Genomic DNA, 49291 nt, shown 5'->3' on the forward strand with positions numbered 1-49291 from the left:
GTCTTGCCGTGTGCGCAGGACAGCGCACAGGAGCAAGCGGCGACCAAGCCTACATGGACGTATTTACGGCGTCCCCGCAAACCCACAGTGCCCCGCCATTCCGCGGAATGCCGCTCTTGCTCTTGAGGTTGCCGGCCAGCGGCCGGCACTACCGTCAGGTGCAGGGCTGCAAGCCCTGCCGATACCCTTACACTCACTACCGCCTTCCAACTAGCCACCTGCATGAACCTTCCGCTGCACTTCGGCCTGCTCGGCTCCCTCGAAGCCGGTGCCATCGCCCTGCTGGTCGGGCTGCTGGTGTACTTCCTCTGGCACCACCTGTGCCGCGCACTGCGCTGGTCCATGGGCCATGCCATCGGCTGGGCCTGCGTGTTCTCCGTCGCCATCTCCGCCGGCATCGACATGTGGAAGCTGTTCTACATGGGCATCGTGCGGCTGGAGTCGCCGCTGTATGCGCGCATCTTCCTCTCCACCATCCACGACCCCAACGAACTGGGCAGCCGCGTGGTGCTGGAAATCGCCGGCGCGCTCTCCGGTGTCGCGCTGGGATGGGTCTTGTTCAGTTCGCGGTCATCCGCGCAGAACGTCGATTGACGCAGGTTTTTCGTTGCGTGCCGGTTAAATCCGGCCGCGCTGAATGTGCGTCTTATGGGCCGCTCACTTTGCCCTAACCACCGCGCTAAACCATGCGTCGGGGCGAGTGGTTAATAGGGTGTATGCACCCCGGTCGCGGCCCAAAATCGATTCAGAAACACGGTGGCAGGGTAGGTGCCGTGCGGAGACAACACGCCGCGCTCCACCACCCAAAGGAGATCCACCTGATGACTATTCGTAACCGCAAGCCCCTGCTCGCCCTGATCGTTGCCGCCGGTAGTGTGCTGGCCGTTCCGGCCATGGCGCAGAGCGCCCAGCAGCAGGCAGCCCAGGCACAGAATCAGGCGGCGCAGGCCCAGCAGTCAGCAGCCCAGGCGGGCCAGGCCGCTGACCAGGCCTCCAGTGCGGCTGCATCGGCGCAGGCACAGGCCAGTGGCGGCGGCCAGACCTGGGCCAGCATCGATACCGATGGCAACGGCACCATCAGCAAGTCCGAGGCACAGGTGAACGCGGGCCTGGCCCAGGTGTTCGACCAGGCCGATACCAACAAGGACGGCGAGCTCAGCGCCGATGAGTACAAGGCCTTCGTGGCCGCCCAGCAGGCCGGGGCGGGCGCAGGTGCTGGCGGCGGCAACTGATCGCCGCTTGTTTGAATGAAACCGGTTGAATGAATCCGGTTGTGTTCGGGGCAACCGGTGCATGGGGCCCGGGCGGCGAAGGCCGCCCGGGTTTTTGTTGCCCTCGCCACCCCTGTATCCTTGTCGGATGAACGCCTCCATGCCTGCGCGCTCGCGCGCCATCGGCCTGGTCGGTTTTGACGGTGACGACACGCTGTGGAAGAGCGAGGACTATTACCGCAAGGCCGAGCAGGAATACCTGGACCTGCTGTCGCGCTACGTCGACGTGCACGACACCCAGACCGCCCGCCACCTGCTGGAGGTGCAGCAGCGCAACCTGGCCGTGTTCGGTTATGGGGTGAAGGGCATGGTCCTGTCGATGATCGAAGCGGCCATCGACATCACCGGCCAGCGCATCGACGCCAAGGACATCCAGCGCATGCTGGATATCGGCCATGAAACCCTGCGCCACCCGGTCGACCTGATCGACGGCGTGCGCGAATCGGTGGCAGCCATCGCCGAGCAGTACCCAGTGGTGCTGATCACCAAGGGCGACCTGTTCCACCAGGAAGCCAAGATCAAGGTGGCCAAGCTGCACGAGCTGTTCCCGCGCATCGAGATCGTCTCCGAGAAGGATCCGGAAACCTACGCGCGCGTGCTGTCCGAATTCGATCTGCCGATGCAGCAGTTCGTGATGGTCGGCAACTCGCTGCGCTCGGATATCGAGCCGGTGGTCACCTTGGGCGGCTGGGGCATCCACACCCCGTACGCGGTCACCTGGGCCCACGAAACCCAGCATGGCGTGGCCGACGACGAGCCGCGCATGGTCACTGCCGATACCGCCTGGGATTGGCCGGCCGCGCTGGCCGCGATCGAGGCCAAGGCCGCTGCAGCGGCCTGACATGACCCGGCGGCTGCGGCAGAATCAGGGCATGAATCGTTCCTCGCTCCTGCTGCTGTCGCTCCTGCTGCTGGCGCCGGCCACCGTGCTGGCCCAGCAGACGGCCGAACGTTCGGCGGCCTACACGGTGGAAACCGGTGACGGTTGGCTGGATGCCCAGCTGCAGGACATCAACCACTACGCCGAGCGCTACCCCGATGCGTTCCTCGACGAGGTATCGCGCTATGCCAACGTGCCGCGCGGCTATGTCAGCGCACTGTTCACCACCCATGGCTGGCAGGCCGGCGATATCTACTTTGCCTGCTTCTGGGCCAAGGCCAGCGGCCAGACCTGCCGCGACAGCGTGCGCGCCTTCAGCCAGAACCCGGAAGGGGGCTGGGAAGCGGTGGTCACGCGCATGCCGGTGAAGCCGGACAACCTGCATGTCCGCGCCGTGCGCCACGCTGTCGTGGCCAGCTACGAGCACTGGGACCGGCCGATCACCCTCGACGCCACCCTGAAGCGCCAGCTCAAGCGGTAGTGCCGGGCCATGCCCGGCGAGCGCGACGCGCGGCCAGGGAGCCCGCCGGGCATGGCCCGGCGCTACCGGGGTTTCCGGCGAACGGCGGCCGTCATGTTGCTCTGCATATCGCCCCCATCGCGCACACCGGCGACAATACGGCTCTCGCCGTTCCCGTTCCCGCATTCGAGTGACTGATGAGCGCCTCTTTCGTTTCGCCTGATGTGATCCGCCGCCTGTTCGCCCAGGCCATGTCCCGCATGTACCGCACCGAAGTGCCGCTGTACGGCACGCTGGTGGAACTGGTGGAGCGGATCAACGCGGAGGTGCTTGCGCACGACCCGGCGCTGGCCGCGCAGCTGCACCGCAACGACGAACGCGCACGCCTGGACGAAGAGCGCCACGGCGCGATCCGCGTCGGCACCCCGCAGGAACTGGCCACGCTGCGCCGCCTGTTCGCGGTGATGGGCATGTTCCCGGTGGCCTACTACGATCTGTCGGTGGCCGGCGTGCCGGTGCATTCCACCGCGTTCCGCCCGCTCACCGGCGCGGCCCTGGCGCAGAACCCGTTCCGCGTGTTCACCTCGCTGCTGCGCCTGGAGCTGATCGAAGACGAGGCGCTGCGCGTGGAGTCCGCACGCATCCTCGAGCGCCGCCGTATCTTTACCGAGGGCGCGCTGGCGCTGATCGACCAGGCCGAGCGTGACGGTGGCCTGTCGCAGGCCGATGCCGAGCGCTTCGTTGCCGAGGCGCTGGAAACCTTCCGCTGGCACGGCGATGCCACCGTCGACCTGCCCACCTACCACGCGCTGCACGATGCGCACCGGCTGGTGGCCGACGTGGTCAGCTTCCGCGGCCCGCACATCAACCACCTCACCCCGCGCACGCTGGATATCGATGCCGCGCAGGCCGCGATGATCGAGCACGGCATGGCCGCCAAGGCGGTGATCGAAGGTCCGCCTCGCCGGGCCTGCCCGATCCTGCTGCGGCAGACGAGCTTCAAGGCGCTGGAAGAGGCCGTGCATTTCCCCGGTGGTGAGGGCGGTGCGGCCGGCACGCATACCGCGCGCTTCGGCGAGATCGAGCAGCGTGGCCTGGCCCTGACCCCGAAGGGGCGTGCGCTGTACGACCAGCTGCTGGCACAGGCGCGTGATGCCGGTGGCGCCGGCAGCACCGGCGGCGATTACGGCCAGCGCCTGCAGAGCGTGTTCGCCAGTTTCCCCGATGACCACGACACCCTGCGCCAGGAAGGGCTGGGGTATTACCGATACCAGCTGACCGACGCCGGCCGCGCCGCGCCGGAGCGTGTGGCTGACCTGCCGGCCGAAGTGCTGGTAGCCACCGGCCTGGCCACGGCCGACCCGATCGTCTACGAGGATTTCCTGCCGGTCAGCGCCGCGGGCATCTTCCAGTCCAACCTGGGCGGCGAAGAGCAGCGGGCGTATGCCGCGCATGCCAACCGCGAAGCGTTCGAGCAGGCGATGGGCGTGGCGGTAAACGATGAGTTCGAAATCTACGAGCGCATCCAGGCCGAATCGCTGTCGGCGCTGCGCGGATAAGCCGCATGCCGCGGAGCCGAGCATGGGCTCGGCTCTACAGGGATGTTGCGGTGCTGCCATTTGTAGAGCCGAGCCATGCTCGGCTCCACAGTAGCGGGCGTCAGCCCTTCATCGTGCCCGTATCCAGCCATCGCTGGTGCCACGACAGCGCTTCGGGCAGCAGGTGCGGGGTGTGCTTGCCGTAGCTTTCGCGGCTGGCACGGTCGAAGTAATCCTGCAGCTGCGGGCGGAAATCCGGGTGTGCGCAGTTGTCGATCAGCACCTGCGCGCGCTTGCGCGGGGTCAGGCCACGCAGATCGGCCAGGCCCTGCTCGGTCACGATCACCGACACGTCGTGCTCGGTGTGGTCGACATGGCTCACCATCGGGGTGATCGCCGAGATCGTGCCGTTCTTCGCCGTGGACGGGCTCAGGAACGCCGACAGGAAACCGTTGCGCGCGAAGTCACCCGAACCGCCGATGCCGTTCATGATGCGCGTGCCCATCACGTGCGTCGAATTGACGTTGCCGTAGATGTCCACTTCGATCATGCCGTTCATGCCGATGCAGCCCAGGCGGCGCACCAGTTCCGGATGGTTGGAGATTTCCTGCGTGCGCATGATGATGCGCTCGCGGTAGAAATCGATGTGTTCCTTGAACGTCTCGTTGGCCTGCGGGCTCAGCGCGAAGCCGGTGCACGAGGCATAGCTCAGCACGCCGTCGCGCAGCAGGTCGAGCATGCCGTCCTGGATCACCTCGGTGAACGCGGCCAGATCGCGGAAACCACTCTTGGCCAGGCCGGCCAGCACCGCGTTGGGGATGTTACCCACGCCCGACTGCAGCGGCAGCAGGTTCGGCGGCAGGCGGCCCTTCTTCACTTCGTGCTGCAGGAACTCGATCAGGTGCGAAGCGATCTGCTCGCTGGTCGCATCGATCGGGCTGAACGGGCTGTTGCGGTCCGGGCCGTTGGTGCGCACCACGGCCACGATCTTGTCCGGGTCGCAGCGCAGCGCGGTATCGCCGATGCGGTCGTTGGCGTTCACCAGTGGAATCGGCTTGCGGTGCGGCGGCAGCGCGGTGCCGTAGTAGATGTCATGCATGCCGTCCACGCCGGCCGGCTGCCACTCGTTGACCTCGACGATGACCTTCCTGGCCAGGTCCAGCCAGGTCTTGTTGTTGCCCACCGAGGTGGAGGGCACCAGCGAGCCGTCCTCGCGGATGGCCGACACTTCGATCACCGCGGTGTCGATCTCGCCGTAGAAGCCGAACCAGACGTGCTGGGCGACGTGGCTGAGGTGGATGTCGATGTAATCCAGCTTGCCCTCGTTGATGCGGTTGCGCGCATCCGGGTCGCTCTGGAAGGGCATGCGCATGGCGATGCCATCGGCCTTGGCCAGCGCGCCGTCCAGTTCCGGTGCGGTCGAGGCGCCGGTCATCAGCTTGATCTGGAAGGGCAGGCCCTGGGCGTGCACCGTCTCGATGCGGCGGGCAAGTTCGACGGGGACGGCCTTGGGGTAACCGGAGCCGGTGAAGCCGCTCATGGCGACGGTTTCACCGGGCTGGATCAGCGCGGCTGCGGCCTCGGCGGAGACCACGCGGTCACGGAGACGCGCGTTGGCGATGCGATCAACAGACATGACGACACGTGTTTCAGGGGGAAAGCCCGATTATCGGCCATCCCCCGCCGTACGGGGGCTGCGACCTTCGTGGAATGGCTTTTCCGGACGGCGGGCTACCATACCCACCAGTTCTGTTTTGCAGTGCAGCGTGCAATGTCCTTCCGCATTCCGCAGGATGGCCCTGCATCCCGACGTGGGGGAGGGAGCAGAGCCCGCTGGCAGTTCGCTGCAAGCGGGCTTTTTTATTGCCTGATGCCAAAGCTGAATAGGCAGGGTGCATTGCCGGTAGAGTCGAGCTTGCTCGACTGCTCTGGAAAGGCCAGTCGAGCAAGCTCGACTCTACGCGTACCCCTGCCGGCCAGCGGCCGGCACTACCGGGTCGCGCCCCAGCCGGGTCGATACAATCACGCCATGACCCTCGCCCCCGCCGCACTGCCCGCCACCCTGCAGCCCCTGGTCGACCGCGCGCTGGCGCGTCTGGCCCATGTCCTGCCCGAGCCCATCCCCGCCGCGCTGCAGGCGCCGCTGGCGCACCTGGCGGTGGCCAGCGATTTCGCCCTGGATACCCTCGTGCGCCAGCCGGCGCTGCTGGCCCACCTGGCCCAGCCTGGCTGCCCGCCGCTGCCGCCCCCCGTGCTCGACCCGCAGCAGCCCAGCGACTGGCAGGCGCAGCTGCGGCGCTGGCGTGCAGCGATGTCCACCCGCCTGGTCTGGCGCGATCTGGCCGGCCTGGACGACGTGCCGCAGACCCTGGCCGGCGCCACCACCCTCGCCGAGGACTGCCTGCGCCTGGCGCTGGACGCCCTGCAGCAGGAATTCGCCCAGCGCCACGGCGTCATCCGCGATGACGATGGCCAGCCGATGCAGCTGGTGGTGTTCGGCCTGGGCAAACTGGGCGGTGGCGAGCTCAACTTCAGTTCCGATATCGACCTGGTCTACGCCTACGCGCAGGGCGGCGAATCCGATGGCCCGCGCCCGCTGGCCGCCGAGGAGTACTTCGCCCGCCTCGGCCAGCGCCTGGCCAAGCTGCTGGACGACACCACCGTCGATGGCTTCAGCCACCGCGTCGACCTGCGCCTGCGCCCGTTCGGCAGCGCCGGCCGTGTGGCGCTGTCGTTCGCAGCGATGGACCAGTACTTCCAGCGCGAGGGCCGCGATTGGGAACGCTATGCCTGGCTGAAGGCGCGCGCGGTGGCTGGCGACATCGCCGCCGGTGAAGCATGGCTGCAGACCCTGCGCCCGTTCGTCTACCGCCGCTACCTGGATTTCACCGCGCTGGATGGCCTGCGCGAGATGAAGGCGGCGATCACCGCCGAAGTCGCGCGCCGCGAGCTGCACGAAGACATCAAGCGCGGTGCCGGTGGCATCCGCGAAATTGAATTCCTGTGCCAGGCGCTGCAGCTGATCCGCGCCGGGCGTGAGCCGGTGCTGCGCGAGCGGCGCCTGCTGGTCGCCCTGCAGGCGCTGGTCAACGCCGGCCAGATCGCGCCGGACGATGGTGCCGCGCTGCGCGAGGCCTATCTGTTCCTGCGCCGCCTGGAAAACCGCCTGCAGATGCTGCGCGATGCACAGACCCACGTGCTGCCCAGCGACCCGCTGGATCGCCAGCGCATCGCCCTCGGCCTGGGCTACACCGACTGGGATGCGCTGCGCGCGGCACTGGCCGTGCAGCAGCAGCGTGTCAGCACCGAATTCGCCGCGCTGCTGGCCCCGCGCAAGGGCCAGGCCGCACCCGATGCGCTGGCCAGTTACTGGCGCAGCCTGCCCGAAGGCAGCAATGCCGAACTGCTGGCTGAAGCCGGTTTCCTCGATGCCAACGGCGCCGACCAGTCGCTGCGTGATTTCGCCCAGAGCACCGGCGTGAAGTCGCTGTCCGATGCCGCGCGCGCGCGCCTGGATCGCGTGCTGCCAGCGCTGCTGCACGCCGCCACGCGTTCGCCGCAGCCCGATGCCGCGCTCAAGCGGGTGCTTGGCCTGCTGCAGGCGGTGCTGCGTCGAACGAGTTACCTGGCGCTGCTGGACGAACAACCCAGCGCCCTGGCGCGGCTGGTGGACGTGCTCGCACGCAGCGCGCTGCTGGCCGAGCGCCTGGCCGCGTACCCGCTGCTGCTGGACGAACTGCTGGACGTGCGCGTGTCCGGGCCGATGCCCGAATTCGACGGAATGCTGGCCGAATGCCAGCAGGTGCTGCCGGTGGAGGATCCCGAATCGCAGCTGCGCTGGCTCAATGAAACGCGGCTTGCCCTGAGTTTCCGCATGGCGATGGCCACGCTGGATGGCCGCCAGGGCGCGGTGGACAGTACCCGCCAGCTGGCCGAGCTGGCACAGGCGGTGGTCATCACCGTGCTGAAACTGGCCGAGGCAGACATGCACGCCGCGCACGGCGTCGTGCCCGGCGGGCGCTTCGCGATCATCGGTTACGGCAGTCTGGGCGGGCTGGAGCTGGGCTTCGGTTCCGATCTGGATCTGGTGTTCCTGCACGACCATCCCGCCGGCGTGGAAACCAGCGATGGCGCCCGCCCGCTGGAACCGGGCCGCTGGTACGCGCGCCTGGCGCAGAAGGTGATGGCCCTGCTGGGCGCGGTCACCGCTGCCGGCCGCCTGTACGACATCGACGTGCGCCTGCGCCCGGATGGCGGCAAGGGCACGCTGGTGTCCTCGCTGGCCAGCTACACCGAGTACCAGCGCGAACGTGCCTGGACCTGGGAACACCAGGCCCTGGTGCGCGCGCGCGGCGTAGCCGGCGACGCCAGCCTGTTGGCCGATTTCGAACAGGTGCGCGCGCAGACCCTGGGCCGCGAACGCGACCACGGCACGCTGTATGCCGACGTGCTGAAGATGCGTGGGCGCATGCGCACCGAACTGGACCGCAGCGATGCCGCGCGGCTGGACCTGAAGCAGGGCGCCGGTGGCGTGGTCGATCTGGAGTTCCTGCTGCAGACCGGCGTGCTGGCACGCAGCGCGCAGGTACCGGCGCTGCTGGAACCGCGCGACACGCCGTCGTTGATCGACGCGCTGGCGGTTGCGGGGTTCCTGCCGGAGGCTACTGCGCGCGCGTTGCATGGTGCACACGCCACGCTGCTGGATGTGGGCCTGGCCTGCACGCTGGACCGCCGCCCGCGGTTGGCACCGACGACCCCGGCGATTGAAGAAGCGTGTGCGGTGATCAGTGCGGCGTGTGTGGCGGCTGAGCTGCCGTTTGCCTGACCCGCTTAAAGCGTGTCAACCAAGGTTGACACCTACCAGGGCAATGGCCGGGCGGTGATCCGCTTTGGTAGATGCCAACCTTGGTTGGCAGAGCACCTACCGGGCCAGCGGCGCCATCTTCCACAACAACGCGCGGAACGGGGCCAGCAGGCACACGCCGATGGCGAGCTTCACCGCCAGATCGCCCGCGGCCCAGCTCACCCACGGCAGCGCCGAACCGGCAAACGCGATCGACCAGAAGAGGGTCGTATCCACCGTCGCACTGCAGGTGGTGGCCACCATCGGTGCGCGCCACCAGCTGCCACGGCGCAGGCGATCGAACACGGTGATGTCCAGCAGTTGAGCCACGATGAAGGCCGAGCACGAGGCGATCGCGATGCGCGGCGTCGCCACCCACACCGACAGCAGCACCGCCAGCAGGAAACCGATCCACGCCACGCGGCGGGCCGGGCCCGGGCCGAAGCGGCGGTTGATCAGGTTGCTCACCAGGAACGCCACCGGGTAGCTGAAGGCGCCCCAGGTCAGCCAGTCGTTGATCGGGTACTGCACCAGCACGTTGGACAGCAGCACCACCGCGCCCATGGCCAGCACTGCCAGCACGAGGGCGCGCGGGGTCAGCGGGGCAAACACGGGGTCAGGACGCACGGACATGGCGAGCCAGGGCAAACGAGGGGGATCGCCCATTATCCGCCGGGCCCGCAGCAAAGCCAAAACCCGCCGTTCAGCTGGCCCGGCTCAGTAACCGCCCTGTGCCGGCGGGTTGGGGGCGGGAATGTGGGTCAGCGGCCTGCCCTGCGGATCGCGGGCCATCAGGCCGTTGTGGCCTTCCGACGGGGTCGGGTCGAACTGCACAGTCTGGCCGACATGGAACAGCACCGAAGGATCGCCCGCCTGGTTCGGCCAGCGGATGGCGGCGGTATTGCCCGGTCGTCCCGCCTGCTCCAGCAACACTTCGCGCTCGCCATCCACGTTGGTGCCGATCGAGCGCACCTGCATCGGCGGCGGCACGCCATTGGACGCCGCCACCGGCGGCTGGCCGGGCTGCGGGTTGGCGGCGGCCGCATCGGCCTGCGCCATGGTCTGGGCCAGACCCGGCGAAATATCCAGCGACACCGGAGGCTGCTGCGTGTCCACGAAGCGGTAGACGCGCCGCGCATCGGCAGGGCTGGCAGCCAGCAGGCCGACGGCCAGGGCCAGGGCAATCGCAGTGCAGGGCAGGGTACGCATCGTCAATTCCTCCATGGAGCGACTGGGCCCTGGGCGGGCCCGCGTGCCGATCATAGCGTCCGCGGCGTAAAGCGTTGGTAGGCGCGCGTGTGGTTGCCGGCCAGCGGCCGGCATTATCCGAGGCTCAGGCGCGCGCTGACTTCGGCCGCTACCCGCGCGGTTTCGCGCAGCGGCTCGATGTGGTCGTGCTGCCAGTCCAGCCAGTGTGTCTGCAGGCGGCCGCGTTCGTGCAGCTGGCGCTGGAAGCGGGCCAGCCGCCCCTGCGCGGCGTCGGCCAGGGCCACCATCACCGGCAGCCGCGTGGCGCTCGCTTCAGAGAGCAGGTTCACCGAATCGGGCGATACCACCACCCGGTTGGCCCAGCCCAGCAGGCCCGCATAGGGGTTCACGCCGTCGCCGCCATCGCCCCAGATCACATGCGGCAGGTGCGCGAACGTGGCGCGCAGGATCTCGGCCAGTGCCGGCGGCGTGCGTCGCGAGGTGGTGGCCAGCAGGCTGCCGCCTTCGCTGCGGATCTGCTCGGCCAGTGCCGTGAACACCGCCACCATCGACGCCTCGTCCCACGGTGCCAGCGGCGTCGGTCCGCCCACCAGCAGCGCGGTGCGCGGGCCGGGCAGGGCACCGAAGTCGGCGAATGCGGCACGGCCCAGCGCCAGCCAGTCATCGTCCACCGGGTTCAGGCTGCCGATCAGCGTGAGTACGTTGCTGCCACGCAGGGCATCGTGCTCGGGCACCACCACCAGGTCCCAATGGCGGGAGGGCAGGCGCGGGTCGAGGATCTGCACCGTGCGGGTGTCCCGTGCACGCAGCACGCGCAGCGCACCGGCGGCCTGGCGGCCACAGCCGATCGCCAGCGCAGGGGCCTGCGCGGCCAGTTCGGCGAAGTCGGGGCCGTAGCCGTTCACATCACCGGGCAGGCGCCGCGGCGACAGCCAGCGCCAAGGCGCACGGGGCTGCAGGACCAGCGGGCGATGGGTGCCCTGGCGCAGCGCCGAGGCCAGCGCGACCGCCTGGCGGACATTGCCGGCACGGCCGTCAGTGACCGTCCACGGCGCGCTCGATCGTTTCACCATTGGCATTAATTCGTTTCAGCCCTGCTGGGTGTTGCAACAGTCGCGACACTCTACACTCCTGATCGTCTTTTCGCCCCGCGTCGCCCGCGGGCACTGACTCCCTTTTGCTGCCCTGGAGATCCACCGATGTCCCACGCGCTCGACGCTGCTGCACTGGACCAGTTGTTCCGCACTGCCCGTACCCAGAACGCCTTCCTCGACACGCCGGTGGAAGACGCCCAGCTGCACGCCCTGTACGAGCTGGTGAAGTGGGGCCCGACCGCCGCCAACGGCAGCCCGGCGCGCTTCGTGTTCGTGAAGTCGGCGGAGGCCAAGGCCAAGCTGGCCCCGGCACTGTCCGAAGGCAACCACGACAAGACCCTGGCCGCACCGGTCACCGTCATTGTCGGCTTCGACGAGGATTTCCACGAGAAGCTGCCGTACCTGTTCCCGCACACCGATGCCAAGGCCTGGTTCGACGGCCCGCGTGAAGGCCGCCACGAAGGCGCGTTCCGCAATGGCAGCCTGCAGGGCGCCTACCTGATCCTGGCCGCGCGCGCGCTGGGCCTGGATGCCGGCCCCATGTCCGGCTTCGACAATGCCAAGGTCGACGAAGCCTTCTTCGCCGGCACCCACATCAAGTCGAACTTCCTGGTCAACCTGGGTTACGGTGACCCCTCGGGCCTGTTCCCCCGTCTGCCGCGCCTGTCGTTCGACGAAGCGGCGCGCATCGCGTAAGTCGCTGTATCGGTTTCGGGCCGTCACCTTGGCGGCCTCTGTTGCACCTTGTACCCACCCTACGATTCCGGAGAGTTCCTGAGATGAGCGCCACCCGTAAACTGCTGCTGCCGCTGGCCCTGACCCTGGCCATTGCCGCCTGCTCCAAGCCGGCCGACACCGCTGCCCCGGCGGCCGATGCCGCCGCGCCGGCCACCACCGAGCAGGCTGCCACCCCGGCCGCTGACGCCGCTGCGGCTGCCCCGGCCGCCGAAGCGATCCAGATCGCCTCGGGCACCTACAAGCTCGACCCGAGCCACACCGACGTGCTGGCCCAGTGGAGCCACTTCGGCTTCTCGCACCCGAGCGCGCACTTCGGCAACGCCGAAGGCACCCTGGTGTATGACGCTGCCGACGTGACCAAGTCCACCGTGGAAGTGAAGCTGCCGCTGAGCGGCCTGAACAGCTTCACCGCCAAGTTCGACGAACACCTGAAGAGCGCCGATTTCTTCGACGCCGCCAAGTTCGCCGATGCCACCTTCAAGAGCACCAAGGTTGAAGCGGCCGGCACCAACAAGCTGACCGTCACTGGCGACCTGACCATCAAGGGCATCACCAAGCCGGTCACCCTGGACGTCACCGTCAACGGCGGTGGCGAGCACCCGATGGCCAAGGTTCCGGCCGCTGGCTTCGATGCGACCACCACCCTGAAGCGCAGCGATTTCGGCGTCGGCGCCTACGCCCCGAACGTCAGCGATGAAGTGAACATCCGCATCACCACCGAAGCCACCGGCGAAAAGCCGGCGGCTTGATGCAACCCGCTCACTCGTCGTGAGAAGGCAGAAGGCCCGCTGAAAAGCGGGCCTTCTTTTTGGGGCGGGGGTGGTGCTCTGGTAGATGCCAACCTTGGTTGGCGCACTACCCACCCGCAGGCCAACCAAGGCTGGCCACTACCGGGTATGTGTGCTCAGCGCTGCGCGATCAACCACGCGGCGCACGCTTCGCTCGGGCTCTGCTTGGCTTTCACGGTCATGCCGCTCACGCGCACAAATGTCTGCGCGGCCTGTGCCACCACGTTGCGGGCGATGAGGGCGGCCTGCTTGGTGGCGGCCTGCTGCTTGCGCAGCTGCACGATATGCACCGACGGGCGGCCCACCGGGGCGTACTTCTGGTCGCGGCGCAGGATGTCGGCCACCTGGGCGACTTCGAATTCGGCCTGCAGATAACGGTGCTCGGCCTCCAGCAGCTCGCGCAGCGGTGCGCGTGCGGCGGCGGGGTCGGCGAAGGCGGCCAGGGCGGTGTCGCAGGCCGCGTCATCGGCGAAACGGGTGCGCAGCTTGTCGATGCCGGCCAGGGTCAGTTTGCCCATGGAGGGCCTCACAGGTGCGGGAAAGGAGCGCGATTGTGGCAGAGAACGTTGCCGCGCGTTCCTGTAGAGCCGAGCCTGTGCTCGGCTTGCGTCGTCCAAAGCAGCCGAGCATGGGCTCGGCTCTACAGGGCACGGCACCCACCCCACGCGGTTTCAATCGCCGTCGGCTTCGTCCGGGTGCGCCTTCCAGTAACCGGTCGAGCGGATCCAGTCGCGCGGCACGCCCAGATGGCCTTCGATGAACTTGCGCATCATCCGGGCGCGGCGCGATTCGGTGGCGATCCAGTAGAAGGTGTCGCCGTCCGGGGCCTCGAAGTCGGTCAGCATGTCTTCCAGCAGCGTGCTGCTGGCCGCCGGGAAGCCGTTGCGCTCCAGCCAGTGGATGCGCACGTTCTCGTACTGCGGCAGGTCCTGGCGCTCGTCCTCGTCGCTCACTTCGATATACGCCTGCACCTGCGCGCCATCGGGCAGCACGTCCAGCCAGCGGGCGATGGCCGGCAGCGCGGTTTCATCGCCCATCAGCACGTAGGCGTCGTAGTCGTCGGCCACCACGAACGAGCCGCGCGGGCCGCCGATGGACAGGGTGTCGCCCGGCTGCGCACGCTCGGCCCACGGCCCGGCAATGCCCTGGTCGTGCAGCACGAAGTCGATGGCCAGCTCGCCGGCCTCGTGGTCCCACCAGCGCGGGGTGTAGTCGCGCGCCACCGAGTGCTCCTTGCCCTCGGGGTAGCGCGGGCCTTCGGCGGTCATCACCGGCAGCACCATCTCGCCGCTGCTGTTGGGGAAGAACAGCTTGATGTGGTCGTCCGGGCCGGGCGAATCGAAGCCGGCCAGGTCGGCGCCGCCCAGCACCACGCGGCGCATGTGCGGGGTCACGGTCTCGGTGCGCAGCACGGTCAGGTGGCGGAAGCGCACATCCAGGCGCAGGCGCGAATTTTCATGTTGGGTCATTGCAGTACCTGTGCAGGTAAGCGCGCGGCATCGCGCGCGGGTCGGGGGGGGAACGACCTGGCGGGCTTCAGTCTGGCTCGGTCGGGGTTACAGGGGTGGGGCCATCGCCCAGCGCACCGTTCAGCAGCGCCGAGGCGCGCGACAGCTGTTCGGCCACTGCTTCGGCCTCGCCCTCGCTCCAGCGGCCGTGGTGGCGCACCAGCGCCTGCTTGAACTCGCGCAGGGCGGTGGCCAGCGGCGGCGGCAGCGAGGCCTTGGTGATCTCGCGGGCGCGGTCGAAGGCGCGGCGCTGGGCCAGCCGCACCTGGGTGCGTTGCACCTTCAGCTCGAACTCGCCGGCCGCAGTGATGCGGAACACCCGGCGGCCGTCCTCTTCTTCCGATTCCACCCAGCCGGCCTGCTCGAAGCTGGCCAGCAGCGGGTACATCGTGCCGGCGCTGGGCGTGTAGGCCTGCATGAACACGCCGCTGATGTGCTGGATCAGCTCGTAGCCGTGGCGCGGCTGTTCGCCGATCAGCGCCAGCACCAGCAGGCGCAGGTCGCCCCGGCTCAGCACACGCGGCTGGCCGTTGCGGCGGGGAACGGCGGGCGCATCGTCTTCCTTGCGCGCCTTGGCAGTAGAGGTCCGGGCCATTTCGATATATCGATAGCGAGTGTGCAAACGATATATCGATAAGCCGCACCATACAAGTACGGTTTCGGCCACACCGATGTGCGGATCGGGCCACGGGGCCAGGCAGCGCAAGGGGTTGGGGCAGGGCGTGCGCGCGCTGCAGGCCACCATTGCGTGGCCCGGCATCCGTGCCAGGCCACGCAACAGCAACCGCAGGGGTGCCCCGTCGGACGGGGCGGGCAGACAGCGCGCCAGTGCGCGGGAAGGGGCCTGCTCGCGGCCACGGTGCGTGGCAGGCGCGGCAGCGTCCAGAGCCATTCGCGACGGGTTGTCAGGAGTTCAGCCAGGCACCGTCAGACAAGGCCTACGCGCGTTCGGGCTGCCGCACGGCGGTCATGCGCGGTGGTAACACTGCGTCCTGCATGTGGACGCAGCAGCCCGTAAACGACAGCCGGCGCAGGTCGATACGGCGGAAAAAACAGAGGGTTAAGCCCACTTGTCCCACCCGGCGCTGGCCCGGGACAGCCTGTGCGGACATGGGCCGCCTGCCTCCATACGGCAGCGTAGCCAAACGACGCAAGCCCTTGGTGCGCTACACTTTGCGGTCTAGATATCTATACAACAGTCGCGCGCGTGCGTGCGGTAATGGGAGCGCTAATGAACTGGTTGAACGAAGTGCTGAACAACGACACCAATCCTGTGGAAACCCAGGAGTGGATCGAGTCGTTGAAGGCCGTCATTGATGTCGAGGGCCCCGAGCGCGCGCATCAGCTGCTGGAAGGCATGGTGGAACTGACCCGTCGTTCGGGTGCGTACCTGCCGTTCTCGCCCACTACCGAATACGTCAACACCATCGATCCGCAGCTGGAGGCCAAGAGCCCGGGCAACGCGGAACTGGAATGGCGCATCCGTTCGATCATCCGCTGGAACGCGATGGCCACCGTCGTGCGTGCCAACCGCAAGCCGGGCGACCTGGGCGGCCACATCGCCTCCTTCGCCTCCGGTGCCACCCTGTACGACGTGGGTTTCAACCACTTCTGGCGCGCCCCGAGCGACAGCCATCCGGGCGACCTGCTGTTCATCCAGGGCCACAGCGCCCCGGGCATCTACGCGCGCGCCTTCCTGGAAGGCCGCATCAATGAAGAACAGCTCGACAAGTTCCGCATGGAAGTCGACGGCGGTGGCCTGTCGTCCTACCCGCACCCGTGGCTGATGCCGGACTTCTGGCAGACCCCCACCGTGTCGATGGGCCTGGGCCCGCTGGCCGCCATCTACCAGGCGCAGTTCATGCGCTACCTGGAAAACCGTGGCCTGATCGAGAAGAGCGACCGCAAGGTGTGGTGCTTCATCGGCGACGGCGAGAGCGACGAGCCGGAAACCCTCGGTGCCATCGCGCTGGCCGGCCGTGAAGGCCTGGACAACCTGATCTTCGTGGTGAACTGCAACCTGCAGCGCCTCGATGGCCCGGTGCGCGGCAACGGCAAGATCATCCAGGAACTGGAAGGCGTGTTCCGTGGCGGCGGCTGGAATGTCATCAAGCTGCTGTGGGGCGGTTACTGGGATGCCCTGCTGGCCAAGGACACCCATGGCGTCCTGAAGAAGCTGATGATGGAAACCGTCGACGGCGAATACCAGAACTGCAAGGCCTTCGGCGGCGCGTATACCCGCGAGCATTTCTTCGGCAAGTACCCGGAAACCGCTGCGATGGTCGCCGGCATGAGCGACGACGACATCTGGCGCCTGAACCGTGGTGGCCACGACCCGCACAAGGTGTACGCCGCCTACCACCAGGCCGTGAACACCAAGGGCATGCCGACCGTCATCCTGGCCAAGACCGTGAAGGGTTACGGCATGGGCAGCGCCGGTGAGGCACTGAACCCGACCCACCAGACCAAGAAGCTGGACGACGACGCGGTGCGCCACTTCCGCGACCGCTTCAACATTCCGGTGACCGACGCGCAGCTGGCCGATGGCCAGGTGCCGTTCTACCACCCGGGCCCGGATTCGCCGGAAGTGCAGTACCTGCAGGAGCGCCGCAGCGCCCTGGGCGGTTACCTGCCGCAGCGCCGCCGCAAGGCCGACAAGAGCTTCAACGCACCGAAGCTGGAAACCTACGAGCGCCTGCTGAAGAGCAGCGGCGAGCGCAGCTATTCCACCACCATGGCCTTCGTGCAGAGCCTGAACATCACCCTGCGCGACAAGGAACTGGGCCCGCACATCGTGCCGATCGTGGCTGACGAAGCCCGTACCTTCGGCATGGAAGGCCTGTTCCGCCAGATCGGCATCTACGCGCCGTTCGGCCAGAAGTACAAGCCGGTCGACGCCGACCAGCTGATGTTCTACCGCGAAGACCAGAGCGGCCAGGTGCTGCAGCAGGGCATCAGCGAGCCGGGCGCCATCAGCTCGTGGATGGCGGCCGGTACCAGCTACTCGGTCAGTAACGTGCCGATGCTGCCGTTCTACATCTACTACTCGATGTTCGGCTTCCAGCGCGTGGGCGACATTGCCTGGCAGGCCGCGGACATGCGTACCCGCGGCTTCCTGCTGGGTGGCACCGCCGGCCGCACCACGCTGAACGGTGAAGGCCTGCAGCATGAAGATGGCTTCAGCCACCTGGTGGCTGGCGGCATCCCGAACGTGCGCAGCTACGACCCGACCTTCGGCTTCGAAGTGACGGTGATCCTGCAGCACGGCACCAAGGCCATGATGGAAGACCAGGTAGACGAGTACTACTACCTGACCCTGATGAACGAAAACTACACCCACCCGGAAATGCCGGAAGGTGCAGCCGAAGGCATCGTGAAGGGTATGTACCTGCTGACCGACGCCGGCAAGCCGAAGAAGGGCGAGCTGCGCGTGCAGCTGCTGGGTTCGGGCACCATCCTGCGTGAAGTGATTGCCGCCGCCGAGCTGCTGGACAAGGACTTCGGCGTGACCGCCGACATCTGGTCCTGCCCGAGCTTCAACGAGCTGCGCCGCGATGGCTTTGACGCCGAGCGTGCCAACCGCTTCCACCCGGAAGGCGAACAGCGCAAGGCCTACGTGACCGAGCTGCTGGAAGGCCGCCAGGGCCCGGCGATTGCCGCCACCGACTACGTGCGTGCGTATGCGGACCAGATCCGTGCGTTCGTGCCGATGTCTTACACGGTGCTGGGTACGGATGGTTTTGGCCGTTCGGATACCCGTGCGAACCTGCGTCGCTTCTTCGAAGTTGACCGGTACTACATCGCGCACGCCGCGATTGCGGCGCTGGCGAAGGACGGGAAGATGACCGGGAAGGACGTGGCCCGGGCGATCAAGCAGTACAAGATTGATCCGGAGAAGGCTAACCCTGTTGGGGTTTGATCTATTTTGTAATGTAGACTGAACGGGTGGCCATTGGCCGCCCGTTTTTTTAAGGGGAGCAAAGCATGGCAGCTAGGTTGGTTGTAAGGGATTTCCTTAGCATTACAAGCGCAGACATTGAGCTCTCGACTTTAACTGTGGTCATCGGACCGTCCGCGAGCGGAAAGAGTGTTCTTTCCAAGCTCGCATTCTTCTTTAACGAACTCTTCAATGAGCAGTGGCAGGTTCTGGAAGAATCCAAGGGACTGGATCACTTCAAGACTCATGTAAAAGAAAAATTCAAAGAATGGTTCCCGGTCCAGGCGTGGGGGCAAGGAAAGTTCCAGCTCGAATTCTATGCGGGCGATTTTCAGGTAAGAATCAGTCGAATCGAGTATAGAAAGAAACTCGGCGAGAATATGAGGGTTTGGTTCTCTCCGTACTTTGAAGAGCAATACAACGCAGCATTGGCTATGGCAAAGCAGGCATCCAGGCTGTCTGACGATGCGGTGGAATCTCATCGTGCCATGGCAGTTTCTTATGAGCTTAGAGAGAATGTAAGGAAGCTAAATCGCCGGCGTTTGGGTGAAAATTTCAGTGAAAGTCAGGTGTTTATCCCTGCTGGTCGATCCTTCTTCACTAGTATTGGGAAGAGCATCGTAGCTTTCGAGCACGGTCGTATCCTTGATCCTCTCATTCTAAGGTTTGGTAGGTTCTATTCTAGCCTTAGAGAGAGGAGGTTTATGCCGCCTCTTTCTCGTGCAGCCTCTCATCTTGCATCAAAATTGGATGCGATTATGAGTGGAACGCTGGTATTTGAAAGGAATAAGGAATATCTAAAGACAGCTGACGGACGGCGAGTTCCTCTATCAGCGATGTCGTCCGGTCAGCAAGAGTTGATGCCCCTGATGGTCGCACTCAAGAGTAGGATTGGCTACGCTGAGAGGTTTGGGTTGCGCCAGCAGATCTTTATAGAGGAGCCGGAGGCACATTTGTTTCCATCGGCGCAGAGTACCCTTGTGGAAGTGTTATCCCACTTTATCGCCTTGTCAAAAGGACGGTCAAAGTTGATGGTGACGACGCACAGCCCTTATGTTCTGGCAAAAATAAATAATCTAATAAAGGCTAGGGGTGTCGCTGGGCGCAAGGGATCTCGCAGGTATTCGGAGATTCAGGAGATAGTCAAGGAAGAGTACTGGCTTGATGGTGGCAAAGTTAACGCGTACGCGATCCAGGCGGGCGTTGTAACGAGAATTCAGGACGAAGATGACGGAATGATTGAGGCTGATTATCTTGATGAAGTGTCCGGTCAGATCGCTTTGGAGTTTTCAAGGATCCTTGGTGTGGAGTATTCTCGATGACTTGCGCTGAATCTCGAGAACTATCGACGGACTCACGGGTTAAGGTTGAAGAAAATGGAAGGGTGGCGGTATTCATCAATGAAGACCGGGCGCGATTCCATAAGGTTAAGCTCGATGATGGTGTTGTTAAGGGAGAACTTTGCGCTGACTTTGCAGTACTAAGGGAGTCGGTTGGAGTGGTAATAGTGGAGCTCAAGGGAACGGATATCGAACATGCCGTTGACCAGGTTGAGGCTGCGATAGAATTAATGAAGAAATGTGGTCGTCCTTTGGAGAAAAAGGGGAGAGCATCTGCAATTCCATTCGCAGGGTTGATAGTGTGTTCTAGGTATCCAAAATCAGACACCTCTTTCCAGAAGAAGCAAAAGAAATTTGTCGCAAAGCACAAGGCTCCTTTGCATTGTGTCTCTGGGAGAGGAGAGTTCAAGTTGGAGAAAGTTCTGAGGTTTGACGGACCTCGCTGAGAAGACGCCTGTTAACCATTAAAGGTGGAGGTGTGCATTGGCTATGTTCCAATGCACACTGTTATCCTTTATTTTGGTAGATACGACTTTCGTTTTCGAAGTTTCACGGCTCGTTCAGAGCTTTTTTACTAAGCGGTCACCTGCAGCCGCTCAGTAATCGGTGCATGTCACGGTAATTGCCGCCTGTTTCATGCGGCTATTTGAGTATTGGTCGCGGCCGTGACGAGGTCGTACCGCCCCTGGCCAGTGGTCGCCGACCACCAGGCCACAGGCGCCTTCCAGCGCTGAAAGCTTCGCCCATCGATCGCTGCCGTGACACAGGCATGTTGCAGCCATGCACCCGGGCGCCGGGCTTGCTCGAAGTACGCCACCAGGGCTCGACGATCTTCCAGGAGAATCATGCGTCCTCGATCTTGCTGAAGATCGCCTCGAGCTTTTCTGACAGTACTAGCAACGCCGCCGTCTCGGCCAGCGCCTTCTCCTTGCGTCGCAGTTCGCGCTCAAGCTTGCGAATCCGCCGACGATCCTGCTTGTCCTGGCGACCACCGCCACCAAGCTCGCTGGGCTAGGCCAGGCTCTGCTGGGCCGAGGCACGCCATTGCGCCAGCGCCTGCGGATACACCCCGTTGCTGCGGCACCAGGCGCTGCGCGTTGCCTCGTCCATGCTCGCCGTGGTCAGCGCCGCACCGAATCGCGTGGCTGCCGTCCACACCCGCTCACGCTACGGCTCGGCTAAATCCTGGCTCAGCCAGCGCTCCAGCGTAGCCTCTCACACCTCCATCTCCAGCGACAGCGCGATGGCCGGCGCACTTTTCGGTGGCAACAACCGCGCCACCGCCTTGTCCTTGAACTGTTGTCCGTATCGTGCCATTTCAACCTCCCGTTACCGCCCCACTGCAGGATCTTATCCGGGCGACAGCTAATCTGACCTTGGGGGCACTTCGAAGGCGGAAAACATGGCAATCCGCCGCACTTGATCGCGACGGATGACTGCGGTGCTGAAAATGTAAGGATCAAGGAGGGTTGATCAGGCCATCCCTAGGGCAACAAGTGCTCGATGGCCTGTATGCGTCGCTAACTGACGCCATTGGCATTGCTGCATTACCATGTGAGAAGAACATTCAGAGCAAGAATTCAGCATGGGACGCATCAGCTTAGACGTGGATCTACGACCGTTCCGCATCGGGTCCGAGTACTCACGGCAGGATGTCGCGCTAATCGGTGGGCTGCCCGTGCCGGGGGAGATCTACGGCAGGCCCTGGGCTGACGGCATCTTAGAGCTCGAGAACGCCGTGCTGCTGTTCGTCACCCTCGAGAAAGAGGGAGAAGCCAGCTACCTGGACGTCTTCGACGGCACTGATTTCTACTGGGAAAGTCAGAATAGGAACAGCCAGAGCTCCCCGATCATTCGCAGGATCTCAGGCGGCTCGCCAACCTATCTATTCGCTCGGCTGAGAGCCAAGATCCGCGGCACATCGAACGCTGCCCCCTTCGTCTACTGCGGGAAGCTCGACTTCGTGGCCATGGATGGCGAACATCCTGTTACGTGCCTGTTCGATGCGGTCGACATTGAGAGTGGCCGCGGCGAGAGTCTGGCTGATCTCCTGCAGTGGCGGCCAAGCGTCTCCTCCGATGACTTCTCCGCACGCCAAGTGCGGCTTAAGGGAGACGCCAAGAAGAGTCTGCCACCGGCGATCGCTCAATCAGTTCATGGCTATACCCCAGCCGTAGTGACTAGCCAGCCGACATACGAAGTTGTGCTCACAGACGGCGCCATACGCAACGGCTACATATCGGTGGACCCCAGCTGGTCAGGCTTCGATGCAGCCATGCTGGGCGGCCCGGATGCAGCTTCCGGTCGAGAGGCGACTTTCACGTTCCCCGATGGCTATCAGATCACCTCCGATCTGCGTGCCAGCGGGCCGGGCTCGGCTCGAATCCGTGCAAGGGTTGCGCCTGCCTTTCGGCGCCTTGGCGTGGTGGCCGGCGACTCGCTGCTCATTGTTCAAGAGAAAAGTGGGCAGTACCGAATTGAGGCGCGAAAGGGCGGCAGAGACACGTTTGAGCTCGGCTACGCACGCCTGCGTGAGCGCTTCCTCGCGCGGCTCCCTGGGTTCAGCGGCTTCTCCGAGGACCAGCGCCTGCTGCGGGAAACCAACTACAAGCGGCAGTTGGTAGAGCATTACCACGCGATCATGCTCCCAGCGCTCGGCAGCGGGCAGCCAGAAGAAGTCTGGTCTGCATTGATCAAACTGCTGAAAGTCCGTGTTGGCGCTGAGAATCCGCAACCTCAGAACGTCGTCGGCTGGCGAATCGTTGCGCAGCTGGCCGACTTGCCGGAGCGCGATCGCGCGGCGCTGGGTAGCGCTGTCCTTTCACTGCTTTCAGGGCAAGGCGGCGATGCGGCGCTGGATGGCTTCAATGAGTCTTCATCCAAGCTAAGCTCACCGCTGCAGCCTGCTGGCCAGCGCTCGCTCTCTAGCCTGTTGCTCACTCTCAAAGACCCGACGCGCCACTTCTTCATCAAGACTGGCCAGATGCGCAGTGCACTGGGCCTGCTCGATCCGACCTTCGATTTCCGCAAAGGCGGCATGACCGGTGAGGAGTGGGAGCGCATCCGTGCGCTATCCACTCGACTGGCAGCCCGTCTATCGGAAGACGGCTGGCCGCCCGCAGACATGATCGATGTTCAGTCCTTCCTCTGGGTGGCCATCGCCTATGAGCAAGGCGATGGTGCCGAGGCTGAGGAACAAGAAGATGAAGCTGTGGAACAGGACGACGACATGCCCGTGATTCACGCTCCCTCCAATACTATCCTCTTCGGCCCGCCTGGTACCGGCAAGACCTACGGTGTGGTGGACAAGGCGCTAGAGATCCTTGATCCGGAACTGCTGGCCGCCACAAAGGGCGAGGGTGCCGCCGCGCGTGCCACACTGAAGCAGCGCTTCGACACGATGCACGATGAAGGTCGCATCCGCTTTGTCACCTTCCATCAGAGCTTCGCTTATGAAGACTTCGTGGAAGGCCTTAAGGCTCGCGCCGGCGAAAGTGGTGCGCTTGAGTATGGCGTCGAGAACGGTGTCTTCCTCGAGCTTTGCATCGATGCCCAGCACAGCGACCTGCCGTACGTCCTCATCATCGACGAGATCAACCGCGGGAACATTGCCCGCATCTTCGGTGAACTCATTACCCTCATCGAGCCAAGCAAGCGCCAAGGTATGGACGAGGCGCTGTCGGTTTGCTTGCCGTACTCCAAGCAGAAGTTTGCTGTGCCTGCCAACTTGCACCTCATTGGCACGATGAACACCGCGGACCGCTCGCTTGCTGCCATGGATGTGGCGCTGCGTCGACGCTTCCGCTTCATTGAGATGCCGCCCCAGCCGGAGCTGCTCGATTGGAGTGTCGAGGGTGTTCCTGTGGGCGAATTGTTAAGCACCCTAAACAATCGCATCGAGGTTTTGCTGGGCCGGGATCATCTGATCGGTCATGCCTACTTGATGGGCGCCAAGGACCTACCCGCGCTTGCCGATGCGTTCCGCCTCCGTATCCTGCCTCTGCTGCAGGAGTACTTCTTCGAAGACTGGCGCCGCATTGCTTGGGTCCTGAACGACGACGCTAAGCCTCACGCTGAGCGTTTTCTGCGCCAGCGCGAGCTGCAGTTGAACCGTCTGTTCGCGCCCGACGTCCAGCTCGCCCCGGACACGGCCAATTGGTACATCCATGAGGCGGCATTCGAACAGGCGGCCAGCTACAAGGGAATCCTCGTCGGTCAGGCAGATTGATCGATGGCCGTGCTGACTGTTCGCGAGTACGCGCGCATTGGCGTCTCGGAAAGTGGCGCGCGGCAGGAGGGGCTGGATGCCGCCTTCCTGCCGCAGGCGTCCTTTGACTGGCTGTGCAGCGAGTTCGAGCGCTTACGCGCAGGTGGAGCGGCGCTCATGCAGCGCGACGGCGCACGCTGGCTTCGTCTGGATCAACACGTAGGCGTAATGGAGTGTCCCGACGGCACCACGCTTGAGGTGCTCCCGAAGCACGTGGCACATGCGGATGATGCGCTGGGCGCCCGACGGCTGCTGCGGCGCATGCTGTGCACTGTCCTGGATATCCCGCCGAGGGAAGGCAGTCCGGCCGATGTGACCCTGTTCGACACGCCGTTGAATGAATGGGTCATGGGGCGGTTCATCTCTGCGCTGGATGATCTGCTGAAGCGAGGACTTCGCTTCGACTACACCCGTGTTCGAGAGGAGCAGCTATTCTTGCGCGGCCGATTGGATATGTCGCGCCAGCTTCGTCAGTCGCCCACCCGTGCCCACGTGTTCAACATCGAGCACGATGTGTTTAGCGAGGATCGTCCAGAGAACCGACTTCTGCGTGTGGCCTTGGATCGCGTGTGTGCGCGTACGCGCAATGCTGGGACGTGGCGATTGGCGCAGGAACTGTCCACGCGTATGGCCAGCGTTCCACGAAGCACTCAGATAGCCAGTGACCTACGCGCCTGGGGCAGCGATCGGCTGATGGCCCACTATCGCGAAGTTCGCCCGCTGTGTGAGCTGGTTCTGTCAGGGCAAAGCCCGCTGGCGCTGGCAGGCGATTGGCGCAGCCCCAGCATGATGTTCCCCATGGAGCGGCTGTTTGAGCGCTACGTGGGTGTTTGCCTCGCTCGCCAGTTCGCACCGGAGTGGCGGATTGGCGGTGCGGCATCGGAGTACCTGTGCCGCCATGGCGAAGCGAGCTGGTTCAATCTGATCCCGGACTTCTTGCTACGCCGCGACGATGAACTGCGTGTCCTGGACACGAAGTGGAAAGTCCTCGACGCGACGGCTGGCGACGCGCGGGAGAAGTACGGGCTCAAGCAATCCGACTTCTACCAGATGTTCGCCTACGGGCAACGCTACCTGGGTGGAGTGGGGCAAATGGCACTGGTCTATCCGCAGCACGCTGGCTTTGCGCAGCCGTTGCCGGCTTTCGACTTCAGCCCTGATCTGCAGCTTTGGGTTCTGCCATTCGATCTGGAACGCGGTCTGCTGGTGATGCCTGGATCGTGGCAGGCCCACGAAGAGCATGAGCCGCCCGATCAGTCATTGGGTGAAACAAGGATGCCCGTCGCTATCTAGCTCTGACGTTCCAGCCCAAGTCGGGGCCACAAAGCATCATCCCGGTCTAGGTCGTAATCATCGCCAAATGCTAGCGCTGCCTCTCGCGGCGGCAAGTCCGCATAGCAGCCCAGCAGGAACTCATCCATGCCGGCATCGCTATGGTCGATGGCAAATAGGCCGAGCATCGCCTCGTCAAAGGCTTTCAGCCACTCCGCGTCGATCTTGGTCATGTCATCCTCCTGGATAGGGCAGGATGGCCTGGGCGAGTCTCATGGAGTAGGACGGCAGGTGAGATGCAATCCGAGCGCGCTGTCGATTGCAGACCCACCCGGGATCGTAGATGCTCGCCTAAGCTAATTAGGGGCAGGGGCAACATGGAAGGCATCGTTAATCGGTTGATGGAGCTTCAGGGCGGCCAGCTGCTAACTCCGCTGGCTATGTTTGCGGTACTCGTCCTGATCTTCAAGGCATTGTCGGGTCTCCAGCAGACCCGCGGGTCTGCCCGGAGGGAGTTCCTTGAGCTCTTTCAGGACGTCGAAAAGAAAGATGACCTCTGGTTGTCGGTCGCCGTAAGGCATCACTTCGGCGTATATCTGCCTGTATCCATCATCCGGCGTCTCTGCAAACTCGACCAGCCTGCGCGCGCGATCATGGAAGTAGCTGACGCGTGGCCGCTTGTCGATACTGACGATTTAACCGGCGAAATTCGGTGGCGTAGCAAGCGACACGCTAACCCGGCGACGCGCCGCCGATTCGCATTCGCCTTTCTTGTGGGCTACTTCGCTTCCGCTCTGTGCGCCAGCTTGCTCGCGTACATTCTGGTTGTTGGACAGATGTCCGCCCGAGCGTCATTTTTCTACTGGATATGGGTTGTACTCGGTGGCGTGGCAGCGCTCTATTGTGTTCATCGATCAGACCTCCTCCGAACCGGAGGGCCATCGCTCGAGCGCTGGCTTGGAGTGAAGTAGCTAAGCCATTCGTATCGAAGCCAATGAAGACTGGCGCTGCTTCTCTCGCGATGTTGGATGTCCGCGGGCTTTTTCCTGCCTGACGTTGTCCAACATCCTCACCGTCGCGCTTCGTACCGCCGCATCAGTTCGCGAGTGGTCGCCTCCACTCGCTTCCAGTCGACCAAAAGCACCCGCGCGTAGCTCATCTCCATCGCCACGCCACCCTCCACATCCACCATCGAATGCCGGCACATCGCCACCCGATCCCCACTGGACCTTACAAGCTTCCCACCCTCCATCAGCACCCCATCCGGCACGTACTCCCAAGGGTCGCAGCTGATGAACGTCCTCACCCGTCCCTCCCCATCCCGCACCACATACCAGTCCGGCGCCACCTCCCACGTGTCCCGCGACAACCACGACCGATTCACCGCATAAGGCGTCAGCCCCCAGCGCGGCGGCAGCGCCACCCGCTCGCTCAGATCCCGCGCCAGGTAGTCCGCCGCCCCCGCGCTGCCCACATACCGCAGCTCAATCGAGACCTGCCGGTACCCATCCTCCACCGACCGCACCGGATGATCCCCCGGCGGCGCGGCACCGAAGTCCGGCCAGAACACCGCCAGCATTACGCCGCCACCGGCAAACGGGCCGATCTGGTTGTAGTAGAGATTGGCCGGGAACATGAAACGGTGCGGGCCCAGGTTGGCCTCCACCGGCTGCGCCGTGTAGGTGCGGCCGCCCACGGTGCGGGGGCCGTAGGTACCGTTGAGCAGGGCGAGGATCTCGTCATCCATCTCTGTGGAGGGCGGGCGGGCGCAGCCGCTGGCAGCCAGTACGGCCACCATCGCGGCGCAGGCCAGCCGGCGTGCCGGTGTGCGGGTCATGGTGAAACTCCTTGCGTATGATCGAGCGGGTACCAAAGCAGGGGCTTACCGCTGCCCATGCACCCGCTCGCTGGCCAGCGTCGTCAACGCCACCACGGCCATCAGTAGCCCTTCCATGTGCCGATCGCCAATGCACTGCTCGGGCGCGGCGTTCTGCCGGGTGCGCTCGTTGGCCAGGGCCATCTCGCCCACGGCGCGCAGGGCGGCCAGGGTGCAATCGGCGTCGGCCAACTGCAGGCAGCGGCCGATGCTCAGGTTGCGTTCGTGCCACGGCTGGCCGTCTGCGGCAGCGCCCGCGCCAATGCGGCGCAGGGTGGCGACAAACCCGTTGGGATCGGTCGTGAGGTCATCCTCGTGATCGGTGTTGGCCGGATCGCGCTGGGTGTGCAGATCAGGGAGTTTCGTTGCGCTCATGGCAGTGCTCCGTGCAGGAAGACAGCAGCCACCGATGAAGGTGGCGGACGATGCGTGGCTCGAAAACCGATATGTGCCAAACCGGCGGGTCCGAAGACCCCCACGCACCGCCCGCCATGGAACGCGAACGGATTGCCAGCCGGCGCCACACGAAGGTGACGCCGGCTGACAAGCGTAAACAACTGGCACATACACGGGTTTTCGACGCCCGCGCCACCCGTGTCAGGTGGCAATGCCAAGGTGTACTCGCACGGTTGCGAGATGCCAAGAAACCGCAGCGCTGGGAGGCCGCAGGTGTTGACGCTTACGGCATTGTTGCATGCGAGACACAGCGCGAATGCTTTGCGGTGCAATGGTTTCGGGCGGTGTTAAGTAACCGCCCGAACACGCCTGGAAATGCACGGTTTGCAGCAGCGCGTCGTTCCAATTGCGACAGCCGATTCTCGCTGCCTTCGCAGAAAGCGGGGCGATTGCGTCACTGCTTAACTGTGCAGCACCAATCCCGGCACCGGCCACAGCAACGGCGTGCGGGCCAGGTCGTAGTCGTTGCCGTAGGCCATGACTGCCTCGCGCGGTTCCAGATCGGCATAGCAGCCCAGCAGGTAGGCATTTATGCCGGCTTCGCGGCGGGTGGTGGCAAACAGGCTCAGCAGGGCGTGGTCAAAGTCTTCCAGCCACTCGGCGTCGATCGGGGTCATGGTCATCCTCCTGGGGGGAGGGGAGGATGACGTGCGGGTGTCTCATGGGCTGGGACGGAACTCCAAACCTGTGAGGCAATTCACAGGGTTCTGATTGCCCGTAGGCGCTGACCGGCGTAGAACTTACCGCAACGGACGCATCACCCCCACAGCGAGGGAACGCAATGGCTGCCAATGAAGACAATGACGGGCTGTTTGACCTGCAACTGATCATTGATCCCACGATTTTTTCGCAGAGTGGCCTGCTGCAGCAGCTCAACGCGGTGGGCGAATTCGAGATCAACGCTCCCGAGAACAGGCTCTATCTTCCGGTCGATAGGGAGCTGGCGGCCAAGCTGGGCTGTTCGCAGTACGCTGCCAAGCCGCTTGAGTCCTACACGATGGGGATGGTGGAGCAGCTTTCCATGATCGAGCTGTCGCCCGACGGGCAGGGCGCGATGCGGGGTGATCCTGCTGCAACGGCCCGTGCGCTGGAAGCGGTGCTCAGGCTGCGGGACACCGTGAAGGTTGCACTGATCAATGGGGATCTGGTGTTGGCTGTGTAGTGCATCTTGCTCACCAAAATGTTAATTGAAACAGTATCGAAAAAACGCAAACGCGAGGAAGCAGCCTTCCCCAAGTGGCGTTCAGGCCAAGAATCAGGATTTCGGAAGAGACAAAACGTATGGAGCCATCGATGTCAAATCAGCCCGCCCGCGGGCATTTCTTTCTCTTGATGCCGGACACCACCCGGGGCGGTAGAGGGCACGGTGTAGTTTTCGAAAATGTTAAAAGACTTCGTACTCCCCCCCGTCTCATCCTGCGACCTGAAGGGGGTGGGTTCCCCCCGTTGCTTGAAAAACCCTTGCTGGTCTACTCACCTAAAAAGGGCGAGCCCCCTGAGGATCTCGAGGGAGGAATGAGCGGGTATTGGCTTGTTTCCGACCGTCTGCGTGAAGTTCTGATCTCTATTGATCCAAGCGCATTTGAGTTTGTGGAATGCGACTACAGGCTCGCCGATGGCACCGCTGGGCCGCGGTACTTCCTCTGCGATGTCACTCGCGTAATTGATGCAGTGGACGAGGCGGCATCAAAGTTCCGCATGATTCACGAAGATGGCTACCCTGGCGGCAAATTCTACGACCTAAAAGGTGGGAGCTCGTTAGCCTTCCGAAGAGACGTGGTTGGCTCGGCACATATTTTCCGAACTCCATACTCCGGGAACTTGGTGTTCTGCGACCGGGCGTTGCGCGATGCTGTTCTAAGCGCCGGCATCGGTGGGGGCGATGAATCTCGCGGATTGTGGTTCACGGATGCAGCAGATATCTGATTCGCTGATTAAGCTCAAGGAAGAGGTTGCACCATGGCGCATAAAAGTCCGATCCTCCAGAAGCACCACGTGCTTGAGCAGCAGACCTTCAAAAACAACGACTTTCTGCAGGCATTGGTGGAAGCCGAGCTCGTGGAGAAGGATGTCTTTGAGAACTTGCTCTACATGCCAGCGGATAAAAGACTTGCCGCTGTCATGGGTGTTTCTCCGCATGGAGGAGGGCCAATCAAGGATTATCAGAGAGGAATCACTCTATCTCTAGAGCAGATCGAGGCATCCTCAGACGGTCAGGCAGCGCTTCGCGGTGACGCAGCGGCAATGGAGCGCGTTGCCGCCCGGGTGAATGGTCTTAGAGACACAATGGCAATCGGTCTAGCCAATGGGGATCTCTACACAAATGCGCCTTTGGGCATGGATTCAGATGCTATTCGTCCCAGAACCCAAGCATTCTTTGGAAGCATCGATCAGTACGCGCAGGTCCATGCTGCGCAATACGCTGCACTGAATGGCATGAGTCCGGACGAGAGGATGCATCATCTTGTGACAAGGACCGAGTCACGTGTTGTGGCTCTGTTGGATGTCCATGACCAGTCTGGCGCCAAGCTGACAAAGGGAATTGACCTAGATCTGCAGCGTAGCAGTCTGTCGACTGCCATCTTCAACGCGCAGCAGTCTGGTCGTATCGTCATGTCCGAGCAAGGCATCCTGAAAGTGGAGCGTGTGCTTGGTGAAGAGGCCGCTTATCGCATTCGAGGGCCTCGTTCGCAGCAGGGCGGCATCACATTGGACCTCCTCATCGGCGAAGCCTCCGCCAGCCAACTGATCCGCTCTGGCGGCCTGCTCGCCTCCGGCGCTGATGCCATCCTCACCACGCGCCGCATATCCGAGCACCTGCAGCAGGGCAATGGCACGGCCGCCCAGTCCGAGTTCAACCACGCGGTTGCACGCAGTGGCGGTGGCTGGCTCGGAGGCATGGCAACCGCCTCCGTGATTGGCACGTCCAGCTTCGTGCCGGCGGCGGTGGTGGCGGCCGATGCGTTGTTCATGAGCAAGGCCTTTGACAAGGGGGCCGACCTGCTCGACAACCGCGCGGTGTATCACCAGAAAGACAATGCCGGCGTGCAGTGGAAGTTTGACGGCAACAACTGGCAGCGCCAGGCCAGGATGGAGAACTCGGCTGCCGGCCCTGGGGTTGCCACCGAGCACAGTGTCGGCGCCAGCTATGAAAAGGCGCGCGAACTGGGTGCGAAGGCCAGCGTCAGCGCAGTAGAGCTGGCACTGAAGGATGCGCCGGCACCTCAGGATCCCTTCAACCTTCCTGCCCGCGGCGATGAAGGAAATGGCTTCGGTAACCCAAACTGGCACCGCGATGCTCAGACCCAACAGTGGACCCGCCAGATCAAGACCGATGTGGTCGGTGCAAATGATCGCGGCATCTACGAAACCCAGAAAGCGACACCCGAACGCGCTGCAGAGCTGAACCAGCAGGCCGTGCAGCGCATCGAGGACAACATCGCCCATGGCAAGGCGGCGATCGCAGCAAGTTACCTGGAGAATCGCGCTGCCACGCGTGCAAGCGATTTTGTGCCCCTGGTGCCCGATGCTGTAGAGGCGGCGCGCGCCCGGCCGGACGCCATTCTTGGTTCGGACAACGTGCTCTACCAGCGCGACGAAGCGGGAACATGGTCCCACGAGGGGCGAGTAGCACAGGGCAACATGGCGCTGGAACTGGAGGCGACGCGCAAGATCCAGCAGCCGTCGATTGAGGTCCTCGACCGTACCGTTGCTGCGCTTGAGGCACGCCCCGCACCTACGAACGCCGAGATGAACCGGAACGAGGTGCGGCATGGCTACGCCTCTGCTGGCATCTCGCCATCCCCGCAGTGGATGGAGGCCATCGAGCTGGCGACGGCGCGCACGCGCGCCCAGCACGGCATTTCCGGCGCGACGATGCAGCAGCTTGCGCCTGCGGTTGAGGGCAATGCGGGCGAGTCCCGTGCGATTACCCACTACCAGGTGGGCGCCGATGGTGTTGCCCATCCGGTGGCGACGACGACCACCGAGGAACTGCGGGCGGCGTGGCGGGAAGTGCGCGAGCGTTCCGCCCAGCAGGCCCCGGTGCCTGATTCGCCCGAGCTGCGTATTGCAGCACTGTCGCCGCGCGAGCAGGAGGCGTATCAGCAGGCATTGCAGGAAGCCAACCGGCAAGGCGCAGCCACGGTGGATGCTGGCCAGGCCGCATTGGCGGCGGCCCAGCAGATTCAACGGGGTGCCCCGGTGGCGACGGAGGCCGGCGAAGCGCTGGCAGACGCCCAGCGCGAGCAGGTCCAGACCCGTGTGCCTGGTCCCTCAGAGGCGATTGCCCCAGCCGTGCCGCCTGTGGCGGTGCCCGCGCCTGCGGCCGAGCGCGAGACCCCTGAAATTTCCCGGCGGGAGGGGCCGCGCGAGCTGCGTCGCGAGCCCGAGCCACCGCGTGAGCCGGAGCCGCAACAGGCCGAAGCGCAGGAGCGTGCGCGGGAAGTGGCTGAACCGCCTGCGGCGCCTGCAGCGCGAACACTGCATGAGCCACCTGCTGACATTGCCGTTGCCCCGAATGACGCGCCTCATCACGTACATGCACAGAATGCAGAGGAAACCCGAACCCACGACAGCCATGAGCCTGAGCGTCCGCGCACGCCTCCAGTGGCGCCTGAGCCCCCGCCGCAGCCGATTCCTGTGCCGGCTGTCGAGCACGCTCTTGAGGAACAGTCGATACCACCAGCCGCGCCTGTGCACGAGGCTATGGCCGAGGCACCTGTGGCCCAGAACAGAACCGCGGAGCCTGTGGATGAGCGGCCGGCGGAGACAGCGCAGCACGACGATGCAGTCCCATCCATTGCAGCCGCCGAGGAGGAGGCTCCGACGAGGGCTGAGCCACGGACGGATACCCAGGCCGCCACGTCGCCTCCTGCGGATGCCGTGTTCGGTCCCGCTCAGCCGGGCCACCCCGACCATGCCCTGTACCAGCAGGTCCGTCAGGGCATCGAGACGCTGGATGCGAAACATGGCCGACACTTCGACCACACCAGCGAGCGCATGGTCGCCAGCCTGACTGTGCTTGCCAAGGACAACGACCTGGAGCGGGTAGACCACGTGCTGGTCAGCAAAGCCACCGCCGAGCATCCTGCAGGGCACGCGGTGTTTGTGGTGCAGGGGGAGCCAGCAGACCCGGCACACCACCGCGCAAGCATGCCGACGGAAGTGGCTGCTCAGACGTCAGTGGAAGAATCGGCGCAACAGTTCGACGTGGTCAGCCGGGAAGCGCAGCAGCGTGCGGTGGCGAACCAGATGGAACAGCAGCTGGAAGACCAGCGTGTGCAGCATGAGATTCAGATACGGGCTGCGAGCGGTGGTTACTGATCGCCCACCCCAAGGCTCATGATTTTTTGTATCGGGACAGGGAAGTTCGCACAGCAGACTCGATCTTCTTCCAGTCTCTCAGGATGACGCGCGGATACGTTGCAGTAATCGCGATGCTGTCTTCAACATCAACGAAATAATGGGTGCAGCCGGCTACTCGGCTGTCTTCCGTGTCGCGTAGGCGATCGCCGGAGAGGGTGAGGCCGTCAGGGAAGTGGGCTTCACTTTCGCACTTGATGAAAGTCGTCAGTTCGCCTTCGCCATTTCGAGCGACGTACCAGTCCTTCTCCATGCGCAGATTGCGGGGCTGGGGCATTTTGGTCTCCTGCTCCAGCGCTTTCTGGAACGCCGGCATCAACGCTTCGTTGATTGCATAGGGCACCAAGCCGAAGCGCTCTGGTTGGGGTATCCGCAGGTCAAGCCGTTCGGTCGGGTCGTTGCGCAGCACGGACGTCGGCGTCGATGTCTGCTCCGTACTGGTGTAGCGCTCCAGCAGGCCCCTGATCGGGGTGCGATCAATATGCTGTAGGCCAATGACCACGGAGCGCTGGAAGTCTTCCATCGAACGATCCGGGCGGGTGCCTGGTAACGCGGGGCCCAGGTCTGGCCAAAGTAGCGTCAGGCCAACGCTGCCATCGAAGTAGGGACCGATCTGGTTGTCGTAGTAGTTGGCGGGGAACATGAAACGGTGGGGTCCGACGGTGGCCTCCACAGGTTCAGTGGTGTAGGTGTGCCCTTTGATCGTGCGGCGCACGTTGGGATCTTCTGGCATTCCAGCCTCCTCGCTTGGGGATTCCACCGAGGGGGAATTGATACACCCAGTGGCGCTCAGTGCTAGCGCCGCCACAATGGCACAGCGGAGGCCAAATGGAGCGATGTTCATGGGGTCAATCCATTGCTCATGACATGGGCAAATATAGCCAACCCGCGGTTGACTCGCTGGTTGGACTCATCACCCGCCCGATGGCGCCCCCGCATCATGGTCAGCCGGTAGCGCAATCGGTGTCGCCGCGCAGATGCTGCGCAGGGCCTGCTTCAAGCCTTCCTCCATGGTCGGGTGGTAGAACGGCAGCTCCAGCAACCGGCTAGCGGTGCAGCCCGTCTCAACCGCCCACGCCAGCAGGTGGGCCAGGTGCTCGCCTGCCGGCGCCACCAGGTCTGCACCAATCAGCTTGCCCTCCGGCGCCGCCGCATACAGGGTCAGGGTGCCCTCGTTGACGCCCTCCACCCGTGCCCGGCCTTGGTCGTCAAAATCGGAGGTTCCCGTTACCGCGCCTTCTTCTTCAGACTGGCCGATGCTGGCAACCGGCGGATCGGTAAAGGTGATGCTCAGCGGCACATGGCGCTTCACCGCGATCTTCGCTGGCATCGCCGCGGCGTTGCGGCCGGCAATGGCGCCATCGCTCGATGCCTCATGCAGCAGGGGCAGATCGGCAGCAGCGTCGCCCGCCAGGAACACGGCGCTGTCACCGCAGCGCATCGTCTCGCGGTCGTGGCAGGGCACGCCGTGTTTGTCCAACGCCAGTTGTGCGTTGTCCAAGGCCAAGCCGTCCAGGTTGGGCGGGCGCCCCAGTGCAGCTACGACGTAATCTACCTGTACGCTGCCATCGGCGTGGTCTTTGCCGCTCCAGCGCACATGCACGCCCTCATCGGAACGTTCGGGGTGTACGTCCACGCCGAGGTGGACCTCCATATCTCTCTTCAGCACGGCCAGCAGTGCATCGTGCACGCGCGGGCAACGCACCTTGGCCAGTGTCGTCTCCTTGCCGAGCAGGGTGACCTGCACGCCCAGCCGGGCCAGGGCTTGGGCAAATTCCAGCCCCAGCGAACCAGTGCCCACTACCGCTACGCGCTTCGGGAGCTGCTTCAGCTCGAACAGGCTTTCGTTGGTCAGCACGCGGTCGCCCAGTGCTTCAAAGGGCGGTGGCAGGGCGGGCGCGGAGCCGGTGGCAATGACAATGGCGCGTGCCTCGACGCGTCGGCCGTCCTCCAGTTCCAGCGTGGTCGGCCCGGCAAACCGCGCACGACCAGTCAGCCGCGTGGCTGGGTCGAGCTTGTCGATCTGCTTGCGGGTGAGCGCTGCAAAACGATCACGCTCCTCACGCACGCGGCGCATCACCGCCGCGTCATCAATGGCCATGCCATCCACGCGGATGCCGAACAGGTCTGAACGGCGCACGCGCTCGGCCTGCTTGGCGGCCGCCAGCAACAGCTTGGAGGGCATGCAACCGACGTTGGCGCAGGTGGTGCCGCTGAAGTGCGGATCGATGAGCAGGGTGGACGCGCCATTACGGCGTGCGGCTCGCTCTGCTGCCAAGCCGGCCGTGCCGGCGCCGATCACCGCCACATCACAGTGCAGGGGCGTGCTCATAGGGCCGCCGGCAGGGTGATGGCTTTGACGTTGACGAATTCCTTCAAGCCCTCGGGGCCATGTTCGCGGCCGTAGCCGGAGGCTTTCACGCCGCCGAAGGGCAGGGTGGGGCCGGCCACGTTGAAGCCGTTGATACACACCATGCCGGTATCGAAGTAGGTGGTCGCCAGCTCGCGGGCGCGCTTCACATCGCGGCTGAAGATGCCGCCGCCCAGGCCATAGCGGCTGTCGTTGGCGATGCGCATGGCGTCATCATCGTCCTTGGCCTTGATGATGGCCGCGGCGGGTCCAAACAGCTCGTCCTCATAGGCGACCTGGCCCGGGGCAACGTCAGCCAGCACCGTGGCCGGGTAGAAAGCGCCGGTCCGGTCAGGGATCTCGCCACCGACCACCAGGCGGGCGCCCTGGGCCACGCTCTTGCTGACCTGCTCGTGCAGGGTGTCCCGCTGGGCCTTGGACACCATCGGGCCCAGCTGGGTGTCTGAATCGTTGGGATCGCCCATGCGGATCGCTGCAAACTGCTTGGCGTAGGCCTCGACGAAGGCGTCGTAGTTCTTTTCGGTCACGATGAAGCGCTTGGCATTGACGCAGGTCTGGCCGTTGTTGAACAGGCGACCCTTTACGCAGGTCTTCACTGCCAGCTCCAGGTCGGCATCGTCCAGCACCAGATAGGCATCGTTGGAGCCAAGTTCGAGCATGGTCTTCTTCAGTGCCTTGCCAGCCTTCTCGGCCACGGTGCGGCCTGCCTTTTCGCTACCGGTGAGGGTGACCGCGCGCACCAGGTCGTGGTCGATGATGGCATCGGACTGGTCGTGGCTGATGAGCAGGACGCCGAACAGACCCTTGGGCAGGCCGGCCTCCTCGTACAGGTCGCGCAGGAACAGGCCGCTGCCGGTGCAGCTTTCAGCGTGCTTGAGCAGCACGCCATTACCCGCCATCAGGCTGGCAATGGAATAGCGCACAGCCTGGTAGGCCGGGAAGTTCCACGGCTGGATGCCATACACCACGCCGATGGGCTGGTGGGTGACGATGCCGGTGCCATTGGCCGAAGGGCGCTCTTCATCGGCCAACACCTTGGGGCCCTGCTCGGCGGTGTACTTGCAGATGGCCACGCACAGGTCCACTTCGCTGCGGCTGTCACCGATCAGCTTGCCGACCTCGTCGGTCATCAGCTGGGCAAACGCTTCTTTCTTTTCTTCCAGCTTGCGGGCGATGGCGGACATCACTTCAGCGCGCTCTTCCAGGCTGCGCAGGCGCCACTGCAGGAACGCTTCGTGGCAGGCCTTCACGGTGTCTGCTGCCTGGGCGTCGGACATGTAGGCGTAGGTGTGCAGCACCTGTTCGGTCAGCGGGTTGATTGTCTTGATCGGGTGGTCGCTCATGGGGGAGTTTGCCTTGGGGGAGGGGATGGAGGGGGTTTCAGCCGTAGCGGTGACGATGGCGGCGCAATTTGCCCTGCACGTGGTGCAAGGCCTTGAGCACTTCATCGCGCCAGCCATCGGCCGGCAGTTCGCGCACGGCCGAATGGGCCGCGCAGACATAGGGGGTGCCGGCCCAGCGCTCGGCCAATGCGCGCGCCCAGCGCTCGAACGCGTCTGCGGCGCCGGCCCGGGGCTGCAGTGCGCGCGACAGCGTGGGGTGGAACTTCAAACCGGACTGCGGCAACCATTTGCCGAGGGTGCCCGGCGCGGCCAGCACGCTGAGGGTGTCGTCAACATGGACGATGCCGCTGCCGCGGTGACGGACCAGGACCGAGCTGGCATGCACGTTGTCGTCGGCCGGTACCAGCTCCAGGCCGGCGGGAACGGTGAAATCGAGGTCATCGGCGAAGTCGGCCTGGGTCTCCACGTCTTCGATCACGTGCGGATCCCACGGCAGGTGCGGTGCCTGTTGCAGGTGACGACGCGTGCCGATCAGGCGCGCGGCCGGCAGCAGCTGGTGCAGAGGCTCGCAGTGCAGAGTGTGGAACGGGTGCACGTTGATGATGGCGTCCACCAGCGTGCCGCCGGCGGTCAGGCCCAGCAGGGCCTGGCGCTGGGTCTCAGTGGGGGTGTAACTGTCCAGCACGAGGAAGCGGCCATTGCTACGGCGCACCACGGAGAGCTGCGTGCCCACGTCGAGCAGGCCGGCCACCTTGAAGGTGCCGCGCAGGTTCCAGAAATCATTGGCGAGTTGCTGCATCGGGATCAGAGGGCGCGGCTGCGGTGGCCGTCGCGGTGGTTGGGTGGGGGCTCTGATCGTGCGGAGGCGGCTATTGCAGCGGCGTGAAAGCGGGTGATGGGGGTGTCAGGGGTGGTGGGGGGCGTCACCGGTGACCGGATTTTCAGCGACTGCCGCGCTTTAGATGTGCTACCCGTGGCTCAGTGTTCGCTGGTTCACACATTCAGCATGCCGCTGCTGTGGACGCTTTGCCGACCACATGCCGCAGAACCCACCTGTGCCATCATCCCGCCAGAACCGCAGTACCCAACAAGGCTGAGCACGCATGGAGCAGGCAACACGCTACACGGTGACCGTTTTCCTGGCTGCGCCGGGCACCCCGCTGAAGAGCGGAGGCGTATCCCCGCGCGGGCAGATGTATCTGCAGGTTGCCGAGGGCGAGGACACCCACAGTTACGGCTTCGCGCCGCCGCGGCTGCCGGCCGGTGAAACCGCGAAGGGCGTGCAGTACGCGCAGGTGCGCCACGACGATGCCGACGAGCACGTCGACCCTTATTACAGTCGCACCCTGGAAATCACCGCCGAGCATTACGGCTGCCTGCGTGATTTCGCCGAGGAGCCGGCCGAGTTTGAATTCGATGTCGACCGCCCGGCCACCATCAACCGCTGCAGCGATTTCGTCTGGGCCGCGCTGAACTACGCGGGCCTGCACCCGCTGCCGACGCCGCTGGATGGTGGCAGTGATCTGGGCGAGTTCGCGGTGCTGTTCAACCTGCCGGAAATCCAGTGCATTGCTGCACCGTTCCCCGACAGCGATCTGAATGCCGAAAGCCACCACCCGATGCCCGAGCGGGAGGCCGAGCATCACCGCCAGGGCGACCGTGCGGAAGGCGAGCCGCCGCCGAGCCCGATGGAAGTGGCCGGCACGCTGCTGGATCCCTCGCATCCGGACCACCGCCTGTTCGCGCAGCTGATCCAGAAGGTGGCCGAGCTGGATGCCGCGCATGGCCGCACGTTTGATGACAGCAGCCAGCGCATCAGCGCAAGCCTGCTGGTGCTGGCCAAGCAGAACAATCTCTCGCGCGTGGACCACGTGCTGTTGAGCCGATCGACCCGCGATGCGCATGCCGCCGAGAGCATCTTCATCGTGCAGGGCGACCGTGACGACCCTGCGCATCGCCGCGCCAGCATACCCACCGAGGTGGCAGCGCAGACGGATGTGGCCGATTCGCTGCGGTTGAAGGAGCAGTAGCGCGGGCAGCCGCCACGCACGCGTGGGCGGACGTCACAGCCCCCAGCTGCTACCATTGCCCCGCAACCCAGCCAGCCCACCCCGCGCAGACAGGTGCGGGGGGGGCCGTCGCAGAACGGCCCAGCGAGCCAGGACACCCTCCCGTGCCCTTTCAAGGATGCTCGCATGACCCGTCTTTCCGTTTTCCGCTCGGCCGCACTGGCCATTGCCATCTCGCTCAGCGTCGGCGCCCCGGCGGCATTTGCCGATAATGCGACCGCTGCAACCGCGGCCAGCACCTCGGTGCAGCGCCAGGCCATCGCCCAGGGCCTGTACGAGCTGGCCTACAGCCCCACCCAGAACGCCGTGTTCGTGGCCTCGTCCGGTGGCTTCGGCGACAACGCCGGCCCGGCCCAGGTACTGCGCCTGGACCCGGCCACGCTGGCCGTGCAGGCCCGCATTCCGCTGGAGCGCAAGGGCTTCGGCGTGGTGCTGGATGACGCGCACAACCGCCTGTACGTGGGCAACACCGTGGACACCTCGGTGACCGTGGTCGACACCGAGAACAACAAGGCCATCAGCACCGTGCAGCTGATGGAAAAGAAGGTGGGCAAGGATGGCAAAGCCGGCTACACCCATGACCTGCGCGAGCTGGTGGTCGACAGCGCCGCCAACCGCCTGTACGTCACCGGCCATTCCGGTGAGGGCAGCGTGCTGTTCGTGGTGGATACCACCACGCTGAAGCTGATCGACACCATCCCTGGCCTGGGCAAGGCCAAGGCGCCGGGCCTGGCGCTGGATGCGGCCAACAAGCGCGTCTACACCAGCAACCTGCTGGCCGACCTGGTGGTGGTGGGCACCGATTCGAAGAAGGTGGTGGCCCAGCACAAGATCGCCGCCGAGCAGCCGATGAACATCGCGCTGGACCCGGACGGCAAGCGCCTGTTCGTGACCGACCAGGGCTCGGAGATGATCCGCAACTACGTGACCAAGAGCAGCGAGGGCTTCGTCAGCAAGCACCCGGGCCAGCGCGTGCTGGTGCTCGACCGCAGCACCGGCAAGGAACTGGCGAGCATCCCCACCGATGCCGGCCCGCTGGGCATCCTGCTGGATGCACCGCGCAAGCGCCTGTACGTGACCAACCGCGAAGGCGGCACGGTGACCGCCTATGACAGCGCCAGCTACAAGAAGGTGGCCACGTATGCGGTGCCGACCCACCCGAACAGCTTGGCACTGGATGCGAAGAAAAACGTGCTGTTCGTGAGCATCAAGAACGGCGAGAAGGATGCCAAGGGCTCTGAAGAGAGCGTGGCGCGCATCCAGCTGTGATGCAACCGGTAGCGCCGGGCCATGCCCGGCGGCTTCCCACGTGAAAAGGCGGGGTGCAGACCTTGCATTGTTCTTTGCCCTGCCGGCTGCCGCCAAACCGGGGCCGCGGCCACCCTTCAGGTATGCCCTTCGGCCGCGTTCACGGGCCCATGCGAAGATGCTGCCATCGGCCTGGCCACTCGCTGGCACGGCCTCGAAGGAGTGATTACCGCACCCATGGACGCCGTGATGCCCAACCCCGCTTTGCCCCGCCTGCGCGTGGCCGTAATGGCCATGGGCCTGTTGATGCTGCTGGGCTGCACCGCGCCGCCGCCAGATCCCGCGCCGAAGGTGCTGACCGCGGACGAGGCCGCCGCACGCACGGTGGTGCCCCTGACCCGCCCGATTGCGCTCGACAAGGCGGGGCAGGTGGTGGATGTGGAATTCGAACTGCCGCCGGCTGGAGCAGATATTGCTCCCCAGTTGCTGATAGGCGTGCGGGTTGCCGGAGACGAAGAGGCCGCCGACAAGGCGCTGTGGTTGCTCAATGGCTACGATCTGATGGCCAAAGTGAGGCTATACCGGACCGATGGCGCTGACGCGGCCCCACTGTCGTTGACCCGCTACGACGCCGTCAGTCGTAAAAGAGTGCCGCTCGATGCAAATGGGTTGGTGCCGCAAGCGATAGCGATCAGTCCTGCATCTGGGCCGCTGCAGGCGGCAGGGCTTGTTTCCCCGGCACTGAATTACGGATCGTTGGGTCTGGCTTTCCTTCCAGAGGCGAAGCCAGGGCACTACAGGCTTTCGATCGAACTGCCCGAAGATCGGCCGGAACTGAAGAACATGAACGTTGAACTGTTGATTGGCTACATGGGGAGATCAAAGTAATGGACAAGGACGCACGACATACCCTGACGATCTATGTGGCGGCGCCGGGAACGCGACTGGCCGATAGCACGGAACGGTCGCTTTCGGGACACATGTACCTGGAAACTGGCGAAGGCGATAAACGGCTCAGCCATGGGTTTCAACCTGGAGCGGCGCCTGTGGGCTACCAGCGTCAGTGGCACGACGTATCGGTTCCAGGCACGATCGTGGACTCTGACGTATCGACCTACCAGGATCCTTACTACTCCAGGACTATCGAGATCAGCAAAGATCAGTTCGACCGGATCCAGGAGTTTGCCAAGGACCCTGAGAAGTACGGATTTTCCAAGAAATACGAGATGTTCACCAACAGCTGCACGGACTTCGCGTGGGCTGCGATGAAGCATGCAGGCATCCATGACTCGAAGATTCTCGGCGTCATGGATTTCGAAGGTGACGTCAAGCCCATCTACAACGTCAAGCCGATCCAAATGATCAAACCGCCGTTCCCGGACAGCGATCTGAACACCGAACACTTCAACGAGATGCCCGAGCAGAACTGGCGCCAGAAAATGTTCTCGGAAAACGAAGCACCGACGCTTTCACCCGAACGCGCGGTAGCGTCGGCAAGCACGGATGCCCGCCACAGCAACGACCCGCTCTTCTCACAGATCAACCAAGGCGTAGCCCGCCTGGATGCAGAGGCGGGCCGCACGCCTGATGCCACCAGCGAAAACGTCAGCGCCAGCCTCTACGCGCTGGCCAAGGCCAACGACATCACCCGGGTCGACCATGTGCTGCTGAGTGAACGCACCGCGCAGGCCGATGCGGCGCAGAACATCTTCATCGTACAGGGCGAGCGCGACGATCCTTCGCACCTGCGTGCCAGCATGGCCACTGCAGTGGCGGCGCAGACGCCGGCGGGTGCGTCGTTCGAACGTGCCGAACAGCTGACGCAGACGGCGCAGGTGCGTACCCAGGACGAGCAGCAGCACCGCCAGGTACAGGAGCAGTCCGGGCCGCGCATGGTGTAGCGGCCCGCGCGATCAGCCCAGGCGGTGCGCCGGGTTCTGCTGCTGTTCCTGCTCGCGCATCTGCTGTTCCGGCTGCAGGCCCATCGCTGGCTGCTGCGGGGCGATGCCCAGCTTCTGCAGCGACTGTTCGGCCGGGGTCTGTGCGGCTTCGGCGGTGGGCAGCATGGCGCGCAGGTGGGCCGGGTTGGCCGGGTCGCCCTGCACCACGAAGATGTTGTGGCCGGCTGGATGTTGCGCGGTGGCGTTGCTGACCACCACGTGGTCGGCACGTTCCAGGCCCTGTTCGCGTGCCTTCACGGTGAGGCTGGCGGTCAAGTTCTCGCTGGTCGTGTCGAAGGCACGGCCGTGCTTCTCGTCCAGCGCCGCCACACCCTGGCGGATCTGCTGGTGGAGGTTGTATTCGGGATGGTCAGGGGTCATCGCTGTGCTCCGTGCGGCCGCGCGTGGGGCCCCAAGTGTAGAACGGGCGGCGGCTGCGCCGGAAATGCCTTTGTTGTTAGCCTGTAGGGCGGGGGACGCAGGGGATGGCGTCCGCAGTGACCATGAATGGACGAAGGCGGGTTGGGGGAATGGGGATGAAACAGAGGGGCAGGACGCTGGCGCCTTGGCTGGCGGCGGTGCTGATGGCCTGCAGCCAGAGCGTGGCGGCGCAGGACGCGGCGCAAGGCGTGCCGGTGGGTGATGCCGATCCGAGCTGTCCTTCACAGGATTTCGCACAGTTCCTGCGCTATTTCACTGATCTGGCCGATGACCGCGTGCGCGTGCGTTACACCAGCGATCCGCTGGAATACGAGGTACCGGCATACGGCGCCAGTGGCGAAGGCGAGGCCGTCACCGAACTGAGCCGGGAGGCGGGCCCTGGCCGCTTCAGGCGCCTGCGTGCGACCACGCTGCGGGCAGCCCCGTCCATCACGCCGCTGGCCGACGAGGGGCGGCAGGTGCGCTTGGGCGATGATGCGCAGGCCGAGCAGTACACCTTCGCGCGCCGCTATGGCTGCTGGATGCTGACCCGGGTAAGCCGTTCCTGGTAGCTGCCAACCTTGATTGGCACGAAATGGGCGCTTGCGCGCCATGCCAACCAAGGTTGGCATCTACCAAGGGCAACCTCTGCGCCGTCTGTGCACACCGTGTCACGGTAGAGGCCGATTCCCTCACAGCGGCTATCGGTGGGCCCGCCAAGAATAGGAGCCCCCTTCCCCACAGGAGCTGCCATGACCGCCCCCTCCGTCCGCCTGCACGTTGAAGATACCGGTGGCACCGGTCGCCCGGTCGTTCTCATTCACGGTTGGCCGCTGTCGGCCGAAGCGTGGAAGGCCCAGGTGCCGATCCTGCGTGATGCCGGCTACCGCGTGATCAGTTACGACCGGCGCGGGTTCGGCCGCTCCGACAAGCCCGCCGACGGCTACGAGTACGACACCCTGGCCGCCGATCTGGCGGCGGTGATCGAAGAGCGCGATCTGAAGGACGTCACTCTGGTCGGTTTCTCGATGGGTGGTGGCGAAGTAGCTCGCTACATCAGCAATCATGGCCAAGAGCGGTTGCACAGCGTGGTGTTCGCCTCGGCCGTGCCGCCGTATCTGTTGAAGAGCGACGATAATCCCGAGGGCCCGCTGACCCAGGACAAGGCCGACGAGATGAGCGGTGGCCTGGCAAAGGATCGGGAGGCATTCTTTGACAGCTTCACGCGTGATTTCTTCAGCGCCAACGGCAAGTTGAAGGTGACCGAGGATGAGCGCCAGGCTGCCATCGCCCTATGCCACCAGTCGGATCAGACAGCGGCGCTCGGCTGCATGAGGGCCTTCGCCACGACGGATTTCCGTGGTGATCTCAAGAAGGTCAGCGTGCCGACCCTGGTGCTGCATGGTGACAGCGACGCCACGGTTCCGTTCGAGGGCTCCGGCAAGCGTACGCATGAAGCCATCAACGGCAGCGAGCTGGTCGTGCTGAACGATGCGCCGCATGGCTGCAACACGAGCCACGCCGACGACTTCAATCTGGCGCTGCTGAACTTCCTCAAGAAGTAACGTCCCGAGTAGACCGACGGCATGGCTACCGTACGCACGCCCCCATGGAAGAAGCCCAACCCGAAGGGGCAGAAGAAGCAGCCCCTTTCGGATGCGCAGAAGGCCGCCGCGCGGCAACGCGCGGAGGAGAACGGGCGGCGCTACCCGAACCTGGTCGACAACATGTGGGCGGCGAAGCTGCCGCGCGGCTGAGCCATCACTCTGCCGCGCGCGCTGGCGCCAGCGCCTGCCAACCGGCTTCGCGCCAGGGCGCTACGTTGCGCTCGTGCATGTTGATTGTCGCCGGCGGCAGCGGCACGCAGTCCTGCAGGGCCTCGCGTAGTGCGTGGGCGTCCACCGGCTGCGCAGTGGCGATCTGCAGCACTTGCCCGCGCCGGCGCACCTGCGCTGGCAGCACGTCATGTACCTCGGTCATGCCCGCCGTGCGCGCCACGCGGTAGCGCATGGTGATTGGCCGTGCGGTCTGCTGCAGCACCGGCGCCCACGCCTGCAGCAGCGCGTCCTGCTGGGCGGCAGGTACCTGCACCTCGATGACGGTGGCCGGGTAGCCGCGCAGGCTTTCCACCATCACCTGGAAACGCGCGCCGTTGGGCATCAGCAGCGCGCAGGCCGCGACGCTGCCGATAAACACCGCGGTTGCCATGGCGACCCAGCTGCGCGGAATCTTTGGCTGCAGCCGTATGCTGCGCAGGTTGGGGCGGCGCCTGCGCAGGCGCCGGTAGCGGCGCTGCGCCGCAGGGCTGGGCAGCCGGCTGTGTTCGGGCAGCGGCACTTCACGCGGCGGTAGACGCGAAAGACGCGTGTTGATGACACGGGCGACCAGCCAGCCTATGCCCGCGGTCACCAGCAGTGGCAGGGCAATTCGCACGAACAGGTACAGCTCCAGCACTGGCGGCACTCCTGTGCACGTTTCCATGGGCCACTCATGATCGCGCATCCACCCGGCGATGTCGCATCTGCCTGCCGACAGCGCGGCGTGGCATCGCTAGGATGCGCAACCTTTGCCGGGATGCACTGCATGACGCCCATGACCGCCCGCCTCCGGCGCTTCTTTGGCGCGGGACTGACGCTGTTCCTGCTGCACGGCCTGGCGCTGGCATCGGTGGCGCTGGCAGTGGGCTACTTCCACCACCGCCTGGATCTGCTGCTGGAGCCCATCGAACTGCCGCTGCTGCTGTCCTGCGGTGGCGGCGATCCGCTGGCACGCATGCAGGCGGCCGAGCATCTGCTGGCGCGCGCCGGTGCGCTGGATGACTGGCAGCCGGTGTGCTGGGTGGTGGTGGGTGCACTGCTGTGCTCGCTGCTGGGTACGGTGGTGGTCAGCCTGCACTGGCTGCACCAGGTGCGGGGCCTGCACCGGCGCAGCGTCTGGGGGCTGCTGGGCCTGCATCTGCTGGCCAGTGCGCTGGCCGTGCTGCTGCTGCGCCTGTACGAGCAGGTGTGGGCGGGCCTGGTCAGCACGCTGCCGACGGTGTGCATGGCCGAGCCAACGGCGCTGCAGGCGGCGGCGATGCTGCCCGCGCACCGCACGCTGCCGCAGATGCTGTCCGATGCCGGTCTGCTGGTGCCGCAGGCGCCGGATGCGCTGGCCATCGTGCTGTGTGGCGTACTGCTGGCCGCGACGGTGATCGGCGTGTGGCTGTGGCGCGCGCTGCCGATGCCTGCGCCGGAGTAAGTACGTGGGTGGGCGCTGGCGTAACTGGCCCGTGTGCGTCACGCTATGCGGATGGAAAAGGATATTTCATTCGCACGGGCCAGCAAGTTCCTGAGCCTGGTACTGCGGCATGAACCGCAGAAGATCGGCCTGCCGTTGGATGCGCAGGGATGGGCTGACATCGACGACCTGCTGGCGAGGCTGCCCGCGCATGGCGTGCGGCTGGACCGCGATGCCCTGCAGCAGCTGGTGCAGGACAACGACAAGCAGCGCTTTGCGATCAGCGACGACGGCCAGCGCATCCGCGCCAGCCAGGGCCACTCGATCGCGGTGGACCTCGGCCTGACGGCGCTGGAACCGCCACCGTGGCTGTACCACGGCACCGTGCCGCGCTTCCTTGAAGCGATTGCCAGCGAGGGCCTGCGCCCGGGTGAGCGCCAGCATGTGCACTTGTCGCCGGACCGCGCCACCGCCTTCCAGGTGGGCTCGCGCCGCGGCACGCCGGTGATCCTCAGCGTGGATGCGGGGCGCATGCATGCCGATGGCCTCAGCTTCTACCAGTCGGCCAACGGTGTGTGGCTGACCGCGCACGTGCCGCCGCGCTATATCGCAGGTTGAAGCGGCGCCGGTCGAGGCGACTGGCTGCATCGGGCCACGCGCAGGTAGAGTGGCCGTTCCTGCCGGAACAAGGATCTGCCGATGCGTTCGTTGCTGCGTGCCGTGCCCCTGCTGCTGCTCTCGCTGGTAGCGCAGGCGGGTGAAGTGGACCGCCGTATTGCGGTGACCATCGATGACCTGCCGTGGGCGCGTCTGGACGAAATCGTGCCGGCCGACCTGCAGGCGCGCCACGAGGCGCTGATGGCGCAGCTGCACCAGGCCGGTGTGCCGGTGGTCGGCTTCGTCAACGGCAACAAGCTGGAAGTGGATGGCGTGGTGCAGCCGGCGCGCGTGCAGATGCTGCGCGACTGGCGCGATGCCGGCTATGAGCTGGGCAACCACACCTGGTCGCACATGGATCTGAACGCCAAGGGCGTGGCGGCCTTCCAGCAGGATTTCCTGCGCGGCGAGGAGGTGCTGAAGCCGCTGCTGGCCGAGCGTGGCCAGGTGCCACAATGGATGCGCCACCCGTACCTGCGCGCCGGCCGCACGCCGCAGGATCGCGCGGTGATGGACACGTTCTTCGCCGAGCACGGCTACCGCATTGCGCCGGTGACCGTCGACAACGGCGAGTGGGTGTGGGCCTTCGCTTACGCCAACGTGATGAACGAGCAGCCGGATTCACCCGATCGCGCGGCGACCCTGGCGCGCCTGCGCAAGGGCTATGTGCCGTACATGCTGAACAAACTGGACTACTACGAACAGCAGTCGCAGGCGCTGCTGGGCTACGCGCTGCCGCAGGTGTGGCTGATGCATGCCAATGAACTGAACGCGGCGACCTTCGCCGAGCTGGTGGCCGCGACCAAGCGGCGTGGCTACCGCTTTGTTCCGCTGGAAGAGGCCGTGCGCGACCCGGCGTATGCACGTGGTACCGAGGGCTATGACGGGCGCTACGGCCCCAGCTGGCTGCACCGCTGGGCGATGGCCGAGAAGAAACCGAAGGACTACTACGGTACTGAGCCGGTTGTGCCGCAGTGGGTGAAGACGCTGGCCAAGGTGGATTACGAGTAGGCCAGCGCGTGTGCGTCAGCGCTTGACGGCCAGCACGCCGTCCAGCGCCAGCTCGGCCTTGAAGCCGGCCTTTTCCAGGCGCTTGGCCACTTCGCGTGGCACGTCGCGGCCGCTGGTCAGCTTGTTCGGCGCGCCGGTGTAGTGGAACAGGCGGCCGCCCTTGCGGATGACGCGGGCCAGGTGATCGTAGAACGCCTGCGAGTACAGCTCACCGGCGATACCAAAGCGCGGCGGGTCGTGCAGGATGGCATCGACGCTGTTGCTGGCGAACTGTTCGATCTGCTGCGAGACATCGCCCTGGCCGAAGTGCAGGCGGCCACCGGCGGCAGCGGAGTCCGGATCGGGTGACCACGGGTTGAGCGTGCGCAGCCACATCACGTCGGCGTTCTTTTCGAACGAACGGATCTGGCCGACACCGGCCTCCAGCGCGCAGGCGGCGAAGTAGCCGAGGCCACCACAGGTATCGAGGATGGATTTGCCGGCCGGCGCAACCAGCTCGACCTTGCGGCGCGCGTCTTCAAACGGCGACAGCTTGGAGGTCGGCAGCATCTTGATGCCGTCGATCTCGAAGGTGGGCGCGCCCCATTCGGTGGGCACCAGCTTGATGAGCGAGCCGCTGAAGCGCGAGATCGAGGCGAAGTCCTCGCCGTCCCAGTAGTACAGCGTGCGGTCCTTCAGCTTGCCCGGCCACGGGTAGTGCTGGCCGCGGAAGCTGAAGCCTTCGGCATCCAGACCGACCGTTTCCTCGCTGCGGCCCAGATCGAGCGAGCCCTGCCAGTCGGCAGCGCCCTTGTCGTGCGCGCGGCGCAGAGCGTCAGCGCTGTCGCGGGTGAGCAGGGGGCCGGTGTAATGGGGCACGGCGGGTACCGGGGCTGGGCGGGGGAGGGCATGGTACCCGCTAGGGCGGGCGGCTGCAGCCGAAGCCATGGGTGGTGCCAGAGCCGGCCAGAAAGCTGACGCCGGTGGACGGCTCGCCGCCTTGTAGTGCGCAGGCCCGGCGATGCACGGCCTGGGTGGCTGGCGGCTGCCGCGAGTACTCATACAGCATGCTGCCGTCGTCCAGCAGCTGCCAGTGCACCGTGACCCGGGTGCGCTCCCCATCGTCGGTTTCCCACTCGATGGTGCGCAGTACCAGGGTGCGGCCATCGTCGGCCTGGCGTACCTCGTCATAGGCACCGGTGGTGGTGGCCGGCACCACGGTGAGCAGCAGCGAGAAGAGCATGGCGAGGCCCCCAAAGTGGCCAGCCTCGGATGTGCTGCGGCGCTACGCCATCAGGAAAGTTGCAGATCAGTCGCACTTCACCGCATACACCGGCCCGGCACCAATCAGCAGCAGGGCCATGTAGTCGCTGTCACTTGCCTTGGCCTTCAGCGAGGCCCCGCGCCGGGTGTGGAACAGTCCGAAGCCCCCTGCGCGGCGGAGGAGCGCGCTGTCGATCTGCTCGGCATCGTCGCGGAAGTAGCGGGCGATGTCGCTGCGGCTGGCCTGGCTGAGGGCGTTGGGTTCGCGCTGCCAGTGGCCGTCGCGCTCGAAGGACACGAAGTACTGGCTGCCTTCCTTGTCGATGCGGAACTCGGCGGGCTTGCGCGTGCTGGTGCTGAAGCAGCCCTGCAGGGGATCGGACGAGAACGGCAGCTGGGTGCCGCCGGAACAGGCGGCCAGCAGTACGCTTGCAGCAATCAGCACGACGGCCGGGACCGGGCGCAGCAGGACCATGGTGGTGTTCCGGCGGGGTGATGCTTCCAGTGTAGACACGGCCAGCGCATGGCCAGTGTCAACATGGCCAGCAGGCAGACCGGAGCGGACATGTCACAGAGCAGGGCACCGTTGTGCGGTGGCGCAAGCTGGCTGGGGTTGCCGGTCGGGTATGGCGTCCATGGGTGGATCACGCTGATGGGCGATGGGCGCGCGCTTGGCGTGGGGATGGGCTGCCTGGCGGCCGCCGTCGTGGGTCTGGGATTGGCCGTGGCCGCGCGGGCACGGGATGAGCGCTATGCGTGGCTGGGCATCGGCGGCGCGGTGGCAAGCGCACTGCCGTTGAAGCTTTATCTGCTGCAGATGCTGTTCAAGCTCTAGGCGACCGCTGTTGTAGAGCCGAGCCCATGCTCGGCTGCCTCTGCTTTTGTAGAGCCGAGCCTATGCTCGGCTGCTTTGGGCAGGAGCAGCCGAGC

Annotated in this window: 48 protein-coding genes and 1 pseudogene; 28 read left to right on the forward strand and 21 right to left on the reverse strand. The window is 64.9% G+C overall.

The genetic code is table 11. The annotated features are described in order from the left end of the window. Positions 1-222 precede the first annotated feature (222 nt). The 5 genes from DCO49_RS06495 (at position 223) to DCO49_RS06515 (ending at position 4170) form a co-directional block, all read left to right on the forward strand. Complete coding sequence (locus DCO49_RS06495) at positions 223-594, forward strand: hypothetical protein (protein WP_108767524.1); 372 nt, start codon at positions 223-225, stop codon at positions 592-594. Positions 595-821: 227 nt separating this feature from the next. Then, positions 822-1232 (forward strand): EF-hand domain-containing protein, encoded by a 411-nt coding sequence (locus tag DCO49_RS06500; protein ID WP_108767525.1) that lies wholly within the window; start codon positions 822-824, stop codon positions 1230-1232. A 127-nt stretch (positions 1233-1359) separates the two neighbouring features. Next, on the forward strand, positions 1360-2112 hold the full coding sequence (locus DCO49_RS06505; RefSeq protein ID WP_116863318.1) for an HAD family hydrolase: 753 nt from the start codon (positions 1360-1362) through the stop codon (positions 2110-2112). A 31-nt stretch (positions 2113-2143) separates the two neighbouring features. Then, positions 2144-2632 carry a hypothetical protein gene (locus DCO49_RS06510; protein ID WP_116863358.1) on the forward strand — a complete coding sequence of 163 codons (489 nt, stop codon included), beginning with the start codon at positions 2144-2146 and terminating at the stop codon, positions 2630-2632. 176 nt (positions 2633-2808) lie between these two features. After that, positions 2809-4170: a VOC family protein gene (locus DCO49_RS06515; protein WP_116863319.1), complete on the forward strand. Its 1362-nt coding sequence runs from the start codon at positions 2809-2811 to the stop codon at positions 4168-4170. A gap of 100 nt (positions 4171-4270) precedes the next feature. Here the strand turns inward: DCO49_RS06515 and DCO49_RS06520 are convergent, their stop codons facing one another. Next, the gene (locus DCO49_RS06520; RefSeq protein ID WP_116863320.1) at positions 4271-5785 is read right to left on the reverse strand and encodes an acetyl-CoA hydrolase/transferase family protein; all 1515 of its coding nucleotides are present in this window, start codon (positions 5783-5785) and stop codon (positions 4271-4273) included. A gap of 393 nt (positions 5786-6178) precedes the next feature. On the opposite strand from DCO49_RS06520, the gene glnE reads away from it, so the two are divergent. Then, positions 6179-8974, forward strand: coding sequence for a bifunctional [glutamate--ammonia ligase]-adenylyl-L-tyrosine phosphorylase/[glutamate--ammonia-ligase] adenylyltransferase (glnE, locus tag DCO49_RS06525; RefSeq protein ID WP_116863321.1), 2796 nt, complete (start codon positions 6179-6181; stop codon positions 8972-8974). A gap of 96 nt (positions 8975-9070) precedes the next feature. Here glnE and DCO49_RS06530 read toward each other — a convergent pair whose 3' ends face one another. The 3 genes from DCO49_RS06530 to DCO49_RS06540 all read right to left on the reverse strand — a co-directional run bounded on the left by DCO49_RS06530 (position 9071) and on the right by DCO49_RS06540 (position 11274). Continuing rightward, entirely contained in the window at positions 9071-9625 is a 555-nt protein-coding gene (locus DCO49_RS06530; RefSeq protein WP_116863322.1) for a queuosine precursor transporter, read from the reverse strand. 84 nt (positions 9626-9709) lie between these two features. Next, complete coding sequence (locus DCO49_RS06535) at positions 9710-10201, reverse strand: hypothetical protein (RefSeq protein ID WP_116863323.1); 492 nt, start codon at positions 10199-10201, stop codon at positions 9710-9712. A gap of 113 nt (positions 10202-10314) precedes the next feature. Then, on the reverse strand, positions 10315-11274 hold the full coding sequence (locus DCO49_RS06540) for a mitochondrial fission ELM1 family protein (protein ID WP_116863324.1): 960 nt from the start codon (positions 11272-11274) through the stop codon (positions 10315-10317). A 126-nt stretch (positions 11275-11400) separates the two neighbouring features. On the opposite strand from DCO49_RS06540, the gene DCO49_RS06545 reads away from it, so the two are divergent. Next, a complete protein-coding gene (locus tag DCO49_RS06545) occupies positions 11401-11991 on the forward strand; it encodes a malonic semialdehyde reductase (protein WP_116863325.1) in 591 nt (196 codons plus the stop codon). Between the two features lie 83 nt (positions 11992-12074). Beyond that, positions 12075-12782: a YceI family protein gene (locus tag DCO49_RS06550; protein WP_116863326.1), complete on the forward strand. Its 708-nt coding sequence runs from the start codon at positions 12075-12077 to the stop codon at positions 12780-12782. 155 nt (positions 12783-12937) lie between these two features. On the opposite strand, the gene DCO49_RS06555 is transcribed toward DCO49_RS06550, so the two are convergent. The 3 genes from DCO49_RS06555 to DCO49_RS06565 all read right to left on the reverse strand — a co-directional run bounded on the left by DCO49_RS06555 (position 12938) and on the right by DCO49_RS06565 (position 14924). Then, entirely contained in the window at positions 12938-13339 is a 402-nt protein-coding gene (locus DCO49_RS06555; protein ID WP_108767534.1) for a hypothetical protein, read from the reverse strand. A 153-nt stretch (positions 13340-13492) separates the two neighbouring features. Beyond that, the gene (locus DCO49_RS06560) at positions 13493-14290 is read right to left on the reverse strand and encodes a siderophore-interacting protein (protein ID WP_116863327.1); all 798 of its coding nucleotides are present in this window, start codon (positions 14288-14290) and stop codon (positions 13493-13495) included. A gap of 67 nt (positions 14291-14357) precedes the next feature. Continuing rightward, positions 14358-14924: a PadR family transcriptional regulator gene (locus tag DCO49_RS06565; RefSeq protein ID WP_116863328.1), complete on the reverse strand. Its 567-nt coding sequence runs from the start codon at positions 14922-14924 to the stop codon at positions 14358-14360. A 636-nt stretch (positions 14925-15560) separates the two neighbouring features. Between DCO49_RS06565 and aceE the strand changes: the two genes are divergently transcribed. The 3 genes from aceE (at position 15561) to DCO49_RS20130 (ending at position 20052) form a co-directional block, all read left to right on the forward strand. Beyond that, positions 15561-18248, forward strand: coding sequence for a pyruvate dehydrogenase (acetyl-transferring), homodimeric type (gene aceE, locus DCO49_RS06570; RefSeq protein ID WP_116863329.1), 2688 nt, complete (start codon positions 15561-15563; stop codon positions 18246-18248). Between the two features lie 65 nt (positions 18249-18313). Continuing rightward, positions 18314-19588, forward strand: a complete 1275-nt coding sequence (locus DCO49_RS06575; protein ID WP_116863330.1) for an ATP-binding protein — start codon at positions 18314-18316, stop codon at positions 19586-19588. Beyond that, on the forward strand, positions 19585-20052 hold the full coding sequence (locus DCO49_RS20130; RefSeq protein WP_133249399.1) for a hypothetical protein: 468 nt from the start codon (positions 19585-19587) through the stop codon (positions 20050-20052). Before DCO49_RS06575 ends, DCO49_RS20130 begins: the two co-directional genes overlap by 4 nt. Before the next feature lie 249 nt (positions 20053-20301). Here DCO49_RS20130 and DCO49_RS20520 read toward each other — a convergent pair. Continuing rightward, positions 20302-20923 (reverse strand): annotated as a pseudogene (locus tag DCO49_RS20520) (IS3 family transposase); the annotation flags it as partial. A gap of 268 nt (positions 20924-21191) precedes the next feature. On the opposite strand from DCO49_RS20520, the gene DCO49_RS06580 reads away from it, so the two are divergent. Together DCO49_RS06580 and DCO49_RS06585 are read left to right on the forward strand one after the other, a co-directional pair. Continuing rightward, positions 21192-23834: a DUF3427 domain-containing protein gene (locus DCO49_RS06580; RefSeq protein WP_116863331.1), complete on the forward strand. Its 2643-nt coding sequence runs from the start codon at positions 21192-21194 to the stop codon at positions 23832-23834. 3 nt (positions 23835-23837) lie between these two features. Then, entirely contained in the window at positions 23838-25166 is a 1329-nt protein-coding gene (locus DCO49_RS06585; protein ID WP_243402679.1) for an McrC family protein, read from the forward strand. Here the strand turns inward: DCO49_RS06585 and DCO49_RS06590 are convergent. Then, entirely contained in the window at positions 25163-25378 is a 216-nt protein-coding gene (locus DCO49_RS06590; RefSeq protein WP_116863332.1) for a hypothetical protein, read from the reverse strand. The two genes, DCO49_RS06585 and DCO49_RS06590, sit on opposite strands and share 4 nt — an antisense overlap. A gap of 144 nt (positions 25379-25522) precedes the next feature. Between DCO49_RS06590 and DCO49_RS06595 the strand changes: the two genes are divergently transcribed. Beyond that, positions 25523-26116 (forward strand): hypothetical protein, encoded by a 594-nt coding sequence (locus DCO49_RS06595; protein ID WP_133249400.1) that lies wholly within the window; start codon positions 25523-25525, stop codon positions 26114-26116. A 98-nt stretch (positions 26117-26214) separates the two neighbouring features. Here DCO49_RS06595 and DCO49_RS06600 read toward each other — a convergent pair whose 3' ends face one another. The 3 genes from DCO49_RS06600 to DCO49_RS06610 form a co-directional block, all read right to left on the reverse strand. Further along, positions 26215-26982, reverse strand: a complete 768-nt coding sequence (locus tag DCO49_RS06600) for a hypothetical protein (RefSeq protein WP_116863334.1) — start codon at positions 26980-26982, stop codon at positions 26215-26217. A 45-nt stretch (positions 26983-27027) separates the two neighbouring features. Beyond that, entirely contained in the window at positions 27028-27396 is a 369-nt protein-coding gene (locus tag DCO49_RS06605; protein WP_116863335.1) for a hypothetical protein, read from the reverse strand. Between the two features lie 482 nt (positions 27397-27878). Then, positions 27879-28094, reverse strand: coding sequence for a hypothetical protein (locus DCO49_RS06610; protein ID WP_207776468.1), 216 nt, complete (start codon positions 28092-28094; stop codon positions 27879-27881). A gap of 164 nt (positions 28095-28258) precedes the next feature. On the opposite strand from DCO49_RS06610, the gene DCO49_RS06615 reads away from it, so the two are divergent. The 3 genes from DCO49_RS06615 (at position 28259) to DCO49_RS06625 (ending at position 32802) form a co-directional block, all read left to right on the forward strand. After that, positions 28259-28639 (forward strand): hypothetical protein, encoded by a 381-nt coding sequence (locus DCO49_RS06615; RefSeq protein ID WP_116863337.1) that lies wholly within the window; start codon positions 28259-28261, stop codon positions 28637-28639. Between the two features lie 131 nt (positions 28640-28770). After that, the gene (locus DCO49_RS06620) at positions 28771-29403 is read left to right on the forward strand and encodes a DUF1629 domain-containing protein (RefSeq protein WP_243402680.1); all 633 of its coding nucleotides are present in this window, start codon (positions 28771-28773) and stop codon (positions 29401-29403) included. 33 nt (positions 29404-29436) lie between these two features. Next, positions 29437-32802, forward strand: coding sequence for an XVIPCD domain-containing protein (locus DCO49_RS06625; protein WP_116863339.1), 3366 nt, complete (start codon positions 29437-29439; stop codon positions 32800-32802). Positions 32803-32818: 16 nt separating this feature from the next. Here DCO49_RS06625 and DCO49_RS06630 read toward each other — a convergent pair whose 3' ends face one another. The 4 genes from DCO49_RS06630 to DCO49_RS06645 all read right to left on the reverse strand — a co-directional run bounded on the left by DCO49_RS06630 (position 32819) and on the right by DCO49_RS06645 (position 37354). Next, positions 32819-33685 carry a hypothetical protein gene (locus tag DCO49_RS06630; protein WP_243402681.1) on the reverse strand — a complete coding sequence of 289 codons (867 nt, stop codon included), beginning with the start codon at positions 33683-33685 and terminating at the stop codon, positions 32819-32821. 69 nt (positions 33686-33754) lie between these two features. Then, positions 33755-35173 (reverse strand): dihydrolipoyl dehydrogenase, encoded by a 1419-nt coding sequence (locus DCO49_RS06635; protein WP_116863341.1) that lies wholly within the window; start codon positions 35171-35173, stop codon positions 33755-33757. After that, on the reverse strand, positions 35170-36555 hold the full coding sequence (locus DCO49_RS06640) for an NAD-dependent succinate-semialdehyde dehydrogenase (protein ID WP_116863342.1): 1386 nt from the start codon (positions 36553-36555) through the stop codon (positions 35170-35172). The genes DCO49_RS06635 and DCO49_RS06640 overlap by 4 nt, the downstream gene beginning before the upstream one ends. A gap of 37 nt (positions 36556-36592) precedes the next feature. Continuing rightward, on the reverse strand, positions 36593-37354 hold the full coding sequence (locus DCO49_RS06645; protein ID WP_116863343.1) for a hypothetical protein: 762 nt from the start codon (positions 37352-37354) through the stop codon (positions 36593-36595). A 304-nt stretch (positions 37355-37658) separates the two neighbouring features. Between DCO49_RS06645 and DCO49_RS06650 the strand changes: the two genes are divergently transcribed. The 4 genes from DCO49_RS06650 (at position 37659) to DCO49_RS06665 (ending at position 41773) form a co-directional block, all read left to right on the forward strand. Further along, the gene (locus DCO49_RS06650; RefSeq protein WP_116863344.1) at positions 37659-38585 is read left to right on the forward strand and encodes an XVIPCD domain-containing protein; all 927 of its coding nucleotides are present in this window, start codon (positions 37659-37661) and stop codon (positions 38583-38585) included. A gap of 165 nt (positions 38586-38750) precedes the next feature. Further along, positions 38751-39893 (forward strand): YncE family protein, encoded by a 1143-nt coding sequence (locus tag DCO49_RS06655; protein ID WP_116863345.1) that lies wholly within the window; start codon positions 38751-38753, stop codon positions 39891-39893. Positions 39894-40109: 216 nt separating this feature from the next. Continuing rightward, entirely contained in the window at positions 40110-40760 is a 651-nt protein-coding gene (locus DCO49_RS06660; protein WP_116863346.1) for a hypothetical protein, read from the forward strand. Then, positions 40760-41773: an XVIPCD domain-containing protein gene (locus DCO49_RS06665; protein WP_165835692.1), complete on the forward strand. Its 1014-nt coding sequence runs from the start codon at positions 40760-40762 to the stop codon at positions 41771-41773. The genes DCO49_RS06660 and DCO49_RS06665 overlap by 1 nt, the downstream gene beginning before the upstream one ends. A gap of 12 nt (positions 41774-41785) precedes the next feature. Here the strand turns inward: DCO49_RS06665 and DCO49_RS06670 are convergent, their stop codons facing one another. Beyond that, positions 41786-42193, reverse strand: a complete 408-nt coding sequence (locus DCO49_RS06670) for an XVIPCD domain-containing protein (protein WP_116863348.1) — start codon at positions 42191-42193, stop codon at positions 41786-41788. A 155-nt stretch (positions 42194-42348) separates the two neighbouring features. On the opposite strand from DCO49_RS06670, the gene DCO49_RS06675 reads away from it, so the two are divergent. The 3 genes from DCO49_RS06675 to DCO49_RS20305 all read left to right on the forward strand — a co-directional run bounded on the left by DCO49_RS06675 (position 42349) and on the right by DCO49_RS20305 (position 43989). Continuing rightward, the gene (locus tag DCO49_RS06675) at positions 42349-42804 is read left to right on the forward strand and encodes a hypothetical protein (RefSeq protein ID WP_116863349.1); all 456 of its coding nucleotides are present in this window, start codon (positions 42349-42351) and stop codon (positions 42802-42804) included. 180 nt (positions 42805-42984) lie between these two features. Next, positions 42985-43797 carry an alpha/beta hydrolase gene (locus DCO49_RS06680; RefSeq protein ID WP_116863350.1) on the forward strand — a complete coding sequence of 271 codons (813 nt, stop codon included), beginning with the start codon at positions 42985-42987 and terminating at the stop codon, positions 43795-43797. A 21-nt stretch (positions 43798-43818) separates the two neighbouring features. Continuing rightward, the gene (locus DCO49_RS20305; RefSeq protein ID WP_165835693.1) at positions 43819-43989 is read left to right on the forward strand and encodes a hypothetical protein; all 171 of its coding nucleotides are present in this window, start codon (positions 43819-43821) and stop codon (positions 43987-43989) included. A gap of 4 nt (positions 43990-43993) precedes the next feature. Here the strand turns inward: DCO49_RS20305 and DCO49_RS06685 are convergent, their stop codons facing one another. Next, positions 43994-44686: a hypothetical protein gene (locus DCO49_RS06685; protein ID WP_116863351.1), complete on the reverse strand. Its 693-nt coding sequence runs from the start codon at positions 44684-44686 to the stop codon at positions 43994-43996. Between the two features lie 138 nt (positions 44687-44824). Between DCO49_RS06685 and DCO49_RS06690 the strand changes: the two genes are divergently transcribed. From DCO49_RS06690 to DCO49_RS06700, 3 genes are all read left to right on the forward strand, one after another. Continuing rightward, a complete protein-coding gene (locus DCO49_RS06690; protein ID WP_116863352.1) occupies positions 44825-45472 on the forward strand; it encodes a hypothetical protein in 648 nt (215 codons plus the stop codon). Positions 45473-45523: 51 nt separating this feature from the next. After that, on the forward strand, positions 45524-46069 hold the full coding sequence (locus tag DCO49_RS06695) for an RNA 2'-phosphotransferase (RefSeq protein ID WP_207776469.1): 546 nt from the start codon (positions 45524-45526) through the stop codon (positions 46067-46069). A gap of 81 nt (positions 46070-46150) precedes the next feature. Next, entirely contained in the window at positions 46151-47119 is a 969-nt protein-coding gene (locus DCO49_RS06700) for a polysaccharide deacetylase family protein (protein WP_116863354.1), read from the forward strand. 15 nt (positions 47120-47134) lie between these two features. Here the strand turns inward: DCO49_RS06700 and DCO49_RS06705 are convergent, their stop codons facing one another. From DCO49_RS06705 to DCO49_RS06715, 3 genes are all read right to left on the reverse strand, one after another. Then, entirely contained in the window at positions 47135-47977 is an 843-nt protein-coding gene (locus DCO49_RS06705; RefSeq protein WP_116863355.1) for an MnmC family methyltransferase, read from the reverse strand. 40 nt (positions 47978-48017) lie between these two features. Next, positions 48018-48341 carry a hypothetical protein gene (locus DCO49_RS06710; RefSeq protein WP_116863356.1) on the reverse strand — a complete coding sequence of 108 codons (324 nt, stop codon included), beginning with the start codon at positions 48339-48341 and terminating at the stop codon, positions 48018-48020. Between the two features lie 66 nt (positions 48342-48407). Then, positions 48408-48836, reverse strand: a complete 429-nt coding sequence (locus DCO49_RS06715; protein ID WP_116863357.1) for a hypothetical protein — start codon at positions 48834-48836, stop codon at positions 48408-48410. Positions 48837-48884: 48 nt separating this feature from the next. Here DCO49_RS06715 and DCO49_RS06720 point away from each other — a divergent pair, with 48 nt between their 5' ends. Continuing rightward, positions 48885-49196 carry a hypothetical protein gene (locus DCO49_RS06720; RefSeq protein ID WP_243402682.1) on the forward strand — a complete coding sequence of 104 codons (312 nt, stop codon included), beginning with the start codon at positions 48885-48887 and terminating at the stop codon, positions 49194-49196. Positions 49197-49291 lie beyond the last annotated feature (95 nt).

This window comes from Stenotrophomonas sp. SPM, from assembly GCF_003105135.1.
Lineage (GTDB): Bacteria > Pseudomonadota > Gammaproteobacteria > Xanthomonadales > Xanthomonadaceae > Stenotrophomonas.

Bases quoted from the DNA above. Each gene is read 5' to 3' on its own strand.
- DCO49_RS06495 (WP_108767524.1), top strand. From the start codon at position 223: ATGAACCTTCCGCTGCACTTCGGCCTGCTCGGCTCCCTCGAAGCCGGT.
- DCO49_RS06500 (WP_108767525.1), top strand. From the start codon at position 822: ATGACTATTCGTAACCGCAAGCCCCTGCTCGCCCTGATCGTTGCCGCC.
- DCO49_RS06505 (WP_116863318.1), top strand. From the start codon at position 1,360: ATGAACGCCTCCATGCCTGCGCGCTCGCGCGCCATCGGCCTGGTCGGT.
- DCO49_RS06510 (WP_116863358.1), top strand. From the start codon at position 2,144: ATGAATCGTTCCTCGCTCCTGCTGCTGTCGCTCCTGCTGCTGGCGCCG.
- DCO49_RS06515 (WP_116863319.1), top strand. From the start codon at position 2,809: ATGAGCGCCTCTTTCGTTTCGCCTGATGTGATCCGCCGCCTGTTCGCC.
- DCO49_RS06520 (WP_116863320.1), bottom strand. From the start codon at position 5,785: ATGTCTGTTGATCGCATCGCCAACGCGCGTCTCCGTGACCGCGTGGTC.
- glnE (WP_116863321.1), top strand. From the start codon at position 6,179: ATGACCCTCGCCCCCGCCGCACTGCCCGCCACCCTGCAGCCCCTGGTC.
- DCO49_RS06530 (WP_116863322.1), bottom strand. From the start codon at position 9,625: ATGTCCGTGCGTCCTGACCCCGTGTTTGCCCCGCTGACCCCGCGCGCC.
- DCO49_RS06535 (WP_116863323.1), bottom strand. From the start codon at position 10,201: ATGCGTACCCTGCCCTGCACTGCGATTGCCCTGGCCCTGGCCGTCGGC.
- DCO49_RS06540 (WP_116863324.1), bottom strand. From the start codon at position 11,274: ATGGTGAAACGATCGAGCGCGCCGTGGACGGTCACTGACGGCCGTGCC.
- DCO49_RS06545 (WP_116863325.1), top strand. From the start codon at position 11,401: ATGTCCCACGCGCTCGACGCTGCTGCACTGGACCAGTTGTTCCGCACT.
- DCO49_RS06550 (WP_116863326.1), top strand. From the start codon at position 12,075: ATGAGCGCCACCCGTAAACTGCTGCTGCCGCTGGCCCTGACCCTGGCC.
- DCO49_RS06555 (WP_108767534.1), bottom strand. From the start codon at position 13,339: ATGGGCAAACTGACCCTGGCCGGCATCGACAAGCTGCGCACCCGTTTC.
- DCO49_RS06560 (WP_116863327.1), bottom strand. From the start codon at position 14,290: ATGACCCAACATGAAAATTCGCGCCTGCGCCTGGATGTGCGCTTCCGC.
- DCO49_RS06565 (WP_116863328.1), bottom strand. From the start codon at position 14,924: ATGGCCCGGACCTCTACTGCCAAGGCGCGCAAGGAAGACGATGCGCCC.
- aceE (WP_116863329.1), top strand. From the start codon at position 15,561: ATGAACTGGTTGAACGAAGTGCTGAACAACGACACCAATCCTGTGGAA.
- DCO49_RS06575 (WP_116863330.1), top strand. From the start codon at position 18,314: ATGGCAGCTAGGTTGGTTGTAAGGGATTTCCTTAGCATTACAAGCGCA.
- DCO49_RS20130 (WP_133249399.1), top strand. From the start codon at position 19,585: ATGACTTGCGCTGAATCTCGAGAACTATCGACGGACTCACGGGTTAAG.
- DCO49_RS06580 (WP_116863331.1), top strand. From the start codon at position 21,192: ATGGGACGCATCAGCTTAGACGTGGATCTACGACCGTTCCGCATCGGG.
- DCO49_RS06585 (WP_243402679.1), top strand. From the start codon at position 23,838: ATGGCCGTGCTGACTGTTCGCGAGTACGCGCGCATTGGCGTCTCGGAA.
- DCO49_RS06590 (WP_116863332.1), bottom strand. From the start codon at position 25,378: ATGACCAAGATCGACGCGGAGTGGCTGAAAGCCTTTGACGAGGCGATG.
- DCO49_RS06595 (WP_133249400.1), top strand. From the start codon at position 25,523: ATGGAAGGCATCGTTAATCGGTTGATGGAGCTTCAGGGCGGCCAGCTG.
- DCO49_RS06600 (WP_116863334.1), bottom strand. From the start codon at position 26,982: ATGACCCGCACACCGGCACGCCGGCTGGCCTGCGCCGCGATGGTGGCC.
- DCO49_RS06605 (WP_116863335.1), bottom strand. From the start codon at position 27,396: ATGAGCGCAACGAAACTCCCTGATCTGCACACCCAGCGCGATCCGGCC.
- DCO49_RS06610 (WP_207776468.1), bottom strand. From the start codon at position 28,094: ATGACCCCGATCGACGCCGAGTGGCTGGAAGACTTTGACCACGCCCTG.
- DCO49_RS06615 (WP_116863337.1), top strand. From the start codon at position 28,259: ATGGCTGCCAATGAAGACAATGACGGGCTGTTTGACCTGCAACTGATC.
- DCO49_RS06620 (WP_243402680.1), top strand. From the start codon at position 28,771: ATGTCAAATCAGCCCGCCCGCGGGCATTTCTTTCTCTTGATGCCGGAC.
- DCO49_RS06625 (WP_116863339.1), top strand. From the start codon at position 29,437: ATGGCGCATAAAAGTCCGATCCTCCAGAAGCACCACGTGCTTGAGCAG.
- DCO49_RS06630 (WP_243402681.1), bottom strand. From the start codon at position 33,685: ATGAACATCGCTCCATTTGGCCTCCGCTGTGCCATTGTGGCGGCGCTA.
- DCO49_RS06635 (WP_116863341.1), bottom strand. From the start codon at position 35,173: ATGAGCACGCCCCTGCACTGTGATGTGGCGGTGATCGGCGCCGGCACG.
- DCO49_RS06640 (WP_116863342.1), bottom strand. From the start codon at position 36,555: ATGAGCGACCACCCGATCAAGACAATCAACCCGCTGACCGAACAGGTG.
- DCO49_RS06645 (WP_116863343.1), bottom strand. From the start codon at position 37,354: ATGCAGCAACTCGCCAATGATTTCTGGAACCTGCGCGGCACCTTCAAG.
- DCO49_RS06650 (WP_116863344.1), top strand. From the start codon at position 37,659: ATGGAGCAGGCAACACGCTACACGGTGACCGTTTTCCTGGCTGCGCCG.
- DCO49_RS06655 (WP_116863345.1), top strand. From the start codon at position 38,751: ATGACCCGTCTTTCCGTTTTCCGCTCGGCCGCACTGGCCATTGCCATC.
- DCO49_RS06660 (WP_116863346.1), top strand. From the start codon at position 40,110: ATGGACGCCGTGATGCCCAACCCCGCTTTGCCCCGCCTGCGCGTGGCC.
- DCO49_RS06665 (WP_165835692.1), top strand. From the start codon at position 40,760: ATGGACAAGGACGCACGACATACCCTGACGATCTATGTGGCGGCGCCG.
- DCO49_RS06670 (WP_116863348.1), bottom strand. From the start codon at position 42,193: ATGACCCCTGACCATCCCGAATACAACCTCCACCAGCAGATCCGCCAG.
- DCO49_RS06675 (WP_116863349.1), top strand. From the start codon at position 42,349: ATGAAACAGAGGGGCAGGACGCTGGCGCCTTGGCTGGCGGCGGTGCTG.
- DCO49_RS06680 (WP_116863350.1), top strand. From the start codon at position 42,985: ATGACCGCCCCCTCCGTCCGCCTGCACGTTGAAGATACCGGTGGCACC.
- DCO49_RS20305 (WP_165835693.1), top strand. From the start codon at position 43,819: ATGGCTACCGTACGCACGCCCCCATGGAAGAAGCCCAACCCGAAGGGG.
- DCO49_RS06690 (WP_116863352.1), top strand. From the start codon at position 44,825: ATGACCGCCCGCCTCCGGCGCTTCTTTGGCGCGGGACTGACGCTGTTC.
- DCO49_RS06695 (WP_207776469.1), top strand. From the start codon at position 45,524: ATGGAAAAGGATATTTCATTCGCACGGGCCAGCAAGTTCCTGAGCCTG.
- DCO49_RS06700 (WP_116863354.1), top strand. From the start codon at position 46,151: ATGCGTTCGTTGCTGCGTGCCGTGCCCCTGCTGCTGCTCTCGCTGGTA.
- DCO49_RS06710 (WP_116863356.1), bottom strand. From the start codon at position 48,341: ATGCTCTTCTCGCTGCTGCTCACCGTGGTGCCGGCCACCACCACCGGT.
- DCO49_RS06715 (WP_116863357.1), bottom strand. From the start codon at position 48,836: ATGGTCCTGCTGCGCCCGGTCCCGGCCGTCGTGCTGATTGCTGCAAGC.
- DCO49_RS06720 (WP_243402682.1), top strand. From the start codon at position 48,885: ATGGCCAGTGTCAACATGGCCAGCAGGCAGACCGGAGCGGACATGTCA.